The following is a 55,614-nucleotide window of genomic DNA, read 5'->3' as shown; positions in this document are numbered from 1 at the left end:
AGGCAGCGGCAACTCGGCCACCAGCAGCACATCGCGCAGGTTCAGCTGCCAGCGCGGCAGCCGCTGGCGCAGGGTCGCCAGCTGCTCATCGCCGAGGGCATAGGGCAGAGTGATGTGCAGGCAGTGGCAATCGAGCATGCCGGCCAGTTGCAGGATCAGGATGAGGTTGGCCTCGTCGGTCTTGTGCTTGTTGATGCGTTTGGCCAGCTCGTAGCGAAAGTGGGTCTCCGGATCCTGGGTCATCGCCTGCCAGCCATAGCCAAACAGCGGAATGAAGGCGCTGACGATGCCAAGGGCGGTGAGCGGCTGCTTGGGCGGGTGATAGAGGGCGTTGAGATCCAGCTCGATGGGCGTTAGATGCAGCTCACGATTGCCGGACAAAATATTATTACTCATTGGATAACCCTCTTGATTCCACTAGACTTCGCCGCATATTTGACCTGACATGCCAACGAGGTGCTGATGCTAAGCGATATCGAGATCTCCCGCCAGTCCCCCCGTCTCTCCATTCATGCGCTGGCCGAGCGCCTCACCATCCCTTCGCACCAGCTGAGCCCATACGGCCACTACAAGGGCAAACTCAGCCTCGAGCTGCTCAAGTCGCTCCCCAAACCGGCGGGCAAGCTGGTGCTGGTGAGCGCCATCACCCCCACCCCGCTTGGCGAAGGCAAGACGGTGACCACCCTGGGCCTCTCCATGGGGCTCAACCACATCGGCCAGCCCAGCATCGCCACCATCCGCCAGCCGAGCCTCGGGCCCGTGTTCGGGGTCAAGGGGGGCGCCGCCGGCGGCGGTCACGCCCAGGTGGTGCCGATGGAGGAGATGAACCTGCACCTCACCGGTGACTTTCACGCCCTCACTGCCGCCCACAATCTGGCGGCGGCGGCCCTCGATGCCCGCCTGTTCCATGAGCGCAAACTCGGTGACCAGTTCAGCGCCAGAACCGGCCTGCCTCGGCTCGATATCGATGCAGACCACATCCTCTGGCCGCGCACCCTCGACATGAACGACCGCGCCCTGCGCCACCTCACCATCGGCCAGGGCAGCGCCGCCGATGGCGTCGAGCGCAGCGATCGCTTCGTCATCACCGCCGCCTCCGAGCTGATGGCCATTCTGGCGCTGGCGAGCGATCTGAACGATCTGCGTGCGCGCATCGGTCGCATCCAGCTGGCCCGCGACCTGCACGGCAACCCCATCACCGCCGAGCAGCTGGAAGTGGCGGGTGCCATGACGGTGCTGCTCAAAGAGGCCCTGCAGCCGACCCTGATGCAGACCACGGAGCAGACCCCGGTGCTGGTGCACGCCGGCCCCTTTGCCAACATCGCCCACGGCAACTCCTCGGTGATCGCCGATCGCATGGCCCTCGGCCTCACCGACTACGTGGTGACCGAGGCAGGCTTTGGCTCCGATATGGGGCTGGAGAAGTTCTTCAACATCAAGAGCCGCCAATCCGGCCTGACCCCGGCCTGCGTGGTGCTGGTGGCGACGGTGCGCGGCCTCAAGGCCAACAGCGGCCTGCTCGACATCCGCCCGGGCCAGCCGCTGCCCCAAAGCCTGCTGGGCGAGGATCTGCCGACCCTGACGCAGGGCTGCGCCAACCTCGGCTGGCACATCGCCAATGCCCGCCGTTACGGCGTGCCGGTGGTGGTCGCCATCAACCGCTTTCCCACCGACAGCGAGGCCGAGCTGGCCTTGTTGGCCCGCGAGGCGATGCAAGCCGGCGCCTCTGGCTGCGCCATCTCCCACGCCTTTACCCAGGGCGGAGCTGGCGCCAGCGAGCTGGCCCGGGCGGTGGTGGCCGCCTGTGAGCAGCCAGGCCTGGTCAAACTGCTCTACCCAGACGAAGCGAGCCTGGACGCCAAACTGGCGACCCTGGTGGAGTGCGGTTATGGCGGGCGCGGCGTGCGGCTCTCGGACAAGGCGCGCCACCAGCTGGCGCAACTCTCCGCCGAGGGATGGGGCCACTTGCCTGTCTGCGTGGCCAAGACGCCGCTCTCCATCAGCCATGATCCGGCCCTCAAGGGGGTACCGACCGACTTCGAGGTGCCCATCGAGGAAGTAAAGCTCTGCGCCGGCGCCGGCTTCGTCTATGCCCTGGCGGGCCCCATCATGACCATGCCGGGCCTTGGCAGCCTGCCGGCCTACCGTCATATCGATATCGACGAAAACGGCGAGATAGTCGGCCTGAGCTAAATGGCCGGATAAAGGATCTGGCGTTGGCCGATGACGCTGCGCTCATCGACCCTGCGATCAACAAACCTGCCAGAAACAACAAGGCCCCGTCACTGGACGGGGCCTTTTGCTATCTGCCAAACGCTCTTAGAGGGTAAAACGCTGGGTCATATGGTGCAGCGTATTGGCCAGCTTGCTCAGCTCGACACAGGCCTGGGCGGTCTGTTGGGCCCCCAGGGCGTTCTCGTCGGCCGCATTGTGGATGTTGACGATGCTGCGGTTGAGCTCCTCGGTCACCGCATTCTGCTCCTCGGTGGCGGTGGCGATCAGCGTGTTCATGTCGGTGATCTGGGTGACGGCACCGTTGATGGTGTCGATGCTGTTGCCCGCCTCCCGCGCCAGCCCCACGCTCTCCTGCATCTGCTGGCGACTCAGCTGCATGGCGCTGCCCGCCTCAGCGGTGCGCTCCTGCAACACTTCGATCATCTTGCTGATCTCGGCGGTGGAGTTCTGGGTGCGCTGGGCGAGGGAGCGCACTTCATCGGCCACGACCGCAAAGCCGCGCCCCTGTTCACCGGCGCGCGCCGCCTCGATGGCCGCGTTGAGGGCCAGCAGGTTGGTCTGCTCGGCAATGCCGCGAATGACATCAAGCACCATGCTGATGTTGGTGCTGTCCTGCTCCAGCTGCTGCACCACGGCGCCCGCCTGCTCAATCTTGACCGACACCTCCTCGATGCTGCTGATGGCGCTGCGCACCACCTGGTTGCCCTGGGTCGAGGTGCGGGAGGCATCCTTGGCGGCGCTCATGGCGTCCGTGGTGTTGCGGGCCACCTCAAAGACGGTGGACTGCATCTCGTTCATGGCGGTGGCGACCTGGGAGACCTCGCTCTGCTGGCGGGCCATGCCGGTGGCGGACTGCTCGGAGATGGCACTCACCTCCTCCACCGCGCTGCTGAGCTGGCTCACCGAGCCGGCGATTTCGCTCACCAGATCCGCGAGCGAACCCTGCATGCGATCGATGGCGGCGCCGAGCTGGCCCAGCTCGTCACGCTTGAAGCGACTGCCGCGGATCCACTCCTGCAACTCGCTCTTGCCCAGATCACCGCTCGCGATGCGCTGGGCCTGGCGGGCCAGCATCACCAGCGGATCGCGGATCTGGCGGGTCAGCACGGTGGAGAGCGCCCCCGCCAGCACCAGACCCAGTACCAGCGCCACTATGATGCTCAGCTTGGCGCTGTCAAATGCAGCCACCACCTGGGCACGGGAGCCCACGGAGTAGCCGTGGTTGATGCGGATCAGGTCCCCCACCGACTTGGCCAGGTTGGTGTAGAGGGTGATCCCCTCGCTCATGAACAGCTGCTGGGCCTCGGCCAGCTGGCCGCCATCCTGCATCTGCCGGATGCGCTGGTGCAGGGCCACGTACTTGTCCCAGTCCTGCTTGACGATGTCGAAGGTGCGCCGCTCTTCCACGTCCTCCGCCCAGATGGTGGCATCGTGCGCCTTGACCTGCCGGGCGACCTCTTGCAGGGTCTGCTCGCCAAGGTCGCGATAGTGGGCTTTCTGCTGCGGATCGGCCGCCACCAGAAACACATCCAGTTCATAGCGGCGCAGGGTATTGATGGTCTCGCCCAGGGTGCTGGTGCGCACCACGGCGGGCAAGATGCTGTCGGTAAAGCCGATGGCGGCCCGGTTCATGTTGCCAAACTGCAGCAGCGAGAAGCCGCCGATAAAGGCCATCATCAGGCCGAGCATGGCAAAACCCGCGGTGAGTTTCTTGCCGATGGTCATGGTACTGGTATTCATGGCATGTCCTGGATATGAGTGAACAGATAACGCTCGTCTGAACCGTACGCATACGGCCCGCGGTCACCGCCTCCATGGCGGCTCATCCAGCCTTGATGAATATATGTCCTTGCATGAACGAGGCGACATTTTTTACAAGATGCCCGGCTGAGCGCAGGTCTCTTATCGACAGACCCACCCGGCCAAGAGAGCAGCCAAAGCCTGGCACCTTGAAGACTTGAACGTACTCCCGAAAGATGCGCACAAGCCATAACGGGATATATCGACCGAGGGTGTCCATCCCTTGAGGAAAATTGTCGGTGCGACCATCCGGCAGCCAGCGGGCCGTCAGGGGCAGTGAAAAAAGAGGGGAAAGCGAGGAGACATGCCGCAGTGGCGACACATCTCCTGGCAGATCAGCCTTTCAGACCGGCCAGAAACTCGGCACGGGTATCAGGCTGGGTCTTGAAGACGCCACCCAGGGAGGTGGTGGTGGTGTAGGAGGTGGAATCCATCACGCCGCGGGCCTTCACGCAGAAGTGGGTCGCCTTGATGCTGATGGCCACGTCCTTGGTGCCGAGCAGGGTCTGCAGCGCCAGCAGGATCTGCTGGGTCAGGCGCTCCTGCACCTGGGGACGGCGGGCAAAGAACTGCACGATGCGGTTGATCTTGGAGAGCCCGATCACCTTGCCGCGGGGGATATAGGCCACGTGGGCCAGCCCGTCGATGGTGACGAAGTGGTGCTCGCAGGTGCTGGTGAGGCTGATGTCCCGCACCATGATCATCTCGTCCACCTTCATCTTGTTCTCGATCACCGTCACCTTGGGGAAGGTGGCGTAATCGAGGCCGGAGAAGATTTCGTTCACGTACATCTTGGCGATGCGGTGCGGTGTCTCTGCCAGACTGTCATCGGCCAGATCCAGCCCCAGCGTCTCCATGATGGCGCGCATGTGGCCCTCGATCTTCTCCCGCTTCTGCTGGCCGTCCAGGGTATTGGCCACCAGAGGTGTTTCGAGGCCCTCAGCCTCGAGGGCGGCCCTGACCAACAGGGCTTCCCGACTTAAGCTCGTCATCTTGTTCCTCTCCCACGCTCAGGGACTGTGATGGCCGCCTCGCTATGACGGCACTCGGTTGTGGCGCAATAGTAGACGGCGATTATTGTCATAATTCAAGCTAACTCAAGCCCGTTCCCTGACTTTATGCCAATCTGGCGGCTTTTACTTCGCCGGCGCTACCCATACGGGGGGAGGCCCGCAGCCCGGTCGCTGCCTATCTGTACAGCCAAACGGTTTTATCCTGCTGCAACCTGCCCATCGGCATGGATTTTTGGGATAATCCGCCCTTCACACCCCCTCCATCACACAATGAGGTCATGACATGGGATTTGATACCAGCGGACTACTCCCCCTGAGCGACGCCCTGCAGGGCATGCTGGCACAGCTTGACGGCTGTTGCGACAGCGAACAGTTGCCCTTGCCAGAGGCCCTTGGCCGGGTACTCGCCGCGGATATCGCCTCCCCCCTCAGCGTGCCCCCGTTCGACAACTCCGCCATGGACGGTTATGCGGTGCGGCTGGCGGATCTCGCCAACGGCGCGCCCCTCATCATGGCGGGCAAGGCCTTTGCCGGTCAGCCCTACCAGGGTGAGTGGCCCGCCGGCCACTGTGTGCGCATCATGACCGGCGCCCCGGTGCCGGCCGGGACGGATGCGGTGGTGATGCAGGAAGAAACGCAGGCCGACGGCGACAGGATCACCTTTCTGACCACCCCGGTGCCCGGCCAGAACATTCGCCGCCGCGGTGAAGACATCCGCGAGTGCGCCAGCGTGCTTGCTGCCGGTACTCGCCTCACCGCCCGGGAGATGCCGCTGCTGGCCTCCCTCGGCATTGCCACTGTGCCGGTGCGTCGGCCGCTGAAAGTGGCCATCTTCAGTACCGGTGACGAGCTCAAGCCGGTCGGCACCCCGCTTGCCCACGGCGACATCTACGACTCCAACCGCTACGGCGTGCGGGCCATGCTGGATCGCATGGGCTGCGATTGCCTCGACCTTGGCATCATCCCGGACGATCCGGCCCAGCTGCGCGCCGCCTTCCAAAAGGCCGACCGCGAGGCCGACGCCCTCATCACCACCGGCGGCGTCTCGGTGGGGGAAGCAGACTTCACCAAGCAGTTGCTGGAGGAGCTTGGCGAAATCGGCTTCTGGAAGCTGGCCATCAAGCCGGGCAAGCCGTTTGCCTTCGGTCGCCTGCCCCACGCCTGGTTCTTCGGCCTGCCGGGCAACCCGGTCTCCGCCATGGTCACCTTCGATCAGCTGGTGCAACCTGCGCTGGCCAAGCTGGCAGGCCAACGCTTCGAGCGCCCGCTCCAGTTGCAAGCCACTGCCGCAGAGCCACTCAAGAAGGCGCCGGGCCGGCTCGACTTCCAGCGCGGCATCCTGACTCAGGGGCCCAACGGCCTGGAAGTGCGCAGCACCGGCTCGCAGGACTCCGCCGTGTTCAGCTCCCTGTCGCGGGCCAACTGCTACATCGTCCTTGAGCGCGAGCGGGGCCGGGTCGCCACAGGGGAAACCGTCACCGTCGAACCGTTCGGGGGATTGCTGCTGTGAGCGAAATCCTGAGCGACGCCGAGCTCTTGCGCTACAACCGCCAGATCATCCTCAAATCCTTCGATTTCGAGGGGCAGGAGGCGCTCAAGCAGGCTCATGTGCTGGTGATCGGCGCCGGTGGCCTGGGCTGCGCCGCCAGCCAGTATCTGGCGGTGGCCGGGGTCGGCCGGCTCACCCTGGTCGATTTCGACAAGGTGGAGCTCTCCAACCTGCAACGCCAGGTGCTGCACACCGATGAGCGTATCGGCCACCACAAGGTGGACTCTGCCGCCCACTCCCTGCGAGCCCTCAACCCCTGGCTTGAGGTGAAGACCCACGCCGCCGTGGCCGACGAGGCGCTGCTCGATGCCCTGTTGCCACGCCACCAGCTGGTATTGGATTGCACCGACAATCTGGCCATTCGCAACCTGCTCAACCAAAAGGCCCGCCAGCACGGCGTGCCGCTGGTCAGCGGCGCAGCCATCCGGCTGGAGGGCCAGATCTGCAGCTTCACCTGGCAGCAGGATGAGCCCTGCTACGCCTGCCTCAGCGCCCTGTTTGGCGAGCAGGCGCTCACCTGCGTCGAGGCGGGGGTGCTGGCTCCTGTGGTGGGACTGGTGGGCAGCCTGCAGGCGCTCGAAGCCATCAAGCTGCTGGCTGGCATGGGCAGGAGCTACAGCGGCCGTCTGCTGATGATCGACGGCCTTGGCGGCACCTTTCGCGAGATGAAGCTGCCCAAGCGTCCCGACTGCCCGGTCTGCTCGCACGGATGAACCACCCCAGCGAGCCTTTGCACCAACAAAAAAGCCGACCCCTGGGTCGGCTTTTTGCAGCATGCGTACGGCGGGGATTAACCGGCGCAGTAAACACGCGCCTCGCGCGGGGTGTAGACACCGAAGGTCACAGCGCCCAGCAGGCCATTGAGGAAGGTATGCTGCGCTTCGACACGCACTACCTTGTCGGCACCGTTGCAAACGGCTGCGGCGTCGATGGTTTTGCTCTGGCCCAGGCCGGAGATGAAGAAGTGGTGGGTCACTTCTTTGGTGGGTTTCACTGCATTACCGGAATGCACGGTAAAACCTTGCTGAGCACAGCCCGCCATCATCATTGCAACGGCTGCAGTCAATACCATTTTTTTCATTTTATTATCCCTGACAATATTATTTTTCCGGCTATGCCGGCGCCACACAAAGAAACATTCCCGTTAATTATCAATAATATAAACAGAGAGGTGTTCCTAGGTGCGCGCACACTATCAAAATCCAGAGAGGGCAACAAGGCTTTATTTGAGACTTTATTATGTCAGCCCAAAAATCACAGACTGCAATAAACTCGGGCCGTCCTCGGGGTATATATTCCCAACGTCAAGACGGTCATCAAGGTATCCTGCGGGCTCTGTTGCATTTCCAATCGCACCACTTTTTTCGGGTCACCATGGCAGGCCAGAGCAGCATCGACCATCTCACTCTGGCCAACCCCCGCCAGTACGAAATCATGGCTCACTTCTCGGGTTGGCTGACCCGGGTTACCTTCGTGTACGAAGAAGGTTTGCTGGGCACACCCCGACAACAACAAGGCGCAGCACGCCATCCATACTATTTTTTTCATCTCTCTTACTCTGGCGATGGTCGGTAGAAAGCCTTAGAAGATCCCTTTGGCCTTGACCTTTTTCATGTTGGCCACCTGGTTGGAGAGATCTTCCACCAGCGGCTCGGCCTCCCCCGCGGCCGTCATTTGGCGACCAGGGGCACTGGCCAGACGCTGGATCAACCGATGCTGCTCACGAATAAGCCGCGACTGCTCTTCCAGTTGGCGAGAGAGCTGTTGAATGCTGCTCTGCAGCGGCGCCAGGTCCTGCTCACCAGTCGCTGATGGCAACTTGCCCGCGATCGCCTCGGCCAGCTGTTCATGATCAAGAGGAGCTGGCATTCCCTGCCGCAACTCATCCCACAGCTCGGTTGGTTGCTGCTCCCCAAGCCGGCTGACGATCTCTTCCACCAGACTGTCCGAAGAGGGCACGGCGGCTTGCTGACCCAGACGCTGAACGATTTCATCCACCAGCCCACCGGTATCACCCTGGCCAAGCCGGGGGGATAATCTGGCCACTATCTGCTCGACCATAACATCGGCAGCAGGCTGCGCCGAGGCACTCCCCTCTCCCAGGTTGAAGCCACAACTGGCAAAGGCATGACGCAAGGTGGTCATACTTACCTGGTCGGGCCCCAACGCATTGGCAATCGCCTTGCAGAGGTTGGGCGCCAGCACATACATGAACATGCCGGAGAGATAGATATCCTTATGAAAACGACTCTTGGAGAAGTCGAACTCCTCACTGCCATCCTGGATCTTGCGAGCCCGTTGATACCAGTTCTGCAATACCCCGACCGCGTAACGATCAGACTCCAGCGCGCCCGGATCCATGTAGATGGAGAAGGTCATGCGCTTGAGTTGACTACTCATCATCGACCTCGGCCATCACGGCAGCTTCACGGTACACTTCCTCTTCTTCCGTGGTGTAGAGGCAGATCTCGCGCGCCAGAGCTGACTGGGCATCGTCCAGCAGCTCGACCCTGTCGCCCAGAGTCGGGTAAGCGTTCTTGATTGCTTCGTGGATAAGCGATGCCCCGCCCCCGACCAAGTAAACGCGGTTCGGGTTCTTGGCAAACTTCTTCGCTTCATGCGCCACCTGGGAGCCCAGCTCGTCGATCTTGTTTTGCATCTTCTCGAGGATCTTGGGGATCTGGCTCTCATCATTCACCACGTCGCGCACGAAGCTCATGTCGTGACGGCGCTTGATGAACTCGTTAGCCACCAGGTAGCTGGAGTCACTGTCCGCCGCTGCCAGCGCCTTGCGGGTCGCGTCGGTCACCATGGAGACACCGATCTCGTTGTTGCCGTAGACATCGGAGACGTCGTCAAACTCGCCGACGATGATCCCCATGTCCAGGGTGGTGCCGCCACAATCGATCACCAGGGTCTTGGTGAACTCGTTGCAGCCCGAACCGATCAGACGGGAGAGCGCCGCAGGCAGGCTCTCCGGCATCACTTCCACACTGACGATGTTGAACAGTTCTCCCTTGTTGAGGGAGATGGCCCGCATCAGGTTGCGACGCTTCTTCTCGATCTTCTCTTCATTGCGCTGACAATCGTCCGGGTTGTAGAACTCGGTGATGGGGAGAGTCACGGTGATGGCTACGTCACAAGGGATCACACCGGTCTGTAGCAGGGCATGATGCACGGAGAGCAAGTTGAGATCGTCGTACTGGTACTCCACGTGGGTGGTTGCCAGCGACTTGTCGGACGTGGCGTCATAGGTGTACTTGGTATTGCCTATCTCGTAGTTGTAGATCTTCTTGTCCTTGCGCAAAGCGGCGCTCTTCCAGTCCTTGCGAAAGGAGTTGGGAGAGATGATGGTCTTGAGCACCTTGTTCTCAATCCAGCTCACCTTAACGTTGGTTGAACCATCATCGATGGCCATTTTCATTACTTCAGACATGAGGAAATACCTGTTGATAGAGCAAAATGGGTCCGATTGCCTTGCCTTTTGGTGTGGCAAGGCGATCGGACCAATACATACACGGGATAAAAGGGCGACCAGTTTAATGAGTTTCTAAAATTCGGTGAAGCAAATGATTGAAGCCGGAGGGATCTTCCGCCGGCCAGGCGTGATGGCCGTTGGGGGTGTGGATGGTGGCGTTGGGCAGGGAGGCGAACTGTTCCACCCGTTTGGCGAGCGGCAGATAGTCGTGGCTGGTGGAGATGATGGCCACCGGTTGCCAGATGTTGCCGAGCCGGGCACGCACCGACCAGCCGGGCAGCGCCTCCAGCAGCGCCTTGTAGGTTTTCTTTTTATTGCGCACGAAACGCAGCCGGAAGGTGTGACGCACCTGGGCAAGGTCGGGGCCGGGAAAAAGCTCGCGGCCGAGCCACCAGGCGAGTGGCCGCAGGCCGAACCAGCGCAGCCACTTGAGGCGCTGGGCAAAACGCTCCTGCTCTTTTGGCGTCTCCAGCAGAAATTCGCTGCAGCCGTTGACCAGCACCAGCCCCTGCACCTTGTGGGGCAATTGCAACGCCAGCTCCAGCGCCACCATGGCCCCCAAGGAGAGCCCCACCACCCAGGCGGGCTCAGGCTGTTCATCGAGCCAGTTCACCACGTCCGCCGCCAGGGTCGCTACGTCGAACGGCCCCTCCTGCATGCTCTGGCCGTGGCCGCGAAGATCCAGCGCCACCACCCGGTAGTGTTCGGAAAAGCGTTCGATCTGCGCCTGCCAGTCGAGGCTGGAGGAGCCCAGCCCGTGCAGCAGCAACAGCAAGGGGCCCTCCCCCGCGCTGCGCAGGGCAAGACCGTTGAATTTCATCACCTGATTGCGGCGCATCAGTTCATTGCCTCTCGACTCATCCGCTGAACCATCCTGATTTTCTGCCTCTTCTGCAATCCGCTCAACCCTCGCTGACCAGGCTCACCGCCTTGATGTAGGCGTAGATCTGCTGGTTCGGGGCGAGCGCCAGCCGTCTGGCGGAGCGGCTGGTGATCCGGGCCAGCAGTATCTGCTGACCCAGCGCCAACTGCAACAGGGTCTGGCCGGGGCGCACCTCGCGTTCGGCCAGCAATCGGGTGGTGAGGCAGTTGGAGAGGCTGGAGTGCTCGATGGGAGTGGTGGCGATCACCACGTCCCGCCCGGCCACCTTGATCTGCAGGGGGCCGCCGTCGTCCGGCACCTGGGTCATGGTGACTCGCAACTGCTGCTCGCCGAGCTGCAGGGTCGCCATCTGCTCCTCTTCATCGTAGTGAGAGAGGCTCGCCGCCAGCATCACCCCGGCGTCGTCGCGACTGGCGAGCGAGAGATCGGTGCGGGCGAAGATCTCGCTCGGCCTCCCTTGCGCCTCCACCCGGCCATCCGCCAGCAGCACCAGCTGATCGCAGAGCAGGCTCACCTCCTCCATGGCATGGCTGACGAAGATCATGGGAATGCCGCTCTCCTGCTGCAAACCCTTGAGCACGTGGGCCTGATGAATGCGGCTGCGTCTGTCCAGCGCAGAGAAAGGTTCATCCAGCAGCAGCAGATCGGGTTCGGCCAACAGGGCCCGGGCCAGTGCCACCCGCTGGCGCTGGCCGCCGGAGAGGCCGTGGGCCGGCTGGGGCAGCAGTTCGGCAAAACCAAGCCGGGTCGCCAACGCCTCGGGTTGCCAGCGCCCCCGCCCCTTGCGGGCCGCCAGCTGCAGATTGCCGAGCACGCTCAGATGGGGGAAGAGACGCGAATCCTGAAACACCAGGCCGATGCGGCGCGCCTCGGGCAGCAGATCGCTCAGCGCCCTGCCCTGCCAGTTCAACGTGTCGCCCGGCGCCCTGTCCAGCCCGGCGATGATGCGCAGCAGGCTGCTCTTGCCGCAGCCGGAGGGGCCGAACAGACCGAGGATCCCCCCAAGCTCCAACGCCAGTTCACAGTCGAGGGTAAAGGCGCCGAACGCCCGCCTCGCCTTGAGATGCAGCGGTTGCGCCTTGCGGGTGTCGCTCATCCGAACAGCCTCCGTTGCCGGCGCTGCAGCACCCCGTACACCAGCACCAGCATCACCAGCGAGAAGCCCATCAGGCCGCCTGCCAGCAGGTGGGCGTTTTGATAGTCCATCGTCTCCACGTGATCAAACAGGGCGATGGAGAGCACCTGGGTCTCACCCGGGATGTTGCCGCCAATCATCAGCACCACCCCGAACTCCCCCAGGGTGTGGGCAAAACCGAGCGCCGCCGCCATCACGAAGCTGGGCAGCGTCATCGGCAAGATGATGTGAAAGAAGCGCTCCAGCGGCCCGAGCCCCAGGGTCGCGGCGGCCTCCAGCTCCTTGTTGCCCATGTTGACGAAGGCGGAGGTGAGGGGCTGCACCACGAAGGGGAGCGAGTAGAGGATGGAGGCGAGCAGCAGACCGGTAAAACTGAAGGCGAGCGGCGCCCCGAAGGTGTCGCGCCACCAAGCGCCCAGGCCATAGGAGGGGGAAAAAGCCAGCAGCAGATAGAAGCCGAGTACCGTCGGCGGCAGCACCAGCGGCAGGGCCACCAGGGCCTCCACCACGGGTCTGAGCCTGTGCTGGCTGCGCGACAGCCACCAGGCCAACGGCGGCGAGAGCAGCAGCAGGATGGCGGTCGTGCTGGCTGCCAGCCTCAGGGTGAGCCAGACCGCCAGCAGATCCCCTTCACTCATCAGACTCACTCCCAATGCCAGATCCAGCACCAGGCACATCGATTGAGCCGCATTTCCAGATGAATTCAGGCAACGGCATGGTGTGCATCCTTATCGCAAGAGTGGGCCGACCCGAGGGCCGGCCACTCATCAGTCAGGTGTATGGTTGCGCCATCACTGGGGCAGCGCATAACCCGCCGCCTTGATCTCTGCCTGACCCGGCCCCTTGAGCCAGGCCACCAGCGCCTCGACCGCCTCCCCTTTCTTCAATACCAGCCCCTGCTGTTCAATGGGTGGATAGAAGTCGGCCGGCACGGCCCAGGCTTCACCGGTCTTGCCCGCTTCCACCAGGTTGGCCCAGGCGACGAAGCCCAGCTCTGCGTTGCCGGTATCGACGAACTGCCAGGTCTGGCCGATGTTGGTGCCGGTCAGCAGGCGGTACTGCTTGGGATCGATCTTGAGATGGTCGAGGGTCGCCATGGCGGCGGTGCCGTAAGGTGCGGTTTTCGGGTTGGCGATGGCGAGGTTACCCTTCCAGCTGCGCAGGGTTGCCTCGTCAGGCGCAGGCCCCCCCTTCTGCCACAGACCCAGCTGGCCGATGGCGTAGGTGAAACGCTCGCTGCCCTTGCCCTCCTGCTCCAGCTTCTGCGGGGTTTTCACATCGGCGGAGAGGAAGAGGTCGAACGGGGCGCCGTGGCTTATCTGGGTGTAGAGCACCCCGGTCGCGGCGGAGGAGATGGCCAAGGTGTGGCCGGTCTTGGCGGTGAACGCCTTGCCGATGCGCTCTATGGTGCCCTTGAAGTTGGCGGCCACGGCCACCTTGACCTCGTCGGCCTGCACAGCACCTGCCTGCAGCGCACTGGCGCAGACCCCGGCGATCACAACGGATAACAGCGGTTTCATTCCTTTACCTCCTGAATGGGGCCGCTTCTATCGCTCCCCAGCCAAGGGGGCGGCCCCGAAAACAGGGGCTGCAGCTCCCGATGAGCCGGCCCCCTTGAACAGGTCAAGCTTGCCAGCGGGCGGCGGCAGTGTTGTCGCTCTCCTTGGCCTCGACCCAGCGTTGTACTCCTTCGGCGGTCAGCTCTTTTTTCCAGAACGGCGCCCGGGTTTTCAAGAAATCCATGATGAAGTGGCAAGCCTCGAAGGCGGCCTCGCGGTGGACACTGCTCACCACCACCAGCACGATCTGATCGCCGAGCAGCAGCTCGCCGATGCGGTGGATCAGGGTGCACTCCTGCAGGGGCCAGCGGCTGCGGGCATCGGCCACTATGTCCGTCAGCGCCTTCTCGGTCATGCCGGGGTAGTGCTCGAGGGCCAGCCCCTTCACGTGCTCCCCCTGATTGAAGTCGCGCACCTTGCCGACAAAACTGACCACGGCGCCGGTGTCCTGCCGAGCGGCGAGACGGGCATATTCGTCGGCCAGCGAGAAGTCTTCCCGCTGCACCAGAATGCGATCGGTCATGGTTGTCTCGCTCATCATCAGCCTCCGGTCACCGGCGGGAAAAAGGCGACCTCATCACCATCATGAAGGGGCGTATCCAGCGGCACCAGGGTCTGGTTGACCGCCACCAGCAGCTTGCCCGCTTCCAGCGCCAGCGCCCACTTGTCGCCGCGCTGGCACAAGGCGGCGCGAAGCGCCTCGGCACTGGCGTAGTCACAGGGCAGGCTCAGCTCGTCGCAGGCCACCAGCTCTCTGACTTGCGCAAAAAAGAGTACCTTGATCATGCGTTTTCTCCTGCACCGGCATTCAACTGGAAGTGACCGGACTTGCCGCCCTTTTTCTCCACCAGACGTACCTGTTCGATCACCATGTCCTTTTGCACCGCCTTGCACATGTCGTAGATGGTCAGTGCCGCCACCGACGCGGCGGTCAGCGCTTCCATTTCCACCCCTGTCTTGCCCGAGAGCTTGCAGAGGGTGCGAATATGGACCCTATTTTGCGCCGCCTGGGGTTCTATCTCTACCTCCACCCGGGTCAATGCCAGCGGATGGCAGAGGGGAATGAGATCCGAGGTCTTCTTGGCCGCCATGATGCCGGCGATGCGGGCGGTGGCGAACACGTCCCCCTTGTGGTGCTGACCGCTCAGGATCAGTGCCAGGGTGTCGGGAGCCATGGCGACAAACGCCTCGGCGCGGGCTTCACGCTCGGTCACCAGCTTGTCGGTCACATCCACCATGTGGGCTTCGCCGCTCTGGTTGAGATGGGTCAGGCCGGACTGAGGCTGCTTGGATTCGGTCGGGTTCATCAGAGGCCCTCAAAGATGGGAGACAAAGTTGCACGGCTTGGTGCGGGCATCGAGCTGATCACGGATAAGTTTCTCCCACCCCAGCTGGCAGGCACCGGTAGAGCCCGGCAGGCAGCAGATCAGGGTGCGATTGGCGAGACCCGCCAGCGCGCGGCTCTGCATGGCGGCACCCTTGATGTCGGCGAAGGAGAGCTGGCGAAACAGTTCGCCAAAGCCCTGCACTGTGCGCTCGAACAATACCCCGACCGCCTCGGGCACCCGGTTTTGTTCGTTGAAGCCGGTGCCGCCGTTGATGAGCACCACCTGCACTCCCTCATCGGCGATCCAGTCGCTCACCTGGGCGCGAATACGAAACAGATTATCGGGGCAGAGCGCCCGGTCGGCCAGCTGATGGCCCGATTTAGCGAGGGCGGAAACCAGATAGTCGCCCGAGCTGTCATCGGCAGCGGTGCGGCTGTCGGAGACCGTCAGCACGGCGATCTTGAGGGGAATGAATGCGTTGTGTTTCTGTCCCATGGGCAGCTCCTGATGGCAAAGGACCGTGAGCAAAGAGAAGAAGAAAAGCGGCCAGGATCCCGGCTGACAGCGCTCGCTGGTGGCACGGTCCATGCCCGCCCGGGCTGAACCTTTGACCTTGCTGTCATGCGCTGCGACTCACGGCGGGCCGATTCTATCAAAACTCCCGCCAGAGGGGGGATTTAAAGGAGGCACAGTGGTGCTTTTGCCCTGGCCGGGCGAAATATGAACGAGGCCGGGTGAACCCGGCCTCGTTGCTGGTGCAGGCTTAGAAGCCCTTCACCCCTGTCATGTCGGGCAGCTGGTGAGCAATGCCCTTGTGGCAGTCGATACAGGTGCTCTCGCCGCTGGCCAGGCTGGTGGAGTGCATCTGGGCACCCCGCTTGCCTTGCAGGGAGAAGTCCATGTATTCGAAGTTGTGGCAGTTGCGACACTCCCTCGAATCCGTGTCCTTCATCCGCTTCCACTCCCGCTCGGCCATCTCACGCCGGTGCGACTCGAACTTCTCGCGGGTGTCCACCTTGCCGGTGATCATGCCCCACAACTCCTTGGAGGCCTGCACCTTGCGGATGATCTTGTAGGTCCACTCGTGCGGCACGTGGCAATCCGGGCAGCTGGCCCGCACGCCGGAGCGGTTGGCATAGTGGATGGTGTCGCGGTACTCCACGAACACGTTGTCCTTCATCTCGTGGCAGCTGGTGCAGAACTTTTCGGTGTTGGAGGCTTCCATGGCGGTGTTGAAACCGCCCCAGAAGATGACCCCGCCGAAGAAGCCCATCAGCAGCAGTACCCAGAGGGCTGCCTTCGAGGGGGACTTGAAGGTGGTCCACAGACGCTGGATAAAGCCGGGTAATTTCATCTATGGGTTCCTCAGTTCAAGGCTTCAACTGGTTTAAACGTATTTTCCACCAGCGGCTTGGCATCCGCTTGCGGCACGTGGCACTGCAGGCAGAAGTAGCGGCGGGGGGACACTTCTCCCAACGTCATGCCGTCACGGGTCTCGAAGTGAGTCGGGCTGATCTTGGGGGCCTTCATGGCGCTGGCGTTCTTGAAGCTGTGGCAGGCCAGGCACTTGTTGACCTTGTTGTCCACTTCATAGTTGCGGGTGTCGTGGGGGATCAGCGGGGGCTGATGCATGTACTGGCGATCGTAGAGGTCACCATCCTTGCGAAAGTTCTTCATGGGGGCAGCATCGGCATCCGTCACCAGATCCGTGCTCCCCCGTTCCGACTTGATGCCCCCCGTGCTGTTGGTGATCTCGGGGACTGCCGCCATCAAGGAACCTGCCATCAGACAGGCCAGCATTGCTCCAATCAGCTTCTTCATTATTTGTTCTCCGACGTTTTCTCTGCCTTGACGGCAAAACCTACAGTGATTTCAAAAACTTGCTCCGCGCAGACATCGATGCAACGGCCGCAGTTGGTACACTCCTGAGCCGCAATCAAGGGCCCGTGACCACGCTTGGCACCGTGAACGGGGCCGCGCAGGATGGGGCGCTCCGGGCAGACTGCATAACAATCCATGCAGTTGCTGCACCGCTCGCGCCCCTTGGCAGAAATCTTGATGAACCCGACCCGGTTGACCAGGGCATAGAAGGCTCCCACCGGACAGAGGTGACCGCACCAGCCCCGTTCCACCACGAAGAGGTCGAACAGGAACAGCACCGCCAGCAAGGCCCAGCCCGCCCCCATGCCAAACAGCAGGCCACGCAGGGTGAGCGACACCGGATTGACCAGCTCCCACACCAGCACACCAGCGATGGCCGGCGCCACCAGCACCATGGCCAGCAGCCAGTAGCGGGTGGAGCGGCTGAACTGGCCGTTGCCCTTGAGCCCTAGCCTCCCCCTGAGCCAGGCGGCGGCATCCGTGACCAGGTTGACCGGACAGACCCAGGAGCAGAACACTCGCCCCCCGACCAACCAGTAACCGGCCAGCACGATGACAGCCCCCAGCCACAGGGTGGAGATAGGCCAATGGCCCGCCGCCACCGACTGCAGCAGGGTCAGCGGATCCGTGAGCGGCACAGTCTCCAGCAGCAGCGAGCTGGAGAGGTTGCCCTCGAGGATCCAGCTGCCCGCCAGCGGTCCCAGCAGGAACAACCCCAGCACGCCAAACTGGCAGAGCCGGCGCAGCAGCAGGAAGCGGTGTGACCGCCACCAGCCCAGCCTGGCCGTGGCTTCGGCTCCCGGATAACGACTCATAGCCCCTCCGGTTTGCGGGTTGGCAGGGTGAGCCTGTCGCCGATGAGCGACTTGCCCGCCTTCGCCTTCTCTTCCCAGCCGAGCCGGTAGTGGTGGCCCAGCTCTCCCTTGGCTAGCTGGCGAGGCACCACCTTGATGGCCGCCTCTTCCAGCACGCAGGCATGTTCGCACTTGCCACAACCGGTGCAGACATCGCTGTGCACCGTGGGCAGGAACATGGCGTGCTTGCCGGTGCGCTGGTTGTGCTGCAGCTCCAGTGTGATCGCCTTGTCAATCAGCGGGCAGACCCGGTAGCAGACATCGCAACGCAGCCCCAGGTAGTTGAGGCAGGTCTCGTGATCGATGAGCACCGCCACCCCCATCCGCGCCTGATCGATGTCGGTCATGGCCTGATCCAGCGCCCCGCTCGGGCAGGCCGCCACGCAGGGGATGTCGTCACACATCTCGCACGGCACGGCGCGCGCCTTGAAGTAGGGGGTACCGGTGGTCACGGGTTCAAACAGCCGGGCGAGCTTGAGGGTGTCGTAGGGGCAGGCCTCGACGCAGAGTCCGCAGCGCACGCAGGCGCCGAGGAACTCGGCCTCGTCGAGGGCAGCCGGCGGGCGCAGCGCCTGGGCAGGCATGGCCTGCACCTGCTGGCGCGCCATGCCGCCAAGCCCCACGCCAAGCAGGCCCACACCGCAGGCCCCCTTGGCCATGTCGGCCAGAAACTGGCGCCGACTACGACTCATCTCGCGCTCCCCGCCTTATGCCTTGACGACCTTGACGGCGCACTTCTTGTAATCCGTCTCTTTGGAGAGCGGATCGGTGGCGTCCAGGGTCAGCTTGTTGACCAGCTGGCTCGCGTCGAAGAAGGGCATGAATACCAGTCCCTTGGGCGGACGGTTGCGACCGCGGGTCTCGACCCGAGTCTTCACCTCGCCACGGCGGGAGGAGACGATCACCTCTTCACCACGGCGCACGCCACGGGCCTTGGCATCTTCCGGGTGCATGAACAGCACCGCATCCGGGAAGGCGCGATAGAGCTCGGGGACCCGGCGGGTCATGGTGCCGGTGTGCCAGTGTTCCAGCACGCGGCCGGTAGAGAGCCACATGTCGTACTCTTTGTCCGGTGCCTCGGCGGCCGGTTCATAGGGCAGCGCGAAGATCACCGCCTTGCCATCGGGCTTGCCGTAGAAACGCACCCCCTCGCCCGCTTTCACATAGGGGTCGAACCCTTCGCGATAGCGCCACAGGGTCTCTTTGCCATCCACCACAGGCCAGCGCAGGCCACGGGCTTCGTGATACTGATCGAACGGCGCCAGATCGTGGCCATGGCCGCGCCCGAAGGTAGCGTACTCTTCGAACAGCCCCTTCTGGACGTAGAAACCAAAGTGCTCCGCCTCGTCGTTCAGGGCCCCCTTGCTCTGCTCTTTCGGGAACTGGTTGACCTGACCGTTGGCATAGAGCACGTCGAACAGAGTCTTGCCCTTCACTTCCGGCATCTTGGCGATAATCTCCGCCGGCCACACCTCTTCCACGGTGAAGCGCTTGGAGAACTCCATCAGCTGCCACAGGTCGGACTTGGCCCCTTCCGGTGCCTTCACCTGCTGGTGCCAGAACTGGGTGCGACGCTCGGCGTTGCCGTAGGCCCCCTCTTTCTCCACCCACATGGCGGTCGGCAGGATGAGGTCGGCCGCCTGGGCGGTCACGGTCGGGTAAGGGTCGGACACCACGATGAAGTTGGCCGGGTTGCGATAACCGGGCAGCGCCTCTTCGTTCATGTTCGGGCCAGCCTGCATGTTGTTGTTGCACATCACCCAGTAGGCGTTGAGCTTGCCATCCTTGAGCATGCGGTTTTGCAGCACGGCGTGGTAGCCCACCTGCTCCGGGATGGTCCCTTCCGGCAGCTTCCAGATCTTCTCGGCAATGGCGCGGTGCTTGGGTTCGGTCACCACCATGTCGGCTGGCAGACGGTGGGCGAAGGTGCCCACTTCACGGGCAGTACCGCAGGCGGAGGGCTGACCGGTCAGGGAGAAGGGACCGGAACCCGGCTGGGAGATCTTGCCGGTCAGCAGGTGAATGTTGTAGCAGAGGTTGTTGGCCCAGACACCACGAGTGTGCTGGTTGAACCCCATGGTCCAGTAGGAGACCACCTTCTTGCTCGGATCGGCATAGAGCTGGGCCAGCTTCTCGAGCTTGTCCTTGGAGACGCCGGAGAGCTTGGAAACGGACTCCAGATCGTAATCCGCCACGAACTTGGCGAAGTCGTCGAAGCTCATCGGAGTGGAGTCGCCGTTGTCCGGGTTCTTGGCCTTCTGCTGCAGCGGGTTGGTGGGACGCAGGCCGTAGCCGATGTCAGTGGTGCCCTTGCGGAACTGGGTATGCTTGTTGACGAACTCCCAGTTCACCTTGTCATTCTGGATGATGTAGTTGGCGATGTAGTTGAGGATCGCCAAGTCGGTCTGCGGGGTGAACACCATGCCGTTGTCCGCCAGCTCGAAGCTGCGATGCTCGAAGGTGGAGAGCACGTGCACCTGCACTTCCTGGTGGGACAGGCGGCGATCGGAGATGCGCGACCAGAGGATGGGGTGCATCTCGGCCATGTTGGAGCCCCACAGCACGAAGGCATCGGCCTGCTCGATGTCGTCGTAGCAGCCCATTGGTTCATCCATGCCGAAGGTACGCATGAAGCCCACTACCGCGGACGCCATGCAGTGACGGGCATTGGGATCCAGGTTGTTGGTACGCAGACCAGCCTTCATCAGCTTGGCGGCGGCATAGCCTTCCCACACGGTCCACTGGCCGGAGCCGAACATGCCGACGGCGGTCGGGCCCTTCTCTTTCAGGGTGGCCTTGAACTTCTCGGCCATGATGTCGAAGGCCTGATCCCAGCTGATGGGGGCGAAGTTGCCGTTCTTGTCGAACTTGCCATTGGTCATGCGCAGCATGGGCTGGGTCAGCCTGTCCTGGCCATACATGATCTTGGACAGGAAGTAACCCTTGATGCAGTTAAGACCGCGGTTGACCGGTGCATCGGGATCGCCCTGGGTCGCCACGACGCGCCCATCCTGGGAACCCACCAGCACGGAACAGCCGGTACCGCAGAAACGGCACGGCGCCTTGTCCCACTTGATGGCAGTCTTGTCGGTACTGGTGATCAGATTGGCCGCCAGCGTGGGGGCACTGACACCAGCCACGGCAGCGGCTGCCGCCACCGCGTTGGCCTTCATAAAGTCGCGTCGACTCAGCTTCATGGCATATCCTCACATTGCTTATCGCGTAAGTTGTCGAGTGTATCGAACTGGTTTTGGCTCAGGGCGGCGAACTAGAACCCTGGCGTCATTTTTCTGTGCATCCATGGCGGCCATCATGATGAGTCACGCAGGCTCGACCTTATGGCGCTACTCCTTGCACTGGGCATCGAGCTCATCGAACTGGTGGTAAATCAGGGCGGCGGACAGCACGCCCGGCATCGCATTGATGGCGTCGATGGCCGTCATGATGGGCCGCTGGCTCGGGCCTTCCAGGGTCACCACCAGCTTGCCCTCGTCACTGACTGCATGGATCTCGGCCCCCTCGAGGGTGGCAATCTGCTCTGCGAGCCGGTGACGCAAGGAGGGCTGGGTCAACACCACCAGGCTCGATACATGGAACTCTTGTTTCATTGTGGCTCCTGCTTCACACACATCCTGCTTCATCTGGACTCCTCGCTGACGGGGGTACCCACCCGGATGCTGCCGACCGGACAATCCTTCACACAGGCACCGCAACCGGTGCAGGCTGCGGCCTCGATGCTGGGGGTAGGCACCCGGCCCAGCACGGGGGAGAAATGGATTGCCCTGGGCTCGCAGCTGTCCTGGCAGCGCTGGCAGAACACCTGACCCTGAGCCAGACAGCTGGCTTCAATATGGGCGATGTATTGCCAGGGCGCCTCCGTGGTCGGACGAAATATCGGCACTTTGCAAGCGGCGACACACTCTCCGCAGAAGGTGCACTCACCGCGCAGAAAATCCACGGTCGGGAAACCGCCATCGCCCTTGACCAGGATCTGCTCCGGGCAGGCCGTGAGACAGTCACCGCAGCGGGTGCAGTCGGCGGCAAAATCGGACCAGGCGACGGACCAGGGCAGTTGCACCCGAGGTTCATTCGATGTCAGACGACCCCGAAACAGACTGCGACGCGACAGGTTGACCCCATCCGGCATAACGGCTCCTTGTTGCAGGTGATGGCGCACGAGTGAGTCCTATGACAGGTATTTTCAATACCTATTATAAGAGTGGGTGTATATTGCGGCCCTGACAAGTTCAGGGATATACCACCAGGGAGATAAACAGGGGGGATTCTTGCGCTGGATCAAACCCTTGGCGCAGGAAAGAACAACGGGGGCAAAACAAAATACCCCCATTTGAGGATTGCTTATTAATCGATGGCTATTTTTTCGAGCGAGGCCGCTCAGCCACCGATGGAGGCCAGATGCGGGGTCATGCCGGCATTGCCTTCGTGCAGCCTGTGAGTCGCCGCCTTGCCGGCAAGGGCGCTGCGGATCCGCTGCTGCAATTCATCCTGCTGGCTGTCATCCGTCAACAGATCACGCAGTTCCACCCCGTGGTCGCCGAACAGGCAGAGGTGCAGCTTGCCGAGGGAAGAGACCCGCAGCCGGTTGCAACCGGCACAGAAATCCTTGCTGTAGGGCATGATGAGCCCGACCCCACCCATCGACTCCGGATGCATGAATACCTGGGCGGGGCCATCGTCGTCGCCACGCAGCTGCTGCAACCAACCGGCATCGAGCAGACGCTGTTTGATGAGCGCCCCGCTGGCGTGGTGATCGCGAAACAGGGTATCCATCTCGCCGGTCTGCATCAGCTCGATGAAACGCAGCTCGATGGGTTGGTGCCGGATCCAGGCCAGGAAGGCATCCAGCTGGTGGTCGTTGAGCCCCTTGAGCAACACGGCGTTGATCTTGACCGACTTGAAGCCGGCGGCCAGCGCAGCTTCGATCCCCTCCATCACCTCCGCCAGCTTGTTCTCGCCGGTGATCTGGTGAAACTGACGCGGATCCAGGCTGTCGACGCTGACGTTGAGGGCGGTCAGGCCCGCATCGAACCACTCCTTGGCCCGCTCTTTCAAACGATACCCATTGGTGGTCATGGCCACCTTCTCGATGCCGGGGGTATTGGCCACCGTCTCTATGATGGCGGTGAAGTCCCGGCGCAGGGAGGGTTCCCCGCCGGTCAGACGCACCTTGCGAGTGCCCATGGCGGCAAAGCCACCGACGACGCGACGGATCTCTTCGAGAGAGAGAAAGGGCTGGCGCCCCGCCTTGCCACCGGCCGGTGGCCGATAGCCATCCGGCAAACAGTAGGTACAGCGAAAATTGCACACGTCGGTGACCGACAGGCGCAAATAGTAAAAACGACGGGAAAAACCATCTTGCAGTGGCGACATAAACACCTTTCCAAATACGGGAGGCCAGGGCATTTCTTTCCTGACCCTTACAGCTCGAACATCGGCTGACGGCGGTATCCCCCTATCATGAGGACTTAGGCAAAACCGCTCGGAGTTCATCTAGTTTTTCGATGCTAGCACAAGTTGGAGTACACTCCCATGCTACTTTGTGGGGTTATTGTCTGCAGTGAAGGAAGAGAGCCGGCATGGGAAAGTGGTTCAAAGTACATTCGGTCAGCAGCGCCATCGGACGCTCCATGGTGCTCATCCTGTTCATGGCGAGCCTGATCGCCGTGGTGGCCATGGTGACCCTGTTCTATTCGGTACCCGACGCCAAAGCGATCAACCTCTCCGGCTCCCTGCGGATGCAGGCCTACCGGATGGCCTACGAGATTGAACAGGGCCAGCAGGTGCTGAGCCGGCTCGATCAGTTCGAACAGACCCTGCACGCCGCCGAGCTGCAGGAGACCCAGCGCTGGATCACCCCCGCCTCCCTGCGTCGCACCTATGGCGAGGTGCTGCAGCAGTGGCAGGTGATGCGCGAACACATCGAGAATGCCACCCCACGGCGCTACACCGACAACACAGAGCAGTTCGTCGCCGCCATCGATGATTTCGTCAACCAGATGCAGTATCACGTGGAGTTCAAGGTGCGCATGCTGGCGCTGGCCGAGGGGCTGGGGCTGCTTTCCATCATCACCATCGCCTGGTTCACGGTGCGCTTTACCCGCCAGCAGGTGGTGGCACCGCTCAACCAGCTGGTCTATTGCGCCCGCCAGATCCAGCGCCAGGAGTTCGATCTGACCCTGCCCCCCCGCTGCGAAAACGAACTGGGGGAGCTGTCAGGGGCCTTCGTCACCATGGCCGATGAGCTCGGCAAGCTCTACCGGGAGCTGGAGAGCAAGGTGGAAGAGAAGACTGCCAAGCTGCAACAGGCCAACGACACCCTCTCCTTCCTCTACAGCACAGCCCAGAAGCTGCACGCAGCGCCGCTGAGCCGGCGCACCCTGCTCAAGCTGCTGGAGCGGGCGGCGGCCCACCAGCACATCGACTACATCCGGCTGACCCGTTTCGAGCACAACGCCATGCCGGACTACATCACCGGCCGCAAGGGTTGGCCCGGCGATCTGGAGGCGGTGGTCAGCTTCTATCTGCAGATGGACGAGCAGGAGTATGGCCGGCTCGACGTCATCAGCAGCCACCCCATCGACGAGCGGCTGATGAAGAACTTCTCCATGCTGCTGGCCCAGGTGCTGCACAAGGATCAGACCCTGCTGCAACACCAGCGCCTGCTGCTGATGGAAGAGCGAGCCGTCATCGCCCGCGAGCTGCACGACTCTCTGGCCCAGGCACTCTCCTATCTCAAGATCCAGGCTACCCTGCTCAAGCGCTCGTTTGCCAAGGGGGATACCGCCAAGGCCGAAGCCGCCATGCAGCAGATCGATGAGGGGCTTGGCAGCGCCTACACCCAGCTGCGCGAGCTGCTCGGCACCTTCCGCCTCAGCATTGGTGACGCCAATCTCGGCGAAGCCATCAAGGTGATGCTGGAGCAACTCAAGCCGCAGACCCAGGCCGATATCAGGCTCCATTACGGTCTGGCCGATACCGACCTCGAAGCGGGTCAGCACATTCACATTTTGCAGCTGATCCGTGAGGCAGTCCTCAATGCCATCAAACATGCCAGCGCACAAGTGATTGATGTTAGCTGTGAGACCCTCGCCGATGGTAACATCCAGGTTCAGATTTCAGATGATGGTGTCGGAATAGGGATCGCAAGCTCGGCGGTCAACCACTACGGCCTGAGCATCATGAACGAGCGTGCCAACAAGCTGCATGGCCTGCTGACCATCAGCGAAAGGCCGCCCAGAGGCACCTGCGTACATCTGACCTTTCCCACCAGCCTAACAAGAGACGCCTGATGGACGAGATGAAATATAGTGTTCTGGTCGTGGATGACCATCCCCTCATGCGCAAAGGGATTGTGCAACTGCTGGCACTGGAAGAGAACATCGAGGTCGTCGGTGAAGCTTCCAATGGTACCGACGCCGTCGCCATGGCCAAGGAGTCCGAACCGGACCTGATCCTGCTCGACCTCAACATGAAAGGTCTCTCGGGCCTGGACACCCTCAGGGCGCTGCGCGCCGAGGAGGTGACCTCCCGGGTGGTGATCCTGACCGTCTCCGATGCCCGTCAGGATGTGGTGGCCCTGCTCAAGGCCGGTGCCGATGGCTACCTGCTCAAGGACACCGAACCCGATATGCTGCTGGCCCAGCTGGCAGACGTGATGACCGGCAAGCAGATCCTGAGCGAACCGCTGCGCCCCTACCTCGAGAACATCTACGAGCTGGATCACCTGCAGCAGAAGCTGGAGAGCTTAACGCGTCGCGAAATGCAAATCCTGCGTGAAATTGCAAAGGGCCTCTCCAACAAACAGGTCGCCTCCGTGCTCCATATTTCCGAAGGCACGGTCAAGGTTCACGTTAAGAGCCTGCTCAAGAAACTCGAGGCGCAAAGCCGTGTGGAAGCAGCTGTCATGTACCTGGAGCAGCGTAACTAAGCCCCCTTTTTACCTAGCCAAAGCCACCGTCCGGTGGCTTTTTTCATCCTCTGGCACAGTCGCTGCATTGTCCTGTTCAGTAACAACTGAATGGAGGATGGAACATGAAACTTCAACCTTTGGCACTGTTCCCCTTGCCTTCCCACATCCTGCCTGGTGGCAAGCTTCCTCTGCGTTTGTTTGAGCCGCGCCACCTGCAGATGCTCAAAGAGTCATTCATCAATGACCAGGGGTTTGGCATCGTGATGGAAGAGGCAACCACCTCGGGCAAGTCGGGTCGGATCCTGCCGGTCGGCACCCGGGTCAAAGTCACCGACTTTTACACCCTGAATGACGGCCTGCTCGGTGTCACCGTGCTCGGCATGGAACGGTTCTGCATCCACGAGATGGAGACTGACGAGCTGGGTCTGCGCCGGGCAAAGGTCGAGGCCCTGCCCAACTGGCCGAGCACCCACTCCAATTTCAGCGACAAGCCGCTGGTCACCCGGTTGCAGGAAGTCTTCGAACAATATCCGGAGCTCGACGAGCTCTATCCGGACAAGCGGTTTGACGATGCAGCCTGGCTCTGCCAACGCTGGCTCGAGATCCTGCCGATGCCGATCTATGAGAAGCAGATGTTGATTGCCAAACAAAATAGCGAAGCGGCTCGTCAATTCTTGCGCCGACTGATCGCACAGTGAGTCAATTCGGGCTTTGCAAAATGCAAATATTCCGATAATGAAAATGTCAATTTCGCATTTTGCAAATTGTAGGACGCAATAAAAACCGATAATCGCGCTGCAAGCCCTGTAAAACCGGTTCTGAAAAGTTGGCACGACTTTTTCATATAGAATCGTACAACCCGATTTATCCCGTGCTCTCTTCAGTATTTGCTGAAGAATTGGTCAACCACCCAGGTTGACCATTTTTTTTAGCTGCGATTCGCTGATGCGGGATGAAAATGGCGTTGCAGGCACTCTCGCAGCCGCATCAGACTGATGGGCTTGGCCAGAAAATCATCCATGCCCTGCGCCAGGCAACGGGCCCTGTCTTCCGCCATGGCGTTGGCCGTCAACGCCACTATGGGCATGCGGTAACCCAGCTCCCGCAAGCGGCGGGTCGCCTCCAGTCCATCCATCTGCGGCATTCGCATGTCCATCAGAATGAGATCAGGCTGTTGCTGCGCGACCTGCGCCAGCGCCTCCAGTCCGTTGGCGGCCACCCTGACACGGCTCACCAGCTTCTGCAGCATGAGCGAGACCACCAGCTGATTGACCGGGCTGTCCTCCACCACCAGCACATCCAGAGCCTGAATGGGCTGCTGATCCGGCTCGGGTCGGCTGCTGCACTCGCATGGCAGCGCCATGCCCGGCAAATCGAACCAGAAACAGCTGCCCTCGCCGGGGGCACTGCGCAGATGGATGCTGCCCCCCATCAATTCCACCAGTCGCTTGCTGATGGCCAACCCCAGTCCGGTACCGGAGAAGCGGCGGGTGGCCGAGCTGTCCACCTGGGAGAAGGGCTCAAACAGCAGCGCCTGATCCTCGGCCGAGATGCCGATCCCGGTGTCGGTCACCGTCACCCGCAACTGCTGATCATGCCACTCCAGCTGCAACAACACCCGACCCGTGCTGGTGAATTTCACCGCGTTGCCAAGCAGGTTGCTGATCACCTGGGAGAGGCGCACCGGATCCCCTTGCAACTGGGCCGGCACGGCCTCATCGACCTGCCAGCGCAGATCGATGCCCTTGGCGACAGCCCGCGCCAGCAGTGGCTCGATGAGGGACTGGCAGAGCTGGGCCGGCTGCAGCGTCTCGCAGTGAAACTCCAGGGTGTGAGACTCAATCTTCGAAAAATCGAGTACGTCGTCGATGATGGTCTGCAGCAGGCGCGCCGCATGGGTAGCATGGCCAAGCAGCGTCTGCTGCTGGGGTTCGAGCTGGGCGTGTTGCAGCAGATCAAGCATGCCCAGCACAGCGTTCATGGGGGAGCGGATCTCATGGGTCATCATGGCCAGAAACTGCGACTTGGCGCGGTTGGCCGCCTCCGCTTCGTCCCGCGCCCTGGCCAGCTCCTGCTCACGGCGGATCTGGTTGCCCACATCCCGCGCCGTGCCCCGATAGCCGATGAAAACACCGGCCCCGTCGAAACAGGGTTCGGCGTTGATCTCCATCCAGCGCGGCCCCCGCGCCAGGCTGACCTGCACCCGCACCGCCCGTACCGGCAGGTGCAGGCCGATGAGCCGGCGGTACTTGCCCCATTCGGGATCCCGCCTGTCATAGGCGTAGTCGTAGAGACTCTGGCCTGTCTGATGCACCAGCATCTCTTCCTGCTGGCCAGGGGCCGAGACGTAGCTCAGCCTGTGCTCGGTATCCGTCTCCCAGAACCAGTCGGAAGCCATGCCGGCAAAGCTGCGAAAACGCTGCTCACCCGCCTGCAACGCCAGGGTCTTGAGCTCAACCTGCTCCTGCAAGCGGGCCCGATAAGCGATGTTGACCAGTGCCTGGGAGATGAGCGGCCGGCAGCGCTGCATGGCTGCCTTGCTCTTGAGATCGAAGGTGCCCATCAGGGAGTGGCGGCAGATGAGCACGCCGGAGAAACCGGGGGCCCGCAGCCCCGTCATCATGACGCTGGCCCAGCCCGTCACATCGGCCAGCGGCGCCAGCTCGGGCAACTGGGTCGGGTCATAGATGACCAGAGTCTCCCCCTCGATGGCCCGGGAGAAGATAGGTGTCAGCAGCCAGGGGCGGCCCACCTCCCCCTCCTGGGTGCTGAGGTGGGTCAGCCCCCCCTCGCCCTCCCAGGCCACCACATCCGCGTGTTCGAAGCCGATGAAGGGTTTCAGCACCTGGATGAGGCTGTCCAGCACCTGCTCCAGCGTCTGGGCATCGGCCAGGGTGGCTACCCCGCACAGCAGGGTTTGCGACTCCTGCCGGTATTTGGCCTCGCGCTCCCGACAGCGCACCAGCTCCACCAGGGTGGTCTGCAGCTTGTCGCCAAGGGCTTCCAGTTCCGTATTACCAATCATCTTGTTTCCAGCGCAGTGTCAGCTGTCGAGAAAGATCACGCTCGATATCATCAGGTTGCCGTGTGCCAGCTCACCGTGTGGCAGACGTCCCTGCTCACCGAAGGTGAACGGGGTGATGAAGGGGATGTCCCCCAGCCGGGTATGAAATTGATCGACAAATTGGCATAAGCTATCACCAAGAGCCAAGCGGCAACCAGCACAAAAGATCACGAGGGCACCAAACGGCTGCATCTCGGTGGCCATGCCGTACTCTGGCTCGATGCGGGTCGCATTCAGACAGCGTTGCAACAGGCCCTCCTGGCTGCTGTACATCAGCAGCAACCGCTCCCCGACCTGAGTATCGGTAAAGAGGCGCAATCCGCCACCTTCTGTCACGGCTTCGGGGTGGGAGAGCTTGTAATAGGGCATGTCATCCAGGGTGCCAACCTGCCTGGCCAGCGGAGACAAGGTGGTTTCTCGCAGGATGGGCCCCACAGGCCAGGGCGTCGTGCGTCCAGTCCAGCGGGCATAGACGGTGGCGGCCGGTTCATCATCGATGGTGAGGATCTCACGTCCTGCCAACGCCGTGATGATGCCGCGCTGTTCGGTGGGGACATAGCCGGAGTGGAACTGGAACGCCAGCTGGCAATCGGGATAGAGCACCGCCAGCACCACCCCCTCGCGAGTACTGCCCTCGTCCCAGCACAACTGCCACTCCCCGCTCACGCTGTTGTCGGCGGCGGAGCCGCCGACCACCGGCACCGTTGTGCCCAGTTCGGCTTCGATGCTCTCCAGCATCGCCTCCTCCTGGCCCGGGCTTGCATGCAACAAGATGAGTTGCGGCAACTCGCCGGGGCGACCCCCGTCAGCAATGGCGCTGCGCAGCAACTGGCGCACATCGACGGCAGCCCCCGCCTGACCCGCCACACCGTAGGCGCCCTTGTCATCGTAGATGGCCGCAACCGCCACCCCCCGCCCCTGGCGGGCATGGTGGCCGGTCTGGGTCATGACCCCGCCGCAGGAGCTGCAACCGATCAGCCGGGACGACGGGAACTGCTGTTTGAAGTGATGACGCAGTTCCTCGGCATCATGAGCCTGAGTAAAATAGACCAACAACAGCGAAGGGGAATCGGGTGATTGAGCGAGCAGCCGCTCACTGATCTGTCGGGCAGCCAGCAGGGAGGTCTCTTCAAGAGAGTGAGCCGTCAGAAAGTTCAACACCATCTCCTAGTTGTGCATGATGCTGGGGGTAAGCAAAAATCATACCTTAATCAAACAATTATCCCGTTTCATCGACTAGAATGCTCTCAATCGAGACCAACCACAGGACAGCCGCATGTGGCAGAAGAACATCAATGATTTTGACCGGGTTGTCGCCATCGGTGGCGGCCATGGCATGGGCCGCGTTCTCTCGTCCCTCTCGTTCCTGGGATCGCGCCTGACCGGCATCGTCACCACCACGGATGATGGCGGCTCCACCGGACGATTGCGCAAGAGCCAGGAGTGTATCGCCTGGGGTGATCTGCGCAACTGTTTGAATCAACTAGTCACCGATCCCAGCATCGGCAGCCTGCTGTTCGAGTATCGCTTCGCCGGTCGTGGTGAACTGGCCGGCCACAACCTCGGCAACCTGATGCTGCTGGCACTCGACAACCTCTGCGTGCGCCCTCTTGATGCTATCAAGCTCATCAGCGACATGCTGAAAATAGAGTCACAATTGTTACCCATGTCTGAATTTCCCACCGACCTGTGTGCCCACACCGTCTGTGGCAACCAGATCCTGGGGGAAGTCTCCATCGATCAGCTCGATACCCCGCCGCTCTCACTCAGCCTGAGCCCCGAGGTTCCGGCCACCCGCGAGGCGGTACAGGCGCTGGAGCAGGCCGACATGATCATTCTGGGGCCCGGCAGTTTTCTCACCTCCATCATGCCCCCGCTGCTGCTGGCGGAAGTGGCGCAGGCCATCAACGAGAGCAACGCCATGCTGGTGTTCATCTGCAATCTGGTGGCGGAGAATGGCCCGGCTGGCCAGCTCAGCCTGCTCGATCAGTGGCGCTGGCTGGAATCACGGGTCGGTACGGGACGGCTCGATGCCATCCTGGCTCCTGCAGGAGAGTACCAACCTGAACTGGCTGGCAGGTTGATCCAGGCCGATCTGGGTGAAGCCGCGCTGCCCCATCGCCATGATCGCCTGAAACTGAAACTGGCCCTGGACAGGGTGATCCAGCAACTGGTCAATCAACGCTAGCGGGCAGGTGGAGTCCGGCAAGTCCGGCGCCCATGCGCCGACTGCCCGGGCTCAATGGTAGTTGGCAAGGTGGGAGAGCACCTGAGGCAGGGACTGTTCCAGCTCGTTGAGCAGACGGGCGACCTCGGCCCCATCCGCTTGCTTGCAGGCGAGCTCCAGCGCCATCACCTGCTGATAGCTGACTTGAGCACCGTAACTGCCGCAAGAAGACTTCATGCTGTGGGCAAGCCGGGCCAGGGCCGTCCAGTCCTGCCGCTCATAGAGCGGACGCAGCTGGGTAAGCTGCTCACCCACCTCCTCGATAAACACCGAGATCACCACCGGCATCATCTCCTGGCCGATATCTTCCGCCAATTGTCGCAATACCTTCTGATCCAGCCACTCCATTTCATCATCCTCCCGTGGTATTCAAACAGACCATACTATAGATGCCCGGCATGGTACCGTCACGTCTGCTTCCCTGCCAACAATTAGACCCGCACGGGGCATAGGATGAAAAACGTGATCGAGCTCGCCTAACCAGACAATAGATGGCCGGATTGCAACATAATGGCTGTCAATAAATTAACAATTAAATAACAATGACAGCCGTGAGAATGATGCGACTCAGCAACACCTCTCTCATCCCTTTTGCCTGTATGGCTGCTGCGAAGAACCAGGGTAGGATTCTACCCTGGTATTTTTTTACATTGAGATCAGGGTGTTATCACTTCTGATCGGCAGACACCCGCTCACCCAGCCGAAACAGGTTGAACTCGCCAGGCGCCATCCTGACCCAGTCTTCATTGCCGGTCAGCGGCCGCGTGGCAATCAGGGTCACCACATCGTTCGGGGTCGTCTCGCTCTGAAAATCGATGGCGACATCCTCATCCAGCAGACGTGCCTCCCCGAATGGAGCTCGCCGGGTCAACCAGTAGAGGTTGTTGCTGCAATAGGTCATCACGAACTCCCCATCCGACAGCAGCATGTTGAATACCCCGAGGCTGCGCAGCTCGTCGCACAGGGTCGCCAGATAGCGGAACATGGCGGGGAAATTGGCAGGGCGCCTGGGGTATTTCTGCTCCAGCCGCTCGAGCAACCAGCAGAAAGCGTGCTCGCTATCGGTATCCCCCACCGGCCTGTGTCGCCCGGTGGCCAGCTTCTTGTAGCCGGTCAACTGACCGTTGTGGGCAAAGGTCCAGTAACGGCCCCACAGTTCGCGGGTAAAGGGGTGGGTATTTTCCAGCGACACACAGCCACGGTTGGCCTGGCGGATATGGCTGACCACTGCGCGGCTCTTGATGGGCAGCGCCTGCACCAGCCTGGCGATGGGGGACTGGGCACTGGGTTCGGGATCCTTGAAGGTTCGAAAGCCCTTCCCTTCATAGAAGGTAATGCCCCAGCCATCCTTGTGAGGTCCCGTCTTGCCGCCGCGCAGCATCAGGCCGGTGAAGCTGAAGCAGATATCGGTCGGCACATTGGCACTCATGCCGAGCAGTTCGCACATAGGCTGCGGGCTCCTTGCTTACTTGATCGTTGCTCGTTCAAGGGGTCGCCCGGCAGGGAATGCAGAGCCTTGCCGACCGACCTCTTGCACCGGATCACGCCGGCCGGAACATAAACCCGCAGGATTCAGCGGTTCCGGCGCGGGATCACATCCTTACTTGGCCATCTCTTTTTCGACCAGCTGGATCAGGATGTGGATCACCTTGATGTGCACTTCCTGAATGCGGTCGGCATAGCCGAAGTGCGGCACCCGGATCTCCACATCGGCCAGACCGGCCATCTTGCCGCCATCCTTGCCGGTCAGCGCGATCACCTTCATGCCCTTGGCACGCGCCGCCTCGATGGCCTTCAGGATATTGCCGGAGTTGCCGCTGGTGGAGATGCCGAGCAGCACGTCGCCACGACGGCCGACCGCTTCCACATAGCGAGAGAAGACGTAGTCGTAGCCAAAGTCGTTGGAAACGCAGGAGAGGTGGCTGGGATCGGAGATGGCGATGCCGGCATAGCCGGGACGGTTCTCGCGATAACGGCCAGTCAGCTCTTCGGCAAAATGCATGGCGTCACAGTGGGAGCCACCGTTGCCACAGGAGAGTACCTTGCCTTCCTGCTTGAAGGAGTCAGCGAGCAGCTTGGCGGCCGCCTCGATGTTCTTCAGATTTTGCTCATCTGCCAGGAACGCCTGGAGCACGCCGGCAGCTTCGGTCAATTCATTGCGGATCAGTTCTTGGTACATGATGTCTCTTCCAAAATATGGGCGGCGCCATTGTCGCACAAGCCAATCCCGGAGTCGCCCCCCGCCCGTCAAGATGGCGCCGGCACTACGTTATGCCGATCACAGAGCCAAGGTAACAAGCTTGTAAACAGCTTGATAAGTTTGTGCGTATGAATTACAACAGAGGCCATATCCAACAGGTCAGACCTCTGGATCAGTTAACCCCCAGTTCACCCAATTTCGGCAACTCATGCAAGGAGCGAAAAATGACGACGACCCTCACTCTGCTCGGAGTGATCCTGGTGATCGGCGCCATGGCTTATCGCCGGGCGTCTCTGTTCACCTCCACGCTTGCCACGGCGGCAGCCCTGATTGCCGGCACCCTCTATGGCCACGTTCCCCTGCTGGTCTGGGTGCTGTTTGCGGTGATCGCCATTCCCCTCAATCTGGTGGATTTTCGTCGCAATCAACTGACCAAGCCGCTGTTCAAACTCTACAAGTCCATCATGCCGGAGATGTCCCGCACCGAGAAAGAGGCCATTGAGGCGGGCACTACCTGGTGGGAAGCCGACCTGTTTGCCGGCAACCCGGACTGGAAAAAGCTGCACGCCATCCCGGTCAGCACCCTCTCTGCCGAAGAGCAGGCCTTCCTGGACGGCCCGGTGGAAGAGGTGTGCCGCATGGTCAACGACTGGGAGGTGACCCACGAGCGGGCCGACCTCTCCCCCGAGGTGTGGCAATACCTGAAGGACAACAAGTTCTTCGCCATGATCATCAAGAAGAAATACGGTGGCCTGGAGTTCTCCGCCTACGCCCAGTCCTGCGTGCTGCAAAAGCTGTGCGGCGCCAGCGCCGTGCTCGCTTCCACCGTCGGCGTGCCCAACTCGCTGGGCCCGGGCGAGCTGCTGCAACACTATGGCACCGATGAGCAGAAGGATTACTACCTGCCACGTCTGGCGGTCGGCAAGGAGATCCCCTGCTTCGCCCTCACCAGCCCGGAAGCGGGCTCTGACGCAGGCTCCATCCCCGACTTCGGTATCGTCTGCAAGGGCGAGTGGGAAGGAAAAGAAGTACTCGGCATGCGCCTGACCTGGAACAAGCGCTACATCACGCTTGCCCCCATCGCCACCGTACTGGGCCTCGCCTTCAAGTTGCGTGACCCCGAGCACCTGCTGGGTGACGAGGAAGAGCTCGGCATCACCTGCGCCCTCATTCCGACCCACATCAAGGGTGTCGAGATCGGCCGTCGCCACTTCCCGCTCAACGTACCGTTCCAGAACGGCCCGACCCGCGGCAAGGACGTGTTCGTCCCGCTCGATTTCATCATCGGCGGCCCGGCCATGGCCGGTCAGGGCTGGCGCATGCTGGTCGAATGCCTGTCGGTCGGACGCGGCATTACCCTGCCCTCCAACAGCACAGGCGGCGTCAAGATGCTGGCCCTGGCGAGCGGCGCCTACAGCCGCATCCGCCGTCAGTTCAAGCTGCCCATCGGCAAGATGGAAGGCATTGAAGAGCCGCTGGCCCGCATCGGCGGCAACGCCTACATCATGGGCGCCGCCGCCAAACTGACCGTGACCGGTATCGATTTGGGCGAGAAACCCTCGGTCATCTCCGCCATCGTCAAGTACCACCTCACCGATCGTGCCCAGAAGTGCATCATCGATGCCATGGACATCCACGGCGGCAAGGCCATCTGCATGGGGCCCAACAACTACCTGGCCCGTGGCTATCAGGGCGCGCCCATCGCCGTCACGGTGGAAGGGGCCAATATCCTGACCCGCAGCATGATCATCTACGGTCAGGGCGCCATCCGCTGCCACCCCTACGTGCTGCCCGAAATGCTGGCGGCCAGCCACCCGGATCAGGAGCAGGCCCTCAAGGACTTCGACAAGGCGGTGTTCAGCCACGTCGGCTTTGCCATCAGCAACCTGGTGCGCAGCTTCTGGCTGGGTCTGACCGGTGCCCGCTTCGCCGCCGCGCCGTTCAAGGATCAGACCAAGGGCTACTACCAGCAGCTCTCCCGCCTCTCCGCCAACCTGGCGTTCTTGTCAGACATGGCGATGGGCACTCTGGGCGGCGAGCTCAAACGCAAGGAGCGGGTCTCCGCCCGCCTTGGCGACGTGCTGAGTCAGCTCTATCTGGCCTCCAGCGCCCTCAAGCGCTATCAGGACGAGGGTCGTCAGCACGCCGATCTACCGCTGCTGCACTGGGCGCTGCAAGATGCCCTGTTCAAGGCACAGGAGGCGATCGACGAGCTGCTGCGCAACTTCCCGAACCGCTGGATCGGGTTGGCCCTGCGCGTCATCGTGCTGCCACTGGGGCGCGACCTTAAACGTCCGAGCGACAAGCTGGACAACCAGGTGGCCCGCCTGCTGCAAACCCCGAGCGACACCCGCAGTCGACTGGCCCACGGGCAGTATCTCACCCGCGAAGAGGGCAACCCCTTCGGTCTGCTGGAGCAGGCTCTGGACGACGTGCTCTCTGCCGAGCCGCTGTTTGAGAAAGTATGCAAGGCTGACGGCATCAAGCGTCCGTTTATGCAACTGGACAAGGTAGCAGAAGCGGGCCTGACGCTCGGGGTGCTCAACCAGATCGAAGCGGACCTGTTGCGCCGCGCCGAAGAGAGCCGTCTGCGCACCATCAACGTCGATGATTTTGATCCCATCGAGCTGGTCGCCAACAAGGCCCTGTTCGAGCCATCGGCCTATCACAGAGCCGCCTGAACGCCTGATAGATAGTCAAACGCCTCCCAAGTGGAGGCGTTTTTTATGGGGCAGGATCAGGATGACGACAAAGAGATTTCACAGATCAAATTTTATTTCCCAATAAGTTTCCTATCCTTAGTGAAGCAGTTAATGTAAGCACAGGATCCCAAACAGGATTGCATGATGGATGACCAAATCCTGATTATTGACGATGACGATCTGCCCCTTCTCGACGACCAGCAGGCTGGATGGAAGGTGATGATTGTGGACGATGAGCCCGAAGTGCATCGCATCACCAAGATCACCCTGAGCAAGTTTGAATTCGATAATAGACCCATTGAATTTTTGCATGCTTATTCAGCCGCTCAGGCCAAGGAGCTGCTCGCCAAGACCCCGGACGTGGCCTTGTTGCTGCTGGACGTGGTCATGGAGGTCGATCACGCCGGTCTCGATGTGGTCAAATTCGTGCGCGAGGATCTGCAAAACAAGATGGTGCGCATCGTGCTGCGTACCGGTCAGCCGGGCCAGGCCCCGGAAGATGACGTGGTCAGCAACTACGACATCAACGACTACAAAGACAAGACCGAGCTCACTTCCCAGAAGCTGCGCACCCTGCTGCGAGCCAGCCTGCGCTCCTATCGCGACATCCGCACTCTCGAGAGCAACCGCCAGGGGCTGGAGAAGGTCATTGAGGCCTCCAAGGGGATCTTCGAGAAGCGGGCACTGCGGCAGTTTGTCGAAGGGGCCCAGGAGCAGCTCAGTGCCCTGCTCAATCTGGAAGATTCACATATCTATGATGTGAAGCAGTATGCCTACGAGGTACGGGATCAGATCCTGGAACCTCTGCTGCCGGGCCATCCGTCGCTGCGTCTGGCCGATGCTCCCGTCATCCTGCGTCAGGCCATGAACAATCGCGCCAACGTCTATGACGGCAACCAGATGGTGCTCTACTGCCAGAATCCACGCCATCATCTGCTGTTTCACATCGAGACCACTCGCCAGCTCAGCCAGATGGATACGGGCCTGCTCAGCCTGTTCACCGAAAACATCATAGTGGCGCTGGAGAACATCCGGCTCAATGAGGTCATCGCCGACAACCAGCGCGAGATCATCTACCGCATCGGCGAGCTGGTGGAAACCCGCTCCAAGGAGTCCGGCCTGCACGTCAAGCGGGTCGCCCTCTACACAGAGTTGTTCTGCCAGTTGCTGGGCATGAGTGAGGAACAGAGCGAGCTCATCAAGCGCGCCTCTCCGCTGCACGACATCGGCAAGGTGGGCATTCCGGATGCCATCCTGCACAAACCGGGCAAGTTGACCCCGGAGGAGTGGGAGATCATGAAGACCCACGCCCAGCTGGGGCAGGACATGCTCTCCGGCAGCGATCTGGCGCTGTTCCAGATTGGTGCCACCATCGCCGGCAACCACCACGAAAAGTGGAACGGCAGCGGTTATCCCCGTGGCCTCAAGGGCGATGCCATTCCGCTGGAAGGGCGGGTGGTGGCGCTGGCTGACGTGTTCGATGCACTCGGCTCGGATCGCTGCTACAAGAAGGCCTGGCCGCTGGACAAGGTTCTGGCGCTGATCCAGGAGGAGAAAGGCCAGCACTTCGACCCCCAGCTGGTGGAGCTGATGCTGGCCAACCTCGATAAATTCCTCGAGATCCGCGAACAGCACAAGGATATATACGTAGGGGAACATTGAGCTGGATGGGTTGTTCAACCACCCCAATAATCTGCCCATATAGAAAAAGCCGCCCTGACAGGCGGCTTTTTGCTGCTTGCACGCCTACTGTTCGGGCAGATTGAGATCCAGCTTGGCCTCCGGCTTGGCGGCGCTCTCGCTCTCGGCTTTTTGCGATGCCATGGCTTTTTTCAGCGCCCGCCGCTTTTGCAGCACGATGAAGCCCACGCCGCCGAGCAGAAGCAGCAATAATATGCCAGCGCCCCCTAGCAGCCAGACCAGCCAGCCGCCGCTCTCCTTTTCCTCGAACTTGACCTGGCTCGGAATTGCCGCCGAGGCTTCTGACGCGGCAGAGGCGGCCGATGGGGGCGTTGCCAGCACCGGGAAGATATTGAAGGATTTGACCGGCAGGCTCACCTGAATTTCGCGGCCCAAGCGGGTCGTGCCAAACAGGGTGGCCGTCACCTCATATTGGCCGACTTCCTTGATGGTGGAGAGATCCACCTCCACCTTGGGTTCGGTGGCCACCGCATTGAACGGCATGCTGGTCCCGACCGTGCTGGTCGCCTTGCCCTGGATCACCACGGAAGCGGGATCCAGTTCATCCACGTCGATCAGGAAGGAGAGCTTGGCCCCGAACTCCTGGGAGGGAGGCGCCAGGGAGTAACTGACAGGTAGCGGATAGATCAGCACATCCTGATAGCGGGCACGGGAGAAGACCTGATTGCCTGTGCTGTACATGGCCCGGTATTTTCCGGCAGGCACATCCAGCACCGCCTCGGCGGTCATGATGCCGTCGCCTGGCACCTCGTCGAGCCCCTTGCCATCGTCACGATAGTGGCCGAGCACCTCATCGACCACAGGCTCCCCTTCCGGCTTGGCGTCATTGAAACGCTGCAGTCGCACCGTCATGCCGAGATCGGACAGGTAGTAGCCATCCTTGGGCGGCGCGTCGTCGATCAGCAGCCAGGATTTGAGCTTGACCTTCTCCCCCTGATAAAGCTGGGTCGGCAACAGATCGGTTTCCAGCTTGATGTTCGACAGCAGACGCACCCGGTTGTCGGGGTCCACCTCGCCAATGGCCTGCCAGGGGCCCGGCATGGGATTGCGGATGGTGATGAGATCCTGATCCTTGAGCGCCAGCCAGCCCACGTCGGGCGGCGTCACCTTGCTCACATAGAGCTTGCTGCCATCGGGTCGCACCAGGATCACCGACGGAGTGCCCGGCTTGCGCGTCACGATGAAGGTGATCTCCTTCACCCCGTAATCGATGCGAAAGCGATTATCGAGCAGGGGGATGTCGGAGGGGGCAAATACCTCGTTGGCCCCAGCCGTCAGCGAGGCCAGCAGCAGCAGGCCGCCCCATAGCTTGCTCATTGCCGCCACAGGCAGGCTCCTCCCTTCTTCTGCACCAGATCCAGCCGCGCCTCGTGTACCGCCTCAACCTCGGCACTGGCCCGGATCACCTTGAGCGGCGGACGGTTGCTCTCCAGCCGCCGGATACTGGTGTCCTGGTTGCTTTCATTCTCGTTGCTCTCGGTGGCCAGGTTCAGTTTGGTCTGGCCACCCGTCATCAACAGGTAGACGTCTGCCAGGATCTCCGCATCGAGCAAGGCCCCGTGCAAGGTACGGTGCGAGTTGTCGATACCGTAGCGATCGCACAGCACGTCCAGGTTGTTGCGCTTGCCCGGGAACAGGTCCCGCGCCATCGCCAAGGTATCCGTGATGCCGCAGATGTCGGCGGTCTTGAAGTTGAGGCCGAGCTTGCTGAACTCATAGTCCATGAAGCTCACGTCAAACGGCGCGTTGTGGGCAATCAGCTCGGCACCGCGGATAAACTCGATGAACTCGTCGGCAATCTGGCTGAACGACGGCTTGTCACGCAAAAACTCGTCGGTGATGCCGTGCACCTGGATGGCTTCCGGGTCCACCAGCCGGTCCGGCTTGATGTAGACGTGGAAGTGGTTCCCGGTCAGCTTGCGGTTGATCACCTCCACACAGCCGATCTCGATGATCCGGTGTCCCAGATAGACGGGGCCACCGGCCGTGTTCATACCAGTGGTTTCAGTATCCAGAATGATCTGGCGATTCAGTTGGGGTGTGCTCATGATCCAATCTATGTCAAACTTCGGCTTTACCCGCTAGTTTACCCCAAGCCTCATGTTAAAACAGATTGATTTGTATACGGATGGTTCCTGCCTCGGCAACCCGGGCCCGGGTGGTTATGGTGCCGTCATGGTCTATGGCAAGCATCGCAAGGAGATCGCCGCCGGCTTTCGCCTCACCACCAATAACCGGATGGAGCTGATGGCCGCCATCATGGGGCTGCGCACCCTGAACGTGCCCTGCCAGGTACGCCTCACCACCGACAGCCAGTATGTGCGCCAGGGGATCACCCAGTGGATCATCGGCTGGAAGAAGAAGGGATGGATGACCGCCAACCGTCAACCGGTCAAGAACGTCGATCTCTGGAAAGCGCTGGATGCGGAAGTCAGTCGCCACCAGATCGAGTGGCTCTGGGTCAAGGGGCACTCCGGACACCCGGAGAACGAGCGCTGCGATGAGCTGGCCCGCGAGGCCGCCAGCGGCAAACAGCTGGCCGAAGATACCGGCTATCAACCCTGACCTCCTTCCCCTCTGGCACATGAGCCTGATCGGCGGTTGACGACTAGCCGCCCTGGCGCGCCATCCCCGGCGTCGCGATGGAGCCCGGCAGACGCCAGCGACGGCGCACCGGTGTCAGGGGGAAGCGCCGTTTGCGCGCCGCTATCACGTAGACAGACGCAAACGGCCGACAGTAATCCCGCCCCACACTCTCCCGCCACCAGCCGATCCGGCTCTGCCTGCCCATGAACGAATAGCCGAAGCGCTCGTCAAACATCACCTCGCAGCCAAGCAGCTGCAACCAGTCGGTGACCCGTGCCGGGGTGAACATGCGGGCGGACCAGGGCAGATGTTGACGCAGGAAAGGCAGGCAGTGCCCGATGCCGACCAGACTGAGCGGATTGTAGCCGCTGACAATAAGCCAGCCATCGTCGGTCAGTACCCGCTCCGCCTCCCGCAGCACCTGGTGCGGGTCGGGTGAAAAATCGAGACAGTGGGCCAGCAGGCAGGCATCCACGCTGCCGGTGCGTACCGGCAGGGCCAGCGGATCCCCCTTGAGATCCAGCAGGCGACCGCCAGGGGCGACCCCTATCTGGTGGCGAATGGAGGAGCAACCGCAGGAGAGCTCGGCGCTCAGCGCGCCGACCTTCAGCAGATGATAACCAAACAGATGCGGGCACCAGCTGTCGAGTCGCTCCTGGATCTCGGCCGCTACCCAGTCCCCCATGGGCAGTGCCGACCAGCTGGTCGGGATCTCGATTTGTTGTTCGGTACGTGCCACCTGCATAATAGGGCTCAACTTGGGGTTCGAACGCCATCCAGTTATATAAGATACCCTCCATAAAGAGAAGCAGACTCATGTATCCAGTGATCACAGTTCCAGCCTTTAACGACAACTACATCTGGTTGATCCGACACGAAAATCACTGCCTGGTCGTCGATCCGGGCGAGGCTGCTCCCGTGCTGGAACGGCTGGCCGTGCTGGAGCTGCAACTGGATGCCATCCTGCTCACCCACCACCATCACGACCATGTGGGCGGCGTGGGTGAGTTGCTGGAACATTTTCCCCATGCCCGCCTCTATGGCCCCAAGCTTGACCCCATGCCGGCGCACCACGGCCAGTGGCTCGATGACGGGGATCAGATCAACTGGCACGGCCTGAGCCTCGAGGTGATCCACGTGCCCGGTCATACCCACGGCCACATTGCCTACCACGGTCACGGCATGCTGTTTTGTGGCGACACCCTCTTCAGTGCCGGCTGCGGCCGCCTGTTCGAAGGGACCCCGACCCAGATGTTCGGATCGTTGCAGCGCCTCGCCGCCCTGCCTGATGACACCCTCATTTATTGTGCCCACGAGTACACCCTCTCCAACCTGCGCTTCGCCCACGCTGTCGAGCCCGACAACCAGGCGATCCAGCAACAGATCGGGCTGATCAGCAAGCTGCGCCAGCAGGGCCTGCCGAGTCTCCCCTCACGGCTGGGGGATGAGAAGCGCTTCAATGTTTTTCTGCGTTGCGAACTGGATTCCGTGAAATTTTCTGCTGAGAAACACGCTCTGAAATGCGTGGAAAATCCGGTAGATACCTTCACGATCCTGCGCCAATGGAAGGATGTTTTTTGAACAAACCTTGATCAGGGGGCCATTGCCCCTTATGATGCGAGCTGTTTTTCCCAAAGATGACCTGAGCGAGATGAAGGTACGAACGGCCTTATTGGCGGCGCTGTTTCTCAGCGGCTGCCAAAACCTGAGCCATCAGGATGACCGGGCGCTAACGGCAATCGAGCCGATCAAGTCCCCCCAAGTCAACAAAAAAGCGTATAAAAAACATTCTGCGCGCTTCCTGTTCGGTGACGAACAGATCGACGAACTGGATGACACCGATAACCTGTGGGTGCGTATCAGCGATGATATGCAGTTTGATCCGCAGGAGAACGACCGTGTCCGCCAGCAGCGTGATTGGTTGTTGCGCAATGATAAGCATCTGGCGACCATTGCCAGCCGGGCTGAGCCCTACCTGTATCTGATGGTAGAGGAAATCGAACGGCGTGAGCTGCCAATGGAGCTTATTACCGTTCCCATGATCGAGAGCATGTTCGATCCCCACGCCCGTTCCCGCAGCAATGCGGTGGGTCTGTGGCAGTTCGTTCCTGCGACCGGCAAGAACTTCGGCCTGCGCCACGACAACTGGTACGACGGCCGCCGCGATGTACTGGCCTCCACCAATGCCGCGCTGGATTATCTGGAGTACCTGAACCGTTTCTTCGACGGCGACTGGCTGCAGACGCTGGCCGCCTACAATGCCGGTGAAGGGCGGGTGCGCAACGCCATCATCCGCAATCAGAAGGCTGGCCGGCCGACCGACTACTGGTCGCTCGATCTGCCTCGCGAGACCCGGATGTACGTGCCCAAGATCCTGGCTATGGCTGACATGATCCGCAATGCGGACAAGTACAATATCACCCTGCCGGTGCTGGCCAACAAACCACAACTGCGGGTGGTCAACACGGGGGGTCAGATCGACCTGAACGTGGCAGCCCAGCTGGCGGGCCTGCGCCCGGCCCAGCTGAAAGAGGTCAATCCGGCGCTGACCCGCTGGTCGACCTCGCCCAAGGGCCCCTATCGCCTGCTGGTACCGGTTGAATATGCCGATACCCTGGAGCTGGCCTTGGCCGACCTGCCGCAGAGCGAGCGCATCCGCACCCGCTCCTATCAGGTTACCAGTGGCGACACCCTCTCCCGTATCGCCCAGAATCACGGGGTGAGCGTGCAGCAGATCAAGCTGGCCAACAACCTGCGCAGCAACAACCTGCGCCGTGGTCAGACCCTGATGATCCCGACCAGCGGCAGCAAACCGGTGGTCAGCCAGAGCGTCCAGAGCAAGCCACAGCAGCTCGCCAGCCGTGGCAGCGGCAAGATCCAGTACAAGGTACGGGCCGGCGACAATCTGTGGAGCATCAGCCAGGCACACGGGGTGACCCATGACGAGCTGGCCAAGTGGAACGGTCTCAACGCCAAATCGGCCCTGAAACCGGGCATGAAGCTGGTGGTCTGGCCCAAGCAGGGCAAGGGTGGCAACAAGTCCATGGTCTATCAGGTGCGCCGCGGCGATTCCCTCTCCTCCATCGCAGCCCGCTTTCAGGTCGCCGTGATGGATGTGATGCGCTGGAATCAGCTGGGCAAGAGCGATTACCTCAAACCGGGTCAGGAGCTGACCCTGTTCGTGAAGAACAACAGCTGATCGTTCATCACTTCATAAAAAAATACCCCGCCTGATGCGGGGTATTTTTTTATCTGGAGCAGGGCTTAGGGGGTGATGGCCTGGGCCGCGAAACGGGCCACGATGGGATTGTGATCCGAGGCATCGGTCGCCGGGCTGCTCACTTCCACCAGATCCAGATTGCGGTAGTAGAGGTGATCGAGCGGCCGGCCGAAGGCGGTCCGGCGCAGATCCGGCATCGGGATCGCCTCCTGCAGCCCCAGATCGCTTACCAGCCGCTTCAGCCAGAACTCCCGCTTGTCGCTCCAGGTATTGAAATCCCCGGCCAGAATGACGGGCCCCTGGTGACGATGGATGAGGGCTGTCAGATCGTTGATCTGCTCGCGAAAGGTCGCCATCCCCAGCTCGAAGTTGACCGCATGCAGGTTGACCACCAACACACCGTCAGGATCCCCCTGCAACGGGTAGAGGCTGACCAGACCGGATTTGGGGATGCGCAGCAGCGGCTCGGGGGAGCGCACGCCGCACACGAACGCCTGCGGCGTCTTGGCCACCGTCATCACGCCGAAGGAGACGCCGCCCTGGGTAAAGGCTTGCAATTGCTGCCACTGGAAATCACCGGCCTTGAGCCACGCCAGCATCTCGGGGCGGGTTGCCGACTCCTGCAACAGCACCAGATCCTGGGCCTTGGCATACTCGTCCAGTCCCTCGCGCCAGTTTTTGCGCTGACCCTTGTAGAGATTCCAGACGGTAATGCCAAACTCGCGGGGCAAGGCGGTGGAGGCCAGCGCCACCAGCGGCGGCTTCTGGCAGCTGGCGCCGGGGATGATGCCCTGCGCCGTGACCAGGTGATCCTGATCCGGCACCTCGAAACAGCCGACCAGTCCCAACGTCAGCAGCGACGTACCCAGAATGCGATAACTATTTTTCATTGGCTAACAACCACCTGCCTCTGCATTGTGTCATGACCATCCCAAACGTCATCGCTACCGACTAGGCTCATAATTCGTGTCCGGCCCGGCTCATCCAGAAGGAATTCAACGATGGCGAGACAGCACCAGTACCGCGTGACGTTTTATGATCAACAAGGAAATTGTCATCAAGTGGAGCTTTCCACCGTCTATCAGATCAGACGGGATCCCCAGTGCGATCTCTGCCTGTTCGACACCCAGCAGTGCGTCGGCTCGGAAGAGATGCTGGAACGCATGATACGGCAAAAAACCGGGTTTGAGCAGGAAATATCCATCATCAATGCCCGGCTTATCTGACCCGGATCAGACCGGTATCGGACGGGATTTTCCCTGTTCGTCGATGGCAACATAGGTGAAGATCCCCTCGGTGACGCAGTAGCGCTGGGCTTCGTTTTCACGCAGCACCGGCTTGACCCACACCTCCAGCTTCAGTCGCATGGAACTGCGGCCAATCTTCAGACAGCGCCCGTAGCAGCACACCACGTCGCCCACCTTGACCGGGCTGTGAAAGGTCATGCCCTCGACGGATACAGTACAAATACGTCCTTTTGCCAGCTCCTTGGCCATGATGCCCCCACCTATATCCATCTGGGACATGATCCAGCCCCCGAAGATATCGCCATTGGGGTTGGTATCGGCTGGCATTGCCAGGGTTCTCAGCAACAGTTCCCCATCGGGGTGACGTCTTGTATCTACCATCATTACCGCTCTCTCTATATGGATGGCGGCATGATAGGGGGCGAGCTCCCCCTTGGCAAACCTCAATTGCCCGTCAAACGGCAGGCCCGGCCAAGGAGCGGAGCCGCCTGTGCCCCACCGCTATACCCACGCATAGCACCGGGCAGTATGCTTAGTGACCCTGGGCTGCCAGCTCGGCAAACCAGTGCGCCGGATCGGGCCAGCGATAGACAAACCCGTGCTGCTCGCAGATGCGCTGCCCCTCGACGGGGGCAAACCGGCCGGCCGGTTCGATGAATATCGGGGCCGGCAGGCCAAGCTGGCGCGCGGCAAAGGGATAGAACTGCTCCCGGCGCGGGTGCACTGGCGCACTCAGGTTGTAGGCATCCCCATCCTTGCCCTGTTTCAGCAGCAGCAGGCAGGCGGCCACCACATCATCCAGATGCACCAGGTTCACCGCCTGGCCGCCCCCCTCCAGGGTCTTGCCCGCCAGGAAACGGCCGGGATGGCGCTCTGGCCCATAGAGCCCGGCCGGGCGCAGCACCATGGAGCATGCAATGCCGGCCCCCATCGTCGCCTGCTCGGCGGCCAGCATCCGTATTCCGCGCTCGTGGGCAGGCATGGGGTGTTCATCCTCCCCCTGCCCCGGCCCCCAGACCGAGGTAGCGCTCACGAACAGCAACCGCTGCACGCCGGCACCCTTAGCCAATTCAGCCACCCGAGCGGTGGCGGCCGGGTAATCCTCGACCTTGCTCGGCGGCACGCAGATCACCAGCTCGCGGCAGCGAAACGGCAGGGCCGCCAGCCCGGTGCCCAGTTGCAACGGCCAGGCCTTCACCCCCTCTGCTGTCAGCTGCGCGGCTTTTTCGGCCGAGCTGACCGTCACCGCCACCTGGCGGCCCTCGGCCTGCAGCGCCCGGGCCAGCGGCAGTCCCAGCCAGCCTGCCCCCACGATCCCGGTCTGGTATTCACGCTCTGTTGTCATGACAAAATCCTGGCAAAAAAAAAACGGCCATCCATGATGACCGTCGAAAGTAACGAAGGAAATAGCTGGATTAACCAGTTACCTCCCACAGCGGGAAAATCGGGAGCGCAGGCTCCTAATTCGTGGGGCCTATGCTAGTGGCAGGCAGTCCAAAAAGCTTTGAAGCGGATCACAGTTGAAAAGGATTTCTGAAAACGCTTTCAATTTTTCAGCAAAATTCGGGAGCGACATTGGCCCGTTCAGGGCCAATGTCGACCACTCAGGCGACGGATTCCCGTCTCACCAACTCGGCCTCGAACTTGAGCTCCAGCCCCTCGGCCGGCTTGTGATCCAGCAGGCTCAGCGCCAGCTCGGCGGCCCGACCGCCCATCTCCTCGATGGGGTAGCGCACCGTGGTGAGCTTGGGATAGATGTAGCGGGCATAGGGAATGTCATCAAAACCCACCACCGAAATCTGCTGCGGGATCTTGTATCCCCGCTCCAGCAAGCAGGAGATGGCCCCCGCCACCATGGCGTCGTTGAAGCCGAGCACGGCAGTAAACTCGACGCCCCGATCCAGCAGCTCACCCATCGCCACGTAGCCACCGTTCTCGTCGGCAAAGGCGCGACCGATGAGAGCAGGATCAAGAGCGATGCCGGCCCGCTGCAGGGCGTGGTGATACCCGGCCATCCGTTGCTGGCCATCGACGAACTCTTCATCGTCCGAGGTGACGAAGGCAATCTTGCGATGACCTGCATCCAGCAAGTGCTGGCAGGCGGTGGTGATGCCGGCCTGGTTGTCCAGCCAGACGCAGCGATCTTCGGCGCCCGGCACCTGGCGGTTGATGAAGACCACCGGGGTGCTGCCCGCCACCAGCTCGCTCAGCTCCTCGTCGGGCAACGCCTTGCTGTGCAGGATCAGCGCATCGCACTGGCGCTGCAGCAGCGCCTGGATGGCATGGCGCTCGCGCACCTCGTCGTGATTGCCGGACATGACGATGGTGAACTTGTCCGCCTTGTCCACCACGCTCTCGATGCCGCGCATCATCTGGGCGAAGAAGGGGCCACCACACAGATCCCCCACCAGCACACCAATGCAGTTGGAGCGCTTGCTGACCAGCGCCTGGGCAAAACTGTTGGGACGAAAATTCAGTTCCTTCATGGCCGCCAATACGGCCTCACGCTTTTCTGGTGCCACCTGCGCCGTGTTGTTGATGACTCGCGACACAGTTGAAATGGACACATTAGCCAACCGGGAAACGTCTTTAATCGTTGCCACTATCAATTCCTTTGTTGGGGAAGCCTGTCTGTGTTGAACGGGCGATTATAACGAACCTGCCAGACCAAGAGAGGGCGCCCGATCACCTGGCAGGTTTCCTTTTGTAACAAAACCTTATGGGATAATAACCATTTTGGGGAAGGAATGGGAATCCGGCTGCCGCCCAGGCGGCAGCCATCTCAATAAGCGTGACTCAGCTCGCGCTCGGACATGAAGCGCAGCGGCTGCTGCAGCTTGTGCTGATAGATGAGGTCGAACGACAGCACGTTCTGCACATAGTTGCGCGTCTCCTTGTAGGGAATGCTCTCGACCCAGACATCCATCGGCTTGTCCGCACTCTGATCGCGCCAGCGTTTGACCCGGCCGGGGCCGGCGTTGTAGGCCGCCGCCGCCAGGATCCGGTTGCCGTCATACACATCCAGCAACCGCTTGAGATAGGCGCTGCCAAGGCGGATGTTCATGGCGGGATCAAACAGCTGCTGCTCGTTGCGATAGGGCACCCCCAGCTTGCTGGCCGTCTCCTTGGCGGTGGTCGGCATCAGCTGCATCAGTCCCCTCGCCCCCACCGGCGACTGCGCCAGCGGGTAGAGGGCGCTCTCCTGGCGAGAGATGGCGTAGAGCAGACTGGTGTTCATGGTCCGCTCCTGCGCCATCTGGGAGAAGGTGTGCTTGAGCGGCAGCGGGAAGCGCAAGTCGAGCGCATCCCAGGCCTCGGCCCGGATGCTGGCCAGAATAGCCAGCTCGTGCCAGCCCTGATTGAGGGCGATGTGGCCAAACTCGAGGCGCTGGGCCACCGGGTTGCGATCCATGTTGTGGATCCACTCCGCCCGCGCCGCCGTGATCTCGTTCATGTCGAGCAACTCGCGCACCCGCAGCAGGAAGGGCCAGCGGCGGCTGGCGGTGCGCCAGTCCGGCACCTTGTGCGCCACGCTCTGGTTCTTCATCCGATAGGGCACGCCGGTGCGCTGCGCCGCCATGAAGCCGTAGAAACCGCGCAGATTGGCGGTCTCCAGATAGAGATCCCGCGCCGGTTTCTGCTGGCCCTGCACCTCCAGCGAGCGCGCCAGCCAGTAGCGCCAGCGATCCTCCTTCTGCAGGCCCATGGGCATGCGCTTGACCCAGCCGGAGAGCCCTTTCCAGTCCTGCTCCCAGATGGCGAGCCGGGCCCGCAGCTCCAGCAGATCCGGGTCGGCCTGGCGCACTACCGTTGCATCCAGCCAGCTGCGCTGGGCGGTGGAGCGATCCAGCAGCAGCCGTCTGGCCACCGCCCGTTCCACCGGTTTGAGCTCGGCCGCGCTCAGTGCAAAACGCGAGCGCAGATAGCCGAGCTGCCCCAACACCGCCTCCGGCTGCTGGTTGGCATAGCGGGCCAGTCCCAGCAGCAGCAACTTCCGGGAAGGGGCTGCGTTAGTGAAATAGGTCGTGTTCATCGCCTTGGCGGGCTGCTCGAACAGGGTGATCATCTGATCCCCATAAGCCTTCATGCCGCTACCGAGCTGGGCGCCGAGGTGGCGGATGAGGTTCGGGTTCTCCGCCTCGAAGGCCAAGGTCATGCGGGTCCAGATCTTCTCCTGGGTGCGCAAGCCGGCCTGCTGCCAGAGCTGGAACAGGGGATCGCAGGCATCGGGACGGGACTGGCCGCTCAGCCAGAGCTTGCCCGCCTCCTGCAGCGCCTGGCTCTGCTGGCCTGTGTAGTAGCGCGCCTGATAGTGCATGCAGAGCAGATCGGTGGAGTTGGGCTTGGCCGGGTAGAAGCGCAGGAACTGGGACCACTGCTGGCTCTGGGCCAGATAAGTGAGGTAGCTGCGCTCCAGCCGGTTGGATTGGGGGGTGTCGCCGTGCTCGCGGATGAAGCGGGTCACGTCGTCATAGTCCGCCGCCCCGGGCCGGAAGGCCAGCTGGTAGTAGTCGAGATAGGGCAGCAGCGGATAATGGGTCAAACGGGCACGAATTTGCTGAAAACGGGCCTGATCGTCGGCCCGCACCGCGTCATAAGCCTGGCGATAGAGAGATTGTTCCAGGGTCTGCGCCGCCACCTGCGTCAGCAGCCCCGGCACGCACAGCGCCGATAAAATGATTCCCTGCACGGCTTTCACGAGAGACGTCTCCATTGAGAGGCAATGCCACCGCCTGTTGGCGGTGGTGTCATATTCCCTCATTCTACCCGTTAACCCCGGGGGCTACAGCTCGCCGGCGAGACTATTTTTACTCGCCGCTGGCGAGGCTCTCACTGCGGGCAAGGCGCCGCACGTAGCGCTCCAGATAGGGTACCGGCAGTGGCTTGGAGGCCAGGTAGCCCTGGTAGAAGTGGCAGCCCTGGGCCTGCAGAAACTCCAGTTGCTGGCGCGACTCCACCCCCTCCGCCGTCACGTTGAACCCCATGTGACGCGCCATGGCGATCACCGCCTCGACGATGGCCATGTTGTCGCCATCGCGCGGTATGTCCTGGATGAAGGAGCGGTCGATCTTGAGCTCGTCCGCCGGCAGCCGCTTGAGGTAGCTCAGGGAGGAGTAACCGGCGCCGAAGTCGTCGATGGCAAAGCTGATGCCGAGCGCCTTGAGCTCGCTCATCTTGCTGATGGTGTCTTCTGCATGCCCCAGCACCACGGATTCGGTGATCTCCAGATTCAGGCTGGCGGGATCCATGCCGGTGGAGGCCAGCACGTCGTGGATCCGGTCGACAAAATCGGCGGCGTGAAACTGCTTGGCGCTGACGTTGACCGACAGCTGCGGGATGTGAATGCCGTTCTCCTCCCAGCGCACGTACTGGGCGCAGGCCTCGTACAGTACCCAGTTGCCGATGTCGACGATAAGGTCCGTCTCCTCGGCGATGGGGATGAACTCGGCAGGGGACACCAGCGCCCGGCCTGGCGGCTGCCAGCGGATCAGCGCCTCGACGCCGATGATGTCGCCCCCCTCCACCATGTGCTGGGGCTGGTAGTAGAGGGTCAGCTCCTGCTGGTTGAGGGCGCTGCGCAGCTCGTTGTGGATAAGCAGCCGGCGATCCGCCTGCAACTGCATGGAGGCGTCGAAGAAACGCCGGGTCTTGCGACCGGCCGACTTGGCCTGATACATGGCGGTGTCCGCCTGCTTGAGCAGATCGTCCACCCCCTGCTCCCGGCCGGGGAAGAGGGTGATGCCGACGCTGGCGCCGATGTGCAGTACCTGACCGGCGTGGTTGTAGGGTGCCGCAATCTCGCTGATGAGCCGCTCGGCGATGAGGTCGGCCTGCATCTCCGCCTGGGGGGGACTGGCCGAGAGCGAGGGCAGCAACAGCACGAACTCGTCGCCGCCAAGGCGCGCCAGACAATCCCCCTGGCGTACCAGCCGCTTGAGCCGGCTGGCCACCTCCTTGAGCAACCAGTCGCCGGTGGCGTGGCCGAGGGAGTCGTTGATGGTCTTGAAGTGGTCGAGGTCGATGAACAGCAGGGCGCCGATCAGATAGTCGCGGCTCGCCTCGCCAAAGGCGTGGGCCAGGGTCTCGTGCAGCTGGCGGCGATTGGGCAGGCCGGTCAGCTCGTCGTAGTAGGCGAGATCCTGAATGCGGCGCTCCGCCTCCTTGCGCTCGGAGATATCCTCGAAGCAGATGACGAAGTGGCTGATCGCCCCCCTGTCATCCTGCACCGGGGTGACGATTTCCCACTGCGGATAGGGATAGCCATCCGCGTGCAGACGCTGGGTCTCCCCCTGCCAGCGGCTCAAACTGCCGAGCTCATAGCCAAGCCCCCCCAGCCCGCACCAGAGATCGTTGCCCAGATGCAGGCCGATGACTCGCTGGCTGTCAAAGCCGGTGATCTGGCTGAAGGCGTGGTTGACCCGCAGGATCTTGAAGTCGGGGTCGGTGATGATGATCCCTTCGTGGGTTTCGAAGGCCACCGCCGAGAGGCGCAGCTGGGCGTCGCTCTGCAGCCGCTCCAGCTCCGCCACCATGCGCATGGAGAAGGTGGTCAGCACCGAGCCCAGATTGGGGATCGCGCTCTGGTCGGAGAAGAGCAGCGCCAAGTGCCCCAGCAGCTGGCCGTTGCGATCGCACAGGGGCAGGCCGTAGTAGCCCTGCCCTGCCTTGAAGCCGGCGCAGTGCAGATGCTCGGCGGTGAGCGGCAGGATGCAGGTCTCGCCGCGCTGGTAGACCTGCTGACACGGCATGCCAGCCAGCTCGTACTCCTTGAGGTCGATGCCGTGACAGGCCAGCACCTTGAGCCGCTCGCTGCCGGTGCGCTCCGCCAGCCAGACCGCATCCGCCACCAGAATATGGGCAAGCTGGCTGACCAGGGTATTGAAGAAATCGAGCCCGGTCCTGGCGGAGAGCGCCTGGGCCAGCTGGGTCAGCAAGGGGTCTTGCAGCAATGGCAGTTGCTGGGAGAGATCGGCAGGCAGCTGGGTGCTGCGGGTGGTGTCGAGCGGCGCAATCCAGCCACAGCACATCTGCTGGGCCGGTACGTACTGGCCGCTCCAGAGCACGTGACGCACCTCGCCGTTCTCGTCGCCGAGGTGGCCGATGAACTGGGCCGGTTGCTGGGAGTGGTAGAGTCTGGCGAGAAAGTCGGCAAAGCCGGCCTCGTCATCCGCCGCCAGTTGCCCGAACCAGGGGTGAGGCCCCTCCCCTTGCCAGAGCTGGTAGGAGGCATGATCGGACAGGCTCCACTGGGCATGTTGCCGATCATAAAACCACATCATCTGAGTGGCTTGCTGTTTCATGTACTACTCCAACACCACAACAACCACGTTCAAGTCCCTGACGACTCGATAGCGCCCACATTCTCAGCGCGCACGTCGGCAAGGGCGGTGCGGGGGGAAGTGCGAAAGATGCGAGACTAAGCGGTGAAAACCGGACATGAGGTCGACATGCGGCGCTGCCACGAAGGGACAGAAACGATCCAAGTTTCCCCATACTGCCTGCCTGTTTCGTCGAGCTCAAGTGCTTTTTGGTGCAGAACGGGAAAAGATCACAATTTCCCCCTCCCCTTCGCAGCAAGGCACCATTTAGTGACACAGATCACATTTTAATGTTCAGCCATGAGTAATCTGAAGGTGAAGACACAAGCAATACGACCCGAAGGGGGCCAATATGAAAATCGAAATTACCAGCAAAATCATCGAGATCACCCCGGCTATCCGCGAGCGCATTGAATCCCGCTTTGACAAGCTCGAACGTCTTCAGGTGCCTCTTATCACACCCCATGTGATTGTCTCCAAAGAGCGTCTGATGTTTATCGTTGAAGCCACTGCTGGCATCCCCAACGGCAAACTGTTTGCCCAGGCAGAACATGAGGACTTGTACGCCGCCATCACCGAACTGGGGCAAAAACTGGAGCGTCAGATCAACCGTCACACCGAGAAACCCATCGCCCGTCGCGCCGCTGCGGCCGGCAAGGAAGTCCCGCTGCCGGACGAAGCCGACGCCTGATCCAGGGCACGACACATCCATCACACAAAAGGCGGGGTCTCCCCGCCTTTTTGCTGCCTGGTCCTCTCAGCTGAGCCAGTGCAGACCGGCATCCACCCCCTCCTTGAGCGCATCGAGTACGGGCAACATCAGCAAGGGATCCTCGCGTCTGGGCTGATCCGCCAGCTTGCCTCGCCAACGCTCGCGCCCAAGCGGCGAGAGGTTGTCATAGACGGCGGGCTCCAGCGCAGGCGGGGTACCGAGCAGCGGTGGCGAGCGCAGCGCCAGCCAGAGCCGCACATCCACCATGGAGCCCCCCTGCTGCAGCCGTTCGTTGAGCACGCTTGCCTCGGCATCATCCTCGCTCCCCTGCAATGGGGTAGCCGGTGGCAGCTCAAAGCGGCTGCGCCAGACCCGACTCTCTGCCTTTGCTGGCTGCCTGGGATCAAACCAGGGCTGCTCTTCCACCGCATCGGTCAGCAGGGCCAGATGCAGACGAAAGTCCGCCCTGTCTCCGTGCTGGAGATCCTGGTTGAGACGTTGCCCGAGCTGGGCTTCGTCCACCAGCCATTGCTCACGAACGGCGCTGGGTAGCATGGGATAACTCTTGGAAACGGTGGTTTCATCCTTTATCGGCCGTAAATCCGATCCTTTGAGCAGGAAAAATCCCGCCGAGGGGTTCACAACCGCAGAAGATCTGTTAGTATGCGCCTCGCACTTGTGGAGGGGTTCCCGAGTGGCCAAAGGGATCAGACTGTAAATCTGACGGCTCTGCCTTCGAAGGTTCGAATCCTTCTCCCTCCACCATTTCAAGTGCCGTCACATCCCAGGTTGTGATGCAAAATCAGCAATGCCCCGTGGAGGGGTTCCCGAGCGGCCAAAGGGATCAGACTGTAAATCTGACGGCTCTGCCTTCGAAGGTTCGAATCCTTCTCCCTCCACCATCTATTCAAGAAAACCCGGCCTCGCGCCGGGTTTTCGCTTTTCAGCGTCCTATCTCATTCGTCGGCCCCCTCAACGCCCCCATAAAAACGGGAGGCCTGCGCCTCCCGTTTTTGTCTCTTGCCGCCCGTTACAGGGTGAAGCGATAGAAGATATCCACCGCCTGGGCCACCCCGCTCATGGCCTGCAGGTAGAGCCTTGGCATCAGCTCGTAGCGCAGCTTGAACTCGGCGATGGGGCTGAACACCCCGACCCCGTACTGGAACTGCAGTCCCGGCAGCAGGTAGGCCGACAGGGTCACCTGGGTGTTCTCACCACTGCCGGCGGTGTCGAGGGCCACATCGCTCATGCCGAGGGATTCCCCCAGACTGGAGACCACGCCGTTGGCCTGGCTGACTGCGCCCGCCACCAGCAGGCCGTTGAAACCGCCATCCTCGCCGCTGGTCTGCAGCCCCTTGCCGCGCAGCAAGTAGGAGAGCTGCTCGGACTGGGCCATCTGCGGCTCCGAGTAGACGGTGATCTTGGGCTTGCTGGCCGGCCCGGTCACCCGCACCCCGACCGTCACCTTGTCCTCTATGGTATCGGGATCCCGATACGCCTCTATGTTGAGGTAGGGCTGATCGAGGGGGCCGGAGAAGAGGATGCGGCCATCCTTGATGATGAGGTTCTGGCCATAGGCCTTGAAGCGCCCATCGTTGAGCACCAGCTGACCATTGCCCGCCAGCGGCCGCGAGGGATCCTGGCGAATGTTGATGCTGCCCCCCACCTTGGTCTTGAGTCCCATCGCCTCCAGCCGCACGTCATCACCCAGCCGGATGGCCAGCTTGATCTCCATCGGCAGCGGCGCGGCTTTGGGCACCGGTGGCAGATCATCGTAGACCACGGTCACGTCATCCGACACCGCCACCGCGCTCTCGGGCAGGCTCTTGACCAGGATCCGCGCCCAGGGGATATCCACCTGGCCGGTGATCCGGGTCTCCTCCCCCAGCGAGATGGCGATGTCCGGGGAGACCCGCACCCGGCCCATGCCAGGATACTGGGCCTCCAGCTCCTTGCCCTCTATGGTGAGGCTGCCGGTGACCGGCAGCTGTGCCCAGCTCAGCCAGCCCCCCAGCGCCAGCGGGCCCTTGCCCACCAGCATGGTGCCATCCAGCTCGGCCCGGTTGCCTTCAATCTTGAGGCGGGTCACCAGCTTGGAGAGGGTCACCATGTCGGAGTGGGTCTGCACTTCCCCATCCAGCAGGTTGAGCTGACCAAACAGCAGCGGCGAGGCCAGGGTGCCGTCGAAGCGGGCATCGGCCGAGATGACCCCCTGCAGGGAGCGCACCTCTGGGATGAGCGGCGCGAAGGTGGTCAGCTTGAGGTCGTCAAACTTGAGCTGGCCGGAGAGATTGCCGCGACCGGACGGATCCCGGATATAGAGCTTGGTGTCGATGTTGCCGATCTGCCCGGAGGCAAAATCGAGCCGGATGGCCGCCTGCTGGCGCTCGAAGTCCACTCCGAGCTCGAGGCGCTGATAGTCGGTCTTGAGCTCGTCGGCCACGAAGGTGCCCGGCGTGGTGCGCACGGTGGCGTGCAGGGTCGGCTGATTGCCGCGCCAGCTGGCCCGCCCGTCGGCGGAGAGCACCGCCTGCCAGCGGAAGTTGTCCGGCAGCCAGGGCCGCAGGCGCTTGAGGTCGAACTGGTTGAGGGCAAACTCCAGGCTGCCCTGCTGGGCCGATACTTGGCTGCCCTTGACGCAGAGGCTGGCCCCCTGGGAACCGAGGCAGAGATCCCCCATGGTCAGCCGCTGCCGCGGCAGATCCACATCCAGATCCCAGGGTGCGCTCAGCTCCCAGCGCCGCAGCGGCGTCTTCAACTTGAGCTCGCCGAGGGCACCGCGCCAGCGATCCCCGCGCAGGCCGCCGCTCAGCTTGAGGTTGGCCGCCACCGGGTCTCCCTTCATGGTGAGCGACAGGGCGTGCTGGTTGAGATCGCCGCTCAGGTTGAGCGCCAGTTGGCTGAGGCTGGTCGTCCCCTGCACCAGGCTGGCCACCGTCAGGGCCACTTCCCCTGCCGGCTTGTCGCCGACCAGGGCATTGCCCTTGATGG

General features: G+C 61.9%; 53 protein-coding genes, 2 tRNA genes and 1 riboswitch (2 of these 56 running past the window's edge). Of the genes, 16 read left to right on the top strand and 39 right to left on the bottom strand.

All coding sequences use genetic code 11. From position 1 onward, the window contains the following. Window positions 1-396, bottom strand: the 5' portion of a protein-coding gene (locus ACB033_RS03480) for a hypothetical protein (protein WP_139725966.1). The gene continues 21 nt to the left of window position 1, outside the view; only the first 396 of its 417 coding nucleotides appear in the window; its start codon is at window positions 394-396; the stop codon falls past the left edge of the window. A gap of 66 nt (window positions 397-462) precedes the next feature. Between ACB033_RS03480 and ACB033_RS03475 the strand changes: the two genes are divergently transcribed. Continuing rightward, window positions 463-2,193, top strand: a complete 1,731-nt coding sequence (locus ACB033_RS03475) for a formate--tetrahydrofolate ligase (RefSeq protein WP_139725967.1) — start codon at window positions 463-465, stop codon at window positions 2,191-2,193. A gap of 126 nt (window positions 2,194-2,319) precedes the next feature. Here the strand turns inward: ACB033_RS03475 and ACB033_RS03470 are convergent, their stop codons facing one another. Together ACB033_RS03470 and folE are read right to left on the bottom strand one after the other, a co-directional pair. Continuing rightward, entirely contained in the window at window positions 2,320-3,975 is a 1,656-nt protein-coding gene (locus tag ACB033_RS03470) for a methyl-accepting chemotaxis protein (RefSeq protein ID WP_139725968.1), read from the bottom strand. A 395-nt stretch (window positions 3,976-4,370) separates the two neighbouring features. Further along, the gene (gene folE, locus ACB033_RS03465; protein WP_005299391.1) at window positions 4,371-5,027 is read right to left on the bottom strand and encodes a GTP cyclohydrolase I FolE; all 657 of its coding nucleotides are present in this window, start codon (window positions 5,025-5,027) and stop codon (window positions 4,371-4,373) included. A gap of 304 nt (window positions 5,028-5,331) precedes the next feature. Here folE and moeA point away from each other — a divergent pair, with 304 nt between their 5' ends. Both moeA and moeB read left to right on the top strand, forming a co-directional pair. After that, complete coding sequence (gene moeA / locus ACB033_RS03460; RefSeq protein ID WP_139725969.1) at window positions 5,332-6,558, top strand: molybdopterin molybdotransferase MoeA; 1,227 nt, start codon at window positions 5,332-5,334, stop codon at window positions 6,556-6,558. Next, on the top strand, window positions 6,555-7,310 hold the full coding sequence (gene moeB, locus ACB033_RS03455; RefSeq protein ID WP_139725970.1) for a molybdopterin-synthase adenylyltransferase MoeB: 756 nt from the start codon (window positions 6,555-6,557) through the stop codon (window positions 7,308-7,310). Before moeA ends, moeB begins: the two co-directional genes overlap by 4 nt. Window positions 7,311-7,387: 77 nt before the next feature. Here the strand turns inward: moeB and ACB033_RS03450 are convergent, their stop codons facing one another. From ACB033_RS03450 to moaA, 20 genes are all read right to left on the bottom strand, one after another. After that, the gene (locus ACB033_RS03450; protein WP_017410450.1) at window positions 7,388-7,678 is read right to left on the bottom strand and encodes a Bor family protein; all 291 of its coding nucleotides are present in this window, start codon (window positions 7,676-7,678) and stop codon (window positions 7,388-7,390) included. Window positions 7,679-7,851: 173 nt separating this feature from the next. Then, window positions 7,852-8,127 (bottom strand): Bor family protein, encoded by a 276-nt coding sequence (locus ACB033_RS03445; protein WP_240041788.1) that lies wholly within the window; start codon window positions 8,125-8,127, stop codon window positions 7,852-7,854. A gap of 51 nt (window positions 8,128-8,178) precedes the next feature. Continuing rightward, complete coding sequence (locus ACB033_RS03440; protein WP_338325307.1) at window positions 8,179-9,000, bottom strand: hypothetical protein; 822 nt, start codon at window positions 8,998-9,000, stop codon at window positions 8,179-8,181. Continuing rightward, the gene (gene parM, locus ACB033_RS03435; RefSeq protein WP_236672607.1) at window positions 8,990-10,033 is read right to left on the bottom strand and encodes a plasmid segregation protein ParM domain-containing protein; all 1,044 of its coding nucleotides are present in this window, start codon (window positions 10,031-10,033) and stop codon (window positions 8,990-8,992) included. The genes ACB033_RS03440 and parM overlap by 11 nt, the downstream gene beginning before the upstream one ends. A gap of 103 nt (window positions 10,034-10,136) precedes the next feature. After that, window positions 10,137-10,913: an alpha/beta fold hydrolase gene (locus ACB033_RS03430; protein WP_162519930.1), complete on the bottom strand. Its 777-nt coding sequence runs from the start codon at window positions 10,911-10,913 to the stop codon at window positions 10,137-10,139. A 64-nt stretch (window positions 10,914-10,977) separates the two neighbouring features. Further along, window positions 10,978-12,054 carry a molybdenum ABC transporter ATP-binding protein gene (modC, locus tag ACB033_RS03425; RefSeq protein WP_139725972.1) on the bottom strand — a complete coding sequence of 359 codons (1,077 nt, stop codon included), beginning with the start codon at window positions 12,052-12,054 and terminating at the stop codon, window positions 10,978-10,980. After that, window positions 12,051-12,731, bottom strand: coding sequence for a molybdate ABC transporter permease subunit (gene modB, locus ACB033_RS03420; RefSeq protein ID WP_011705491.1), 681 nt, complete (start codon window positions 12,729-12,731; stop codon window positions 12,051-12,053). The genes modC and modB overlap by 4 nt, the downstream gene beginning before the upstream one ends. Before the next feature lie 153 nt (window positions 12,732-12,884). Then, on the bottom strand, window positions 12,885-13,613 hold the full coding sequence (modA, locus tag ACB033_RS03415; protein ID WP_139725973.1) for a molybdate ABC transporter substrate-binding protein: 729 nt from the start codon (window positions 13,611-13,613) through the stop codon (window positions 12,885-12,887). A 103-nt stretch (window positions 13,614-13,716) separates the two neighbouring features. Next, window positions 13,717-14,190 (bottom strand): molybdopterin synthase catalytic subunit MoaE, encoded by a 474-nt coding sequence (moaE, locus tag ACB033_RS03410; RefSeq protein ID WP_139725974.1) that lies wholly within the window; start codon window positions 14,188-14,190, stop codon window positions 13,717-13,719. Window positions 14,191-14,192: 2 nt separating this feature from the next. Beyond that, entirely contained in the window at window positions 14,193-14,438 is a 246-nt protein-coding gene (gene moaD, locus ACB033_RS03405) for a molybdopterin synthase sulfur carrier subunit (protein ID WP_139398839.1), read from the bottom strand. Further along, complete coding sequence (moaC, locus tag ACB033_RS03400) at window positions 14,435-14,959, bottom strand: cyclic pyranopterin monophosphate synthase MoaC (protein WP_139725975.1); 525 nt, start codon at window positions 14,957-14,959, stop codon at window positions 14,435-14,437. The genes moaD and moaC overlap by 4 nt, the downstream gene beginning before the upstream one ends. 9 nt (window positions 14,960-14,968) lie before the next feature. Further along, the gene (gene moaB, locus ACB033_RS03395; RefSeq protein WP_139725976.1) at window positions 14,969-15,475 is read right to left on the bottom strand and encodes a molybdenum cofactor biosynthesis protein B; all 507 of its coding nucleotides are present in this window, start codon (window positions 15,473-15,475) and stop codon (window positions 14,969-14,971) included. 268 nt (window positions 15,476-15,743) lie between these two features. Further along, window positions 15,744-16,334 carry a cytochrome c3 family protein gene (locus ACB033_RS03390; protein WP_005299345.1) on the bottom strand — a complete coding sequence of 197 codons (591 nt, stop codon included), beginning with the start codon at window positions 16,332-16,334 and terminating at the stop codon, window positions 15,744-15,746. An 11-nt stretch (window positions 16,335-16,345) separates the two neighbouring features. Further along, window positions 16,346-16,801, bottom strand: a complete 456-nt coding sequence (locus ACB033_RS03385; RefSeq protein WP_005299342.1) for a nitrate reductase cytochrome c-type subunit — start codon at window positions 16,799-16,801, stop codon at window positions 16,346-16,348. Beyond that, the gene (napH, locus tag ACB033_RS03380) at window positions 16,801-17,676 is read right to left on the bottom strand and encodes a quinol dehydrogenase ferredoxin subunit NapH (protein ID WP_371140332.1); all 876 of its coding nucleotides are present in this window, start codon (window positions 17,674-17,676) and stop codon (window positions 16,801-16,803) included. The genes ACB033_RS03385 and napH overlap by 1 nt, the downstream gene beginning before the upstream one ends. Then, entirely contained in the window at window positions 17,673-18,407 is a 735-nt protein-coding gene (gene napG, locus ACB033_RS03375) for a ferredoxin-type protein NapG (protein WP_017783901.1), read from the bottom strand. Before napG ends, napH begins: the two co-directional genes overlap by 4 nt. Before the next feature lie 15 nt (window positions 18,408-18,422). Beyond that, window positions 18,423-20,912 carry a nitrate reductase catalytic subunit NapA gene (gene napA / locus ACB033_RS03370; protein WP_371140331.1) on the bottom strand — a complete coding sequence of 830 codons (2,490 nt, stop codon included), beginning with the start codon at window positions 20,910-20,912 and terminating at the stop codon, window positions 18,423-18,425. 147 nt (window positions 20,913-21,059) lie between these two features. Further along, window positions 21,060-21,323: a chaperone NapD gene (locus ACB033_RS03365; protein ID WP_017779249.1), complete on the bottom strand. Its 264-nt coding sequence runs from the start codon at window positions 21,321-21,323 to the stop codon at window positions 21,060-21,062. Window positions 21,324-21,352: 29 nt separating this feature from the next. Continuing rightward, window positions 21,353-21,862 carry a ferredoxin-type protein NapF gene (gene napF / locus ACB033_RS03360; protein WP_017781797.1) on the bottom strand — a complete coding sequence of 170 codons (510 nt, stop codon included), beginning with the start codon at window positions 21,860-21,862 and terminating at the stop codon, window positions 21,353-21,355. Window positions 21,863-22,110: 248 nt separating this feature from the next. After that, on the bottom strand, window positions 22,111-23,106 hold the full coding sequence (moaA, locus tag ACB033_RS03355; protein WP_124250265.1) for a GTP 3',8-cyclase MoaA: 996 nt from the start codon (window positions 23,104-23,106) through the stop codon (window positions 22,111-22,113). Then, a riboswitch (molybdenum cofactor riboswitch) is annotated at window positions 23,094-23,233 on the bottom strand. Its footprint overlaps the gene before it by 13 nt. A 79-nt stretch (window positions 23,234-23,312) precedes the next feature. On the opposite strand from moaA, the gene narQ reads away from it, so the two are divergent. From narQ to ACB033_RS03340, 3 genes are all read left to right on the top strand, one after another. Beyond that, the gene (narQ, locus tag ACB033_RS03350) at window positions 23,313-25,025 is read left to right on the top strand and encodes a nitrate/nitrite two-component system sensor histidine kinase NarQ (RefSeq protein WP_024942815.1); all 1,713 of its coding nucleotides are present in this window, start codon (window positions 23,313-23,315) and stop codon (window positions 25,023-25,025) included. Then, window positions 25,025-25,663 (top strand): two-component system response regulator NarL, encoded by a 639-nt coding sequence (gene narL / locus ACB033_RS03345; protein ID WP_371140330.1) that lies wholly within the window; start codon window positions 25,025-25,027, stop codon window positions 25,661-25,663. Before narQ ends, narL begins: the two co-directional genes overlap by 1 nt. A 104-nt stretch (window positions 25,664-25,767) precedes the next feature. Continuing rightward, entirely contained in the window at window positions 25,768-26,343 is a 576-nt protein-coding gene (locus ACB033_RS03340; protein WP_005299312.1) for an LON peptidase substrate-binding domain-containing protein, read from the top strand. A 230-nt stretch (window positions 26,344-26,573) separates the two neighbouring features. Here ACB033_RS03340 and ACB033_RS03335 read toward each other — a convergent pair whose 3' ends face one another. Together ACB033_RS03335 and ACB033_RS03330 are read right to left on the bottom strand one after the other, a co-directional pair. Further along, window positions 26,574-28,670, bottom strand: coding sequence for an ATP-binding protein (locus ACB033_RS03335; RefSeq protein ID WP_017779252.1), 2,097 nt, complete (start codon window positions 28,668-28,670; stop codon window positions 26,574-26,576). Between the two features lie 18 nt (window positions 28,671-28,688). After that, window positions 28,689-29,873, bottom strand: a complete 1,185-nt coding sequence (locus ACB033_RS03330) for an FIST signal transduction protein (RefSeq protein WP_017786584.1) — start codon at window positions 29,871-29,873, stop codon at window positions 28,689-28,691. 112 nt (window positions 29,874-29,985) lie between these two features. Here ACB033_RS03330 and yvcK point away from each other — a divergent pair, with 112 nt between their 5' ends. After that, window positions 29,986-30,897 carry a uridine diphosphate-N-acetylglucosamine-binding protein YvcK gene (gene yvcK, locus ACB033_RS03325; RefSeq protein ID WP_005299302.1) on the top strand — a complete coding sequence of 304 codons (912 nt, stop codon included), beginning with the start codon at window positions 29,986-29,988 and terminating at the stop codon, window positions 30,895-30,897. A 51-nt stretch (window positions 30,898-30,948) separates the two neighbouring features. On the opposite strand, the gene ACB033_RS03320 is transcribed toward yvcK, so the two are convergent. The 3 genes from ACB033_RS03320 to lpcA form a co-directional block, all read right to left on the bottom strand. Further along, on the bottom strand, window positions 30,949-31,284 hold the full coding sequence (locus ACB033_RS03320) for an Hpt domain-containing protein (RefSeq protein ID WP_005299299.1): 336 nt from the start codon (window positions 31,282-31,284) through the stop codon (window positions 30,949-30,951). A 319-nt stretch (window positions 31,285-31,603) separates the two neighbouring features. Further along, complete coding sequence (locus ACB033_RS03315; RefSeq protein ID WP_005299296.1) at window positions 31,604-32,383, bottom strand: class II glutamine amidotransferase; 780 nt, start codon at window positions 32,381-32,383, stop codon at window positions 31,604-31,606. 153 nt (window positions 32,384-32,536) lie between these two features. Further along, the gene (gene lpcA / locus ACB033_RS03310) at window positions 32,537-33,115 is read right to left on the bottom strand and encodes a D-sedoheptulose 7-phosphate isomerase (RefSeq protein ID WP_005299294.1); all 579 of its coding nucleotides are present in this window, start codon (window positions 33,113-33,115) and stop codon (window positions 32,537-32,539) included. Window positions 33,116-33,360: 245 nt separating this feature from the next. On the opposite strand from lpcA, the gene fadE reads away from it, so the two are divergent. Both fadE and ACB033_RS03300 read left to right on the top strand, forming a co-directional pair. After that, window positions 33,361-35,817, top strand: coding sequence for an acyl-CoA dehydrogenase FadE (fadE, locus tag ACB033_RS03305; protein ID WP_139725981.1), 2,457 nt, complete (start codon window positions 33,361-33,363; stop codon window positions 35,815-35,817). A gap of 165 nt (window positions 35,818-35,982) precedes the next feature. Continuing rightward, entirely contained in the window at window positions 35,983-37,500 is a 1,518-nt protein-coding gene (locus ACB033_RS03300) for an HD domain-containing phosphohydrolase (protein ID WP_005299285.1), read from the top strand. 84 nt (window positions 37,501-37,584) lie between these two features. Here ACB033_RS03300 and ACB033_RS03295 read toward each other — a convergent pair whose 3' ends face one another. Continuing rightward, entirely contained in the window at window positions 37,585-38,856 is a 1,272-nt protein-coding gene (locus ACB033_RS03295; RefSeq protein WP_043169966.1) for a TIGR03503 family protein, read from the bottom strand. Further along, window positions 38,853-39,587 (bottom strand): DNA polymerase III subunit epsilon, encoded by a 735-nt coding sequence (dnaQ, locus tag ACB033_RS03290; RefSeq protein WP_005299278.1) that lies wholly within the window; start codon window positions 39,585-39,587, stop codon window positions 38,853-38,855. The genes ACB033_RS03295 and dnaQ overlap by 4 nt, the downstream gene beginning before the upstream one ends. A 52-nt stretch (window positions 39,588-39,639) precedes the next feature. Between dnaQ and rnhA the strand changes: the two genes are divergently transcribed. Further along, window positions 39,640-40,104 (top strand): ribonuclease HI, encoded by a 465-nt coding sequence (gene rnhA, locus ACB033_RS03285; protein ID WP_124250269.1) that lies wholly within the window; start codon window positions 39,640-39,642, stop codon window positions 40,102-40,104. Between the two features lie 43 nt (window positions 40,105-40,147). Here the strand turns inward: rnhA and ACB033_RS03280 are convergent, their stop codons facing one another. Next, window positions 40,148-40,870: a methyltransferase domain-containing protein gene (locus tag ACB033_RS03280; protein WP_010634452.1), complete on the bottom strand. Its 723-nt coding sequence runs from the start codon at window positions 40,868-40,870 to the stop codon at window positions 40,148-40,150. Window positions 40,871-40,941: 71 nt separating this feature from the next. Between ACB033_RS03280 and gloB the strand changes: the two genes are divergently transcribed. Next, window positions 40,942-41,706, top strand: a complete 765-nt coding sequence (gloB, locus tag ACB033_RS03275) for a hydroxyacylglutathione hydrolase (protein WP_139725982.1) — start codon at window positions 40,942-40,944, stop codon at window positions 41,704-41,706. A 70-nt stretch (window positions 41,707-41,776) separates the two neighbouring features. Next, window positions 41,777-43,324 carry a LysM peptidoglycan-binding domain-containing protein gene (locus ACB033_RS03270; protein WP_371140329.1) on the top strand — a complete coding sequence of 516 codons (1,548 nt, stop codon included), beginning with the start codon at window positions 41,777-41,779 and terminating at the stop codon, window positions 43,322-43,324. Window positions 43,325-43,389: 65 nt separating this feature from the next. Here the strand turns inward: ACB033_RS03270 and ACB033_RS03265 are convergent, their stop codons facing one another. Next, window positions 43,390-44,235: an endonuclease/exonuclease/phosphatase family protein gene (locus ACB033_RS03265; protein WP_010634455.1), complete on the bottom strand. Its 846-nt coding sequence runs from the start codon at window positions 44,233-44,235 to the stop codon at window positions 43,390-43,392. A 111-nt stretch (window positions 44,236-44,346) separates the two neighbouring features. Here ACB033_RS03265 and ACB033_RS03260 point away from each other — a divergent pair, with 111 nt between their 5' ends. Then, window positions 44,347-44,571, top strand: a complete 225-nt coding sequence (locus tag ACB033_RS03260) for a hypothetical protein (protein ID WP_005299261.1) — start codon at window positions 44,347-44,349, stop codon at window positions 44,569-44,571. 6 nt (window positions 44,572-44,577) lie between these two features. Here ACB033_RS03260 and yciA read toward each other — a convergent pair whose 3' ends face one another. From yciA to ACB033_RS03235, 5 genes are all read right to left on the bottom strand, one after another. After that, window positions 44,578-44,976: an acyl-CoA thioester hydrolase YciA gene (gene yciA / locus ACB033_RS03255; RefSeq protein ID WP_162519932.1), complete on the bottom strand. Its 399-nt coding sequence runs from the start codon at window positions 44,974-44,976 to the stop codon at window positions 44,578-44,580. A 148-nt stretch (window positions 44,977-45,124) separates the two neighbouring features. Then, a complete protein-coding gene (locus tag ACB033_RS03250; RefSeq protein ID WP_139725986.1) occupies window positions 45,125-45,937 on the bottom strand; it encodes an NAD-dependent epimerase/dehydratase family protein in 813 nt (270 codons plus the stop codon). A 259-nt stretch (window positions 45,938-46,196) separates the two neighbouring features. Next, window positions 46,197-47,195, bottom strand: coding sequence for a LacI family DNA-binding transcriptional regulator (locus ACB033_RS03245; protein ID WP_005299251.1), 999 nt, complete (start codon window positions 47,193-47,195; stop codon window positions 46,197-46,199). A 179-nt stretch (window positions 47,196-47,374) separates the two neighbouring features. Next, entirely contained in the window at window positions 47,375-49,291 is a 1,917-nt protein-coding gene (locus ACB033_RS03240; RefSeq protein ID WP_065018696.1) for a transglycosylase SLT domain-containing protein, read from the bottom strand. Window positions 49,292-49,400: 109 nt separating this feature from the next. After that, window positions 49,401-51,893 carry a bifunctional diguanylate cyclase/phosphodiesterase gene (locus ACB033_RS03235; protein ID WP_026139253.1) on the bottom strand — a complete coding sequence of 831 codons (2,493 nt, stop codon included), beginning with the start codon at window positions 51,891-51,893 and terminating at the stop codon, window positions 49,401-49,403. A gap of 370 nt (window positions 51,894-52,263) precedes the next feature. Here ACB033_RS03235 and hpf point away from each other — a divergent pair, with 370 nt between their 5' ends. Beyond that, complete coding sequence (hpf, locus tag ACB033_RS03230; protein WP_010634460.1) at window positions 52,264-52,602, top strand: ribosome hibernation-promoting factor, HPF/YfiA family; 339 nt, start codon at window positions 52,264-52,266, stop codon at window positions 52,600-52,602. Between the two features lie 66 nt (window positions 52,603-52,668). Here the strand turns inward: hpf and ACB033_RS03225 are convergent, their stop codons facing one another. After that, the gene (locus tag ACB033_RS03225; RefSeq protein WP_042008255.1) at window positions 52,669-53,178 is read right to left on the bottom strand and encodes a VC2046/SO_2500 family protein; all 510 of its coding nucleotides are present in this window, start codon (window positions 53,176-53,178) and stop codon (window positions 52,669-52,671) included. 125 nt (window positions 53,179-53,303) lie between these two features. Here ACB033_RS03225 and ACB033_RS03220 point away from each other — a divergent pair. Continuing rightward, a tRNA-Tyr gene (locus tag ACB033_RS03220) sits at window positions 53,304-53,388 on the top strand. Window positions 53,389-53,440: 52 nt separating this feature from the next. Continuing rightward, a tRNA-Tyr gene (locus ACB033_RS03215) sits at window positions 53,441-53,525 on the top strand. A 128-nt stretch (window positions 53,526-53,653) separates the two neighbouring features. Here ACB033_RS03215 and ACB033_RS03210 read toward each other — a convergent pair. Then, on the bottom strand, window positions 53,654-55,614 hold the 3' portion of the coding sequence (locus ACB033_RS03210) for a translocation/assembly module TamB domain-containing protein (protein WP_371140328.1). Its footprint extends 1,825 nt past the window's final position; 1,961 of the gene's 3,786 nt are visible here — the last part of the coding sequence; its start codon lies beyond the right edge, outside the window; it ends in the stop codon at window positions 53,654-53,656.

Source organism: Aeromonas sp. S15(2024), assembly GCF_041402265.1.
Lineage (GTDB): Bacteria > Pseudomonadota > Gammaproteobacteria > Enterobacterales > Aeromonadaceae > Aeromonas > Aeromonas dhakensis.
This window is presented reverse-complemented; position numbering and strand designations above follow the sequence as displayed.

What these genes read in the sequence shown, in the direction of transcription:
- ACB033_RS03475 (WP_139725967.1), top strand. Translation starts at nt 463, where the DNA reads ATGCTAAGCGATATCGAGATCTCCCGCCAGTCCCCCCGTCTCTCCATT.
- ACB033_RS03470 (WP_139725968.1), bottom strand. Translation starts at nt 3,975, where the DNA reads ATGAATACCAGTACCATGACCATCGGCAAGAAACTCACCGCGGGTTTT.
- folE (WP_005299391.1), bottom strand. Translation starts at nt 5,027, where the DNA reads ATGACGAGCTTAAGTCGGGAAGCCCTGTTGGTCAGGGCCGCCCTCGAG.
- moeA (WP_139725969.1), top strand. Translation starts at nt 5,332, where the DNA reads ATGGGATTTGATACCAGCGGACTACTCCCCCTGAGCGACGCCCTGCAG.
- ACB033_RS03450 (WP_017410450.1), bottom strand. Translation starts at nt 7,678, where the DNA reads ATGAAAAAAATGGTATTGACTGCAGCCGTTGCAATGATGATGGCGGGC.
- ACB033_RS03445 (WP_240041788.1), bottom strand. Translation starts at nt 8,127, where the DNA reads ATGGCGTGCTGCGCCTTGTTGTTGTCGGGGTGTGCCCAGCAAACCTTC.
- ACB033_RS03440 (WP_338325307.1), bottom strand. Translation starts at nt 9,000, where the DNA reads ATGATGAGTAGTCAACTCAAGCGCATGACCTTCTCCATCTACATGGAT.
- parM (WP_236672607.1), bottom strand. Translation starts at nt 10,033, where the DNA reads ATGTCTGAAGTAATGAAAATGGCCATCGATGATGGTTCAACCAACGTT.
- ACB033_RS03430 (WP_162519930.1), bottom strand. Translation starts at nt 10,913, where the DNA reads ATGCGCCGCAATCAGGTGATGAAATTCAACGGTCTTGCCCTGCGCAGC.
- modC (WP_139725972.1), bottom strand. Translation starts at nt 12,054, where the DNA reads ATGAGCGACACCCGCAAGGCGCAACCGCTGCATCTCAAGGCGAGGCGG.
- modB (WP_011705491.1), bottom strand. Translation starts at nt 12,731, where the DNA reads ATGAGTGAAGGGGATCTGCTGGCGGTCTGGCTCACCCTGAGGCTGGCA.
- modA (WP_139725973.1), bottom strand. Translation starts at nt 13,613, where the DNA reads ATGAAACCGCTGTTATCCGTTGTGATCGCCGGGGTCTGCGCCAGTGCG.
- moaE (WP_139725974.1), bottom strand. Translation starts at nt 14,190, where the DNA reads ATGAGCGAGACAACCATGACCGATCGCATTCTGGTGCAGCGGGAAGAC.
- moaD (WP_139398839.1), bottom strand. Translation starts at nt 14,438, where the DNA reads ATGATCAAGGTACTCTTTTTTGCGCAAGTCAGAGAGCTGGTGGCCTGC.
- moaC (WP_139725975.1), bottom strand. Translation starts at nt 14,959, where the DNA reads ATGAACCCGACCGAATCCAAGCAGCCTCAGTCCGGCCTGACCCATCTC.
- moaB (WP_139725976.1), bottom strand. Translation starts at nt 15,475, where the DNA reads ATGGGACAGAAACACAACGCATTCATTCCCCTCAAGATCGCCGTGCTG.
- ACB033_RS03390 (WP_005299345.1), bottom strand. Translation starts at nt 16,334, where the DNA reads ATGAAATTACCCGGCTTTATCCAGCGTCTGTGGACCACCTTCAAGTCC.
- ACB033_RS03385 (WP_005299342.1), bottom strand. Translation starts at nt 16,801, where the DNA reads ATGAAGAAGCTGATTGGAGCAATGCTGGCCTGTCTGATGGCAGGTTCC.
- napH (WP_371140332.1), bottom strand. Translation starts at nt 17,676, where the DNA reads ATGAGTCGTTATCCGGGAGCCGAAGCCACGGCCAGGCTGGGCTGGTGG.
- napG (WP_017783901.1), bottom strand. Translation starts at nt 18,407, where the DNA reads ATGAGTCGTAGTCGGCGCCAGTTTCTGGCCGACATGGCCAAGGGGGCC.
- napA (WP_371140331.1), bottom strand. Translation starts at nt 20,912, where the DNA reads ATGAAGCTGAGTCGACGCGACTTTATGAAGGCCAACGCGGTGGCGGCA.
- ACB033_RS03365 (WP_017779249.1), bottom strand. Translation starts at nt 21,323, where the DNA reads ATGAAACAAGAGTTCCATGTATCGAGCCTGGTGGTGTTGACCCAGCCC.
- napF (WP_017781797.1), bottom strand. Translation starts at nt 21,862, where the DNA reads ATGCCGGATGGGGTCAACCTGTCGCGTCGCAGTCTGTTTCGGGGTCGT.
- moaA (WP_124250265.1), bottom strand. Translation starts at nt 23,106, where the DNA reads ATGTCGCCACTGCAAGATGGTTTTTCCCGTCGTTTTTACTATTTGCGC.
- narQ (WP_024942815.1), top strand. Translation starts at nt 23,313, where the DNA reads ATGGGAAAGTGGTTCAAAGTACATTCGGTCAGCAGCGCCATCGGACGC.
- narL (WP_371140330.1), top strand. Translation starts at nt 25,025, where the DNA reads ATGGACGAGATGAAATATAGTGTTCTGGTCGTGGATGACCATCCCCTC.
- ACB033_RS03340 (WP_005299312.1), top strand. Translation starts at nt 25,768, where the DNA reads ATGAAACTTCAACCTTTGGCACTGTTCCCCTTGCCTTCCCACATCCTG.
- ACB033_RS03335 (WP_017779252.1), bottom strand. Translation starts at nt 28,670, where the DNA reads ATGATTGGTAATACGGAACTGGAAGCCCTTGGCGACAAGCTGCAGACC.
- ACB033_RS03330 (WP_017786584.1), bottom strand. Translation starts at nt 29,873, where the DNA reads ATGGTGTTGAACTTTCTGACGGCTCACTCTCTTGAAGAGACCTCCCTG.
- yvcK (WP_005299302.1), top strand. Translation starts at nt 29,986, where the DNA reads ATGTGGCAGAAGAACATCAATGATTTTGACCGGGTTGTCGCCATCGGT.
- ACB033_RS03320 (WP_005299299.1), bottom strand. Translation starts at nt 31,284, where the DNA reads ATGGAGTGGCTGGATCAGAAGGTATTGCGACAATTGGCGGAAGATATC.
- ACB033_RS03315 (WP_005299296.1), bottom strand. Translation starts at nt 32,383, where the DNA reads ATGTGCGAACTGCTCGGCATGAGTGCCAATGTGCCGACCGATATCTGC.
- lpcA (WP_005299294.1), bottom strand. Translation starts at nt 33,115, where the DNA reads ATGTACCAAGAACTGATCCGCAATGAATTGACCGAAGCTGCCGGCGTG.
- fadE (WP_139725981.1), top strand. Translation starts at nt 33,361, where the DNA reads ATGACGACGACCCTCACTCTGCTCGGAGTGATCCTGGTGATCGGCGCC.
- ACB033_RS03300 (WP_005299285.1), top strand. Translation starts at nt 35,983, where the DNA reads ATGGATGACCAAATCCTGATTATTGACGATGACGATCTGCCCCTTCTC.
- ACB033_RS03295 (WP_043169966.1), bottom strand. Translation starts at nt 38,856, where the DNA reads ATGAGCAAGCTATGGGGCGGCCTGCTGCTGCTGGCCTCGCTGACGGCT.
- dnaQ (WP_005299278.1), bottom strand. Translation starts at nt 39,587, where the DNA reads ATGAGCACACCCCAACTGAATCGCCAGATCATTCTGGATACTGAAACC.
- rnhA (WP_124250269.1), top strand. Translation starts at nt 39,640, where the DNA reads ATGTTAAAACAGATTGATTTGTATACGGATGGTTCCTGCCTCGGCAAC.
- ACB033_RS03280 (WP_010634452.1), bottom strand. Translation starts at nt 40,870, where the DNA reads ATGCAGGTGGCACGTACCGAACAACAAATCGAGATCCCGACCAGCTGG.
- gloB (WP_139725982.1), top strand. Translation starts at nt 40,942, where the DNA reads ATGTATCCAGTGATCACAGTTCCAGCCTTTAACGACAACTACATCTGG.
- ACB033_RS03270 (WP_371140329.1), top strand. Translation starts at nt 41,777, where the DNA reads ATGAAGGTACGAACGGCCTTATTGGCGGCGCTGTTTCTCAGCGGCTGC.
- ACB033_RS03265 (WP_010634455.1), bottom strand. Translation starts at nt 44,235, where the DNA reads ATGAAAAATAGTTATCGCATTCTGGGTACGTCGCTGCTGACGTTGGGA.
- ACB033_RS03260 (WP_005299261.1), top strand. Translation starts at nt 44,347, where the DNA reads ATGGCGAGACAGCACCAGTACCGCGTGACGTTTTATGATCAACAAGGA.
- yciA (WP_162519932.1), bottom strand. Translation starts at nt 44,976, where the DNA reads ATGATGGTAGATACAAGACGTCACCCCGATGGGGAACTGTTGCTGAGA.
- ACB033_RS03250 (WP_139725986.1), bottom strand. Translation starts at nt 45,937, where the DNA reads ATGACAACAGAGCGTGAATACCAGACCGGGATCGTGGGGGCAGGCTGG.
- ACB033_RS03235 (WP_026139253.1), bottom strand. Translation starts at nt 51,893, where the DNA reads ATGAAACAGCAAGCCACTCAGATGATGTGGTTTTATGATCGGCAACAT.
- hpf (WP_010634460.1), top strand. Translation starts at nt 52,264, where the DNA reads ATGAAAATCGAAATTACCAGCAAAATCATCGAGATCACCCCGGCTATC.
- ACB033_RS03225 (WP_042008255.1), bottom strand. Translation starts at nt 53,178, where the DNA reads ATGCTACCCAGCGCCGTTCGTGAGCAATGGCTGGTGGACGAAGCCCAG.